At 36.3% G+C, this 47,159-nt stretch carries 34 protein-coding genes and 2 pseudogenes; 18 read left to right on the plus strand and 18 right to left on the minus strand.

The window, feature by feature from the left end:
- Window positions 1-74: 74 nt before the first annotated feature.
- Complete coding sequence (locus tag JEM65_RS05650) at window positions 75-1,013, minus strand: beta-agarase (RefSeq protein WP_199597959.1); 939 nt, start codon at window positions 1,011-1,013, stop codon at window positions 75-77.
- Window positions 1,014-1,268: 255 nt separating this feature from the next.
- Here JEM65_RS05650 and JEM65_RS05655 point away from each other — a divergent pair, with 255 nt between their 5' ends.
- Window positions 1,269-4,139 carry an FG-GAP-like repeat-containing protein gene (locus JEM65_RS05655; RefSeq protein WP_199597960.1) on the plus strand — a complete coding sequence of 957 codons (2,871 nt, stop codon included), beginning with the start codon at window positions 1,269-1,271 and terminating at the stop codon, window positions 4,137-4,139.
- A 145-nt stretch (window positions 4,140-4,284) separates the two neighbouring features.
- Here JEM65_RS05655 and JEM65_RS05660 read toward each other — a convergent pair whose 3' ends face one another.
- The 8 genes from JEM65_RS05660 to JEM65_RS05695 form a co-directional block, all read right to left on the minus strand.
- Window positions 4,285-5,427: a CaiB/BaiF CoA transferase family protein gene (locus JEM65_RS05660; protein ID WP_199597961.1), complete on the minus strand. Its 1,143-nt coding sequence runs from the start codon at window positions 5,425-5,427 to the stop codon at window positions 4,285-4,287.
- Between the two features lie 5 nt (window positions 5,428-5,432).
- The gene (locus JEM65_RS05665; RefSeq protein ID WP_199597962.1) at window positions 5,433-6,578 is read right to left on the minus strand and encodes a CaiB/BaiF CoA transferase family protein; all 1,146 of its coding nucleotides are present in this window, start codon (window positions 6,576-6,578) and stop codon (window positions 5,433-5,435) included.
- 1 nt (window position 6,579) lies between these two features.
- Entirely contained in the window at window positions 6,580-7,719 is a 1,140-nt protein-coding gene (locus tag JEM65_RS05670) for an ABC transporter substrate-binding protein (RefSeq protein WP_199597963.1), read from the minus strand.
- Window positions 7,720-7,812: 93 nt separating this feature from the next.
- A complete protein-coding gene (locus tag JEM65_RS05675) occupies window positions 7,813-9,258 on the minus strand; it encodes an aldehyde dehydrogenase family protein (protein WP_199597964.1) in 1,446 nt (481 codons plus the stop codon).
- 18 nt (window positions 9,259-9,276) lie between these two features.
- Window positions 9,277-10,047: an enoyl-CoA hydratase/isomerase family protein gene (locus JEM65_RS05680; RefSeq protein WP_199597965.1), complete on the minus strand. Its 771-nt coding sequence runs from the start codon at window positions 10,045-10,047 to the stop codon at window positions 9,277-9,279.
- 26 nt (window positions 10,048-10,073) lie between these two features.
- Window positions 10,074-11,978, minus strand: a complete 1,905-nt coding sequence (locus tag JEM65_RS05685; protein WP_199597966.1) for a CRTAC1 family protein — start codon at window positions 11,976-11,978, stop codon at window positions 10,074-10,076.
- A 16-nt stretch (window positions 11,979-11,994) separates the two neighbouring features.
- Window positions 11,995-13,836, minus strand: coding sequence for an alkaline phosphatase D family protein (locus JEM65_RS05690; protein WP_199597967.1), 1,842 nt, complete (start codon window positions 13,834-13,836; stop codon window positions 11,995-11,997).
- Between the two features lie 40 nt (window positions 13,837-13,876).
- Entirely contained in the window at window positions 13,877-16,210 is a 2,334-nt protein-coding gene (locus tag JEM65_RS05695) for a beta-galactosidase (RefSeq protein WP_199597968.1), read from the minus strand.
- Between the two features lie 1,175 nt (window positions 16,211-17,385).
- Here JEM65_RS05695 and JEM65_RS22825 point away from each other — a divergent pair.
- The 3 genes and pseudogenes from JEM65_RS22825 (at window position 17,386) to JEM65_RS05705 (ending at window position 18,180) form a co-directional block, all read left to right on the plus strand.
- Window positions 17,386-17,514, plus strand: coding sequence for a hypothetical protein (locus JEM65_RS22825; protein ID WP_262895220.1), 129 nt, complete (start codon window positions 17,386-17,388; stop codon window positions 17,512-17,514).
- A 29-nt stretch (window positions 17,515-17,543) separates the two neighbouring features.
- Window positions 17,544-17,897, plus strand: a pseudogene (locus tag JEM65_RS05700) (single-stranded DNA-binding protein).
- Between the two features lie 79 nt (window positions 17,898-17,976).
- Window positions 17,977-18,180, plus strand: coding sequence for a DUF6876 family protein (locus tag JEM65_RS05705; protein ID WP_233530535.1), 204 nt, complete (start codon window positions 17,977-17,979; stop codon window positions 18,178-18,180).
- Window positions 18,181-18,269: 89 nt separating this feature from the next.
- Here JEM65_RS05705 and JEM65_RS05710 read toward each other — a convergent pair whose 3' ends face one another.
- The 3 genes from JEM65_RS05710 to JEM65_RS05720 all read right to left on the minus strand — a co-directional run bounded on the left by JEM65_RS05710 (window position 18,270) and on the right by JEM65_RS05720 (window position 21,523).
- A complete protein-coding gene (locus JEM65_RS05710; RefSeq protein WP_199597969.1) occupies window positions 18,270-19,301 on the minus strand; it encodes a tyrosine-type recombinase/integrase in 1,032 nt (343 codons plus the stop codon).
- Between the two features lie 190 nt (window positions 19,302-19,491).
- Entirely contained in the window at window positions 19,492-20,322 is an 831-nt protein-coding gene (locus tag JEM65_RS05715; protein WP_199597970.1) for a tyrosine-type recombinase/integrase, read from the minus strand.
- The gene (locus JEM65_RS05720) at window positions 20,291-21,523 is read right to left on the minus strand and encodes a site-specific integrase (RefSeq protein WP_199597971.1); all 1,233 of its coding nucleotides are present in this window, start codon (window positions 21,521-21,523) and stop codon (window positions 20,291-20,293) included. Before JEM65_RS05720 ends, JEM65_RS05715 begins: the two co-directional genes overlap by 32 nt.
- A 199-nt stretch (window positions 21,524-21,722) precedes the next feature.
- Here JEM65_RS05720 and JEM65_RS05725 point away from each other — a divergent pair, with 199 nt between their 5' ends.
- Entirely contained in the window at window positions 21,723-21,890 is a 168-nt protein-coding gene (locus tag JEM65_RS05725) for a DUF6876 family protein (protein WP_233530536.1), read from the plus strand.
- 11 nt (window positions 21,891-21,901) lie between these two features.
- Window positions 21,902-22,099 (plus strand): hypothetical protein, encoded by a 198-nt coding sequence (locus JEM65_RS05730; RefSeq protein WP_199597972.1) that lies wholly within the window; start codon window positions 21,902-21,904, stop codon window positions 22,097-22,099.
- Between the two features lie 68 nt (window positions 22,100-22,167).
- Here JEM65_RS05730 and JEM65_RS05735 read toward each other — a convergent pair whose 3' ends face one another.
- Entirely contained in the window at window positions 22,168-22,464 is a 297-nt protein-coding gene (locus JEM65_RS05735; protein ID WP_199597973.1) for a hypothetical protein, read from the minus strand.
- Between the two features lie 77 nt (window positions 22,465-22,541).
- Here JEM65_RS05735 and JEM65_RS05740 point away from each other — a divergent pair, with 77 nt between their 5' ends.
- The 6 genes and pseudogenes from JEM65_RS05740 (at window position 22,542) to JEM65_RS05765 (ending at window position 26,953) form a co-directional block, all read left to right on the plus strand.
- Entirely contained in the window at window positions 22,542-22,940 is a 399-nt protein-coding gene (locus JEM65_RS05740; RefSeq protein WP_199597974.1) for a BfmA/BtgA family mobilization protein, read from the plus strand.
- A gap of 37 nt (window positions 22,941-22,977) precedes the next feature.
- Window positions 22,978-23,256, plus strand: a pseudogene (locus tag JEM65_RS05745) (DUF5712 family protein); the annotation flags it as partial.
- A gap of 405 nt (window positions 23,257-23,661) precedes the next feature.
- Window positions 23,662-24,033, plus strand: coding sequence for a DUF7793 family protein (locus tag JEM65_RS05750; protein WP_199597975.1), 372 nt, complete (start codon window positions 23,662-23,664; stop codon window positions 24,031-24,033).
- Between the two features lie 25 nt (window positions 24,034-24,058).
- Window positions 24,059-25,021, plus strand: a complete 963-nt coding sequence (locus tag JEM65_RS05755) for an AraC family transcriptional regulator (RefSeq protein WP_199597976.1) — start codon at window positions 24,059-24,061, stop codon at window positions 25,019-25,021.
- Between the two features lie 112 nt (window positions 25,022-25,133).
- Entirely contained in the window at window positions 25,134-26,612 is a 1,479-nt protein-coding gene (locus tag JEM65_RS05760; RefSeq protein WP_199597977.1) for a DoxX family protein, read from the plus strand.
- A 74-nt stretch (window positions 26,613-26,686) separates the two neighbouring features.
- Window positions 26,687-26,953: a DUF6520 family protein gene (locus JEM65_RS05765; RefSeq protein WP_199597978.1), complete on the plus strand. Its 267-nt coding sequence runs from the start codon at window positions 26,687-26,689 to the stop codon at window positions 26,951-26,953.
- A gap of 20 nt (window positions 26,954-26,973) precedes the next feature.
- Here JEM65_RS05765 and JEM65_RS05770 read toward each other — a convergent pair whose 3' ends face one another.
- From JEM65_RS05770 to JEM65_RS05780, 3 genes are read right to left on the minus strand one after another with little or no spacing between them, the layout of a single operon-like run.
- A complete protein-coding gene (locus tag JEM65_RS05770) occupies window positions 26,974-29,571 on the minus strand; it encodes a S9 family peptidase (RefSeq protein WP_199597979.1) in 2,598 nt (865 codons plus the stop codon).
- A 1-nt stretch (window position 29,572) separates the two neighbouring features.
- Window positions 29,573-30,979 (minus strand): RagB/SusD family nutrient uptake outer membrane protein, encoded by a 1,407-nt coding sequence (locus tag JEM65_RS05775; protein WP_233530537.1) that lies wholly within the window; start codon window positions 30,977-30,979, stop codon window positions 29,573-29,575.
- An 11-nt stretch (window positions 30,980-30,990) separates the two neighbouring features.
- Window positions 30,991-33,984: a SusC/RagA family TonB-linked outer membrane protein gene (locus JEM65_RS05780; RefSeq protein WP_199597980.1), complete on the minus strand. Its 2,994-nt coding sequence runs from the start codon at window positions 33,982-33,984 to the stop codon at window positions 30,991-30,993.
- A gap of 1,030 nt (window positions 33,985-35,014) precedes the next feature.
- Here JEM65_RS05780 and JEM65_RS05785 point away from each other — a divergent pair.
- The 5 genes from JEM65_RS05785 to JEM65_RS05805 all read left to right on the plus strand — a co-directional run bounded on the left by JEM65_RS05785 (window position 35,015) and on the right by JEM65_RS05805 (window position 41,700).
- Window positions 35,015-35,251: a helix-turn-helix transcriptional regulator gene (locus JEM65_RS05785; RefSeq protein WP_199597981.1), complete on the plus strand. Its 237-nt coding sequence runs from the start codon at window positions 35,015-35,017 to the stop codon at window positions 35,249-35,251.
- Window positions 35,252-35,411: 160 nt separating this feature from the next.
- On the plus strand, window positions 35,412-36,260 hold the full coding sequence (gene dinD, locus JEM65_RS05790) for a DNA damage-inducible protein D (protein ID WP_199597982.1): 849 nt from the start codon (window positions 35,412-35,414) through the stop codon (window positions 36,258-36,260).
- Window positions 36,261-37,153: 893 nt separating this feature from the next.
- Window positions 37,154-38,290: a tyrosine-type recombinase/integrase gene (locus tag JEM65_RS05795; protein ID WP_199597983.1), complete on the plus strand. Its 1,137-nt coding sequence runs from the start codon at window positions 37,154-37,156 to the stop codon at window positions 38,288-38,290.
- 97 nt (window positions 38,291-38,387) lie between these two features.
- A complete protein-coding gene (locus JEM65_RS05800) occupies window positions 38,388-41,132 on the plus strand; it encodes a TrlF family AAA-like ATPase (RefSeq protein ID WP_199597984.1) in 2,745 nt (914 codons plus the stop codon).
- A 181-nt stretch (window positions 41,133-41,313) separates the two neighbouring features.
- Window positions 41,314-41,700 (plus strand): hypothetical protein, encoded by a 387-nt coding sequence (locus JEM65_RS05805; RefSeq protein WP_199597985.1) that lies wholly within the window; start codon window positions 41,314-41,316, stop codon window positions 41,698-41,700.
- A 283-nt stretch (window positions 41,701-41,983) separates the two neighbouring features.
- On the opposite strand, the gene JEM65_RS05810 is transcribed toward JEM65_RS05805, so the two are convergent.
- Window positions 41,984-43,123 carry an IS91 family transposase gene (locus JEM65_RS05810; RefSeq protein WP_199597986.1) on the minus strand — a complete coding sequence of 380 codons (1,140 nt, stop codon included), beginning with the start codon at window positions 43,121-43,123 and terminating at the stop codon, window positions 41,984-41,986.
- Entirely contained in the window at window positions 43,123-43,950 is an 828-nt protein-coding gene (locus tag JEM65_RS05815; protein WP_233530538.1) for a tyrosine-type recombinase/integrase, read from the minus strand. Before JEM65_RS05815 ends, JEM65_RS05810 begins: the two co-directional genes overlap by 1 nt.
- Window positions 43,951-44,968: 1,018 nt before the next feature.
- Here JEM65_RS05815 and JEM65_RS05820 point away from each other — a divergent pair.
- Window positions 44,969-46,720, plus strand: a complete 1,752-nt coding sequence (locus JEM65_RS05820) for a DUF262 domain-containing protein (RefSeq protein WP_199597987.1) — start codon at window positions 44,969-44,971, stop codon at window positions 46,718-46,720.
- Window positions 46,721-47,159: the final 439 nt, after the last annotated feature.

Raw genomic sequence — 47,159 nt, forward strand, 5'->3', positions numbered from 1 at the left:
TTCAGCTTTAAACAAAATAGTCCCATGATAATTTAGATTAGTCTTCCAGTTCCAATTATAACTAAATAGTTATCTTAATTTTTAACTGGTTTAAATACTCTGATCCAATCAATTTTAAACGTATTGTTGTCTGGAATATGAAGTTCTTCATCAGTAGGTGTGAGACCCATTTCTGCGCGCCAGGTTTGATCTTCAGCATTTATAATAACATCCATTTCTTTATTTAGTCCTGTCCCATTTGTATAATTTAATGGATCTATTTCAGAGACCCCTGATCGCGTTCTTACCAGTTGACCATTTATGTAATACTCTAGATTCCATGGATCTTTCCAATACACTCCAAATCTGTGGTAGTCGTTCCTCCAAACGGTGCTGTTATCGGTGTAAAAGCTGCCTTCATCACTTGGTTGCCAATCTTGGAACGGATCACGAATAAACACATGATGGCTTAAGTGAACTCTTTTTGGGCTAAACCAAGTATTGGTCCAACGGTCTCCTCCATAAGCTTCAACAATATCAATTTCTTGGGTATCGTCAGGACTTAATAGCCAAAAAGCGTTTGCCAAAACGGAGTTCATTATTTTTACACGAGCTTCAATATAAACGGGGTATTGAACTCTAGTTTTAGAGGTGATAATTCCAGTATTGGTTATTGCAGTACCTTCAGGACGTGTGGCTAATATCTTTAATTTGCCATTTGTAACCAGAGAATTACTTCGTTTCCATTCCGTTGGTGGAGGGCCAGTCCAAGCATTATGATACCAATCATTCCATTTACTTAAAAATGTAGCACTTTTCCCATCTGCTGGAGCTTCATATTCAAAGTCATCAGACACATTGGCTTGAAACTCCCATTTCATTCCAGTGCCTGGATTTGCGGGCACTGGAATCGTAATCCATGTTTCTTCAATTTCTTCAGGGACTTCCTCTATTTTAGTTTGATCATCAGAATTAGATTCTGAGCAGTTTAAAACAAGAAAAAAAGTTAGTCCTAATAATAAATATTTTTTCATTTATTCACAGTTATTAGTTGGGTTAAAGATAAAGGATCAAATGTTTTTATACATCAAATCAACTTGACAAAAACTGAACAATTAGGGATCAGGTAAAATATATAATGATAGTTCAGATTTTTATAAAGGGTGTTTTTCAAGCATAAAGGATGGTTTTTAAAGCGGACAATATATTGACATGTCAATTTTTTGTACGGCGTAAAATCTGGGCTTCGATTAGAAAATTGCTAATTTGCATAGTATAAATGCAGTGTAATGAAAAAAGTTTTACTTACGATTCTGTTGTCATCAATTTTTAGGGTAAATGCCCAAACTTCAAACCCTTTACATAAAGAAAAAGAAGAGGTGTTTAATGCCATTTTAGTGGATCCATCACAGCCTATAATAATAAATCACAAAATAAACGGGAGTTTGACAAAAAAGCTTGTTTTAAACGTTAATAATCCTGGATTGTACGCCGGTTTAAGTGTGTTTGCTGACAATGAGCTTATAATGGACGACTTCAATATTCCGAAAAAGGGAGATCAAACGATATCCGGTATTGTCAGCTTTCGTAAAAAAGGATCTGTTGAAATCCGTTTACAATCATTCGATGAGACATTAACCATAAATAGCTTCCATTTTGAAGACATCATAGGATTTAAGTTGCCAAGTTTTCAAGATATATCTGTTAAGGCGGGGTTAGATAAAGTCAGTTCCCTAAAATATGGAGGACCTTCAGTTGCCGACTTAAACAATGATGGATATTATGATTTTATAGTCAACAACCACAATCAAGAAACAAGTAAGCTTTATTGGAATAATGGTGATGGAACTGTAACCAAGCACGATAAAAACCTTTCAAGATGGTTTAAGCATGATTTGCACGGTACAGCTCTTGGCGATTATGACAATGATGGAGATCTTGATCTTGTATTAACACAGGGAGGTAGTTATGGTGAAAATCCTTCAAAGGTTAATTTATATCATAATAATAAAAATAAATTAATACTGTTTACGGGTGATGTGGAAATTGATAGAGGAGGCAGAGGTCGTGGTGCTAGATGGATAGATATGGATTTGGATGGGGATCTTGATTTGTTGCTCGTTAACGAATCTAGTCTTAAGTATGACAAGCCTCAACATTTTTTTTATGAAAATAATGGTGACGGGACTTTTGTATATAAATCTGTAAAAGAAATACAAGATGTGGAAGAGTCTCGAGTTCTGGTTACAGACTTTAATAATGATAACATTGATGACCTGATTTTTTATAGTCCACTAACATTATGGAAAGGAAATGGGGATTTCACTTATACAGATGTAACTGAACTTATTCCCGATCACATCCGTTCATTAAACCGAGTTATGGCAATAACAGATATTGACATTGATAATGATGGCGATTTGGACCTCTATTTAGCTCGAGGACTAGTTTTTGAGCGCGGGGTAGGAGAGACGCCCTCACTTGATTTTAATCCGATTACATCTGAATTATCAATAAAAACGAGAGGTTATAAAGGATCAGATGCATTTGATTTTACATTGGATGGCAACATAAGGTTGCATAAATATTACTACCTCGCACAGGGTTCTTTAGTTGGAAAAACCTATCCAATATTTTTTGGGAAAAATAAAATAGAAAAGAATGTAGATTCAGGCGAAGAATTGGAAGTTACACTTGAAATGGCTCAAGGTTGGCCAGATGATATTTCGGAAAAAGGATTCTATTTAGGTCATATAGGAAACTCACAATGGAAAGCTATTTTAGTAAGAGACGATAATATCTTTTGGCAATATAGATTCAGTCTTTCTGGTGTAACAAGTGTTACTCCAGATTTTATTCCGCAGAACAGAAATAATGCTGATGTTTTATTAAGAAACGATGGAGATAAATTTACTGATGTTTCTAAAGCATGGAATATTCCTAAAGGCGGAAACGCTTTAGGTGTTACAACTGGAGATTTTAATAATGATAGTCACCAAGATCTTTTTGTGTATAGATGGGGTAGAGTAGGAGCAAGAATTTCTGATTATATGTTATTAAATACAGGTAATAATTCTTTTGAAACAACAACAATGCATGGAGCAAATGATGTTGGTGGACCAGGGAATGGAGATATGGGGCAAGCTTTTGATTTTGATTTAGATGGGCAATTAGATTTATTAAATGGTAGTGAAAACGGAGAATGGTATTTATATAAAAATGAAACAAACTCAGAAAATAATTACGTAGCTCTTAGAGTTGGTTATTCTCCAAAATCTAATGTAGATCCTATTTCTGCGGAAGTTATTGTAAAAACAGCAAATAATGAATATAGAAAACGTGTTGGATCTGCAGGAGAAATATTTTCTCAAAGTTTAATGAATATTGTGCATTTTGGATTGGGACATGAGTCTGAAATAAAAAGTATTAAAGTTAGATGGAGAAATGGAGAAACTGTAGAGTTTAAAAACAAAGAAGCTAACAAAATTTACAATACAGATAATGTTAATAATGGTTCTAATAAAGATTTACCTGTCGCTTCAATTTCTTTTAAAACAAAAGATATAACACTGTATACTAGTGAAAACTTAACTTTGGATGTTGCTATTTTACCAAAACATAAGATGAATGCTGATCTCATTTGGACATCGAATAATTCAAATGTTCTTACTGTGGATAAAAATGGGAATGTAACACCAATTGCACCAGGAAGAGTGGTTGTAAAAGCAGCATCAAAAGATAATTCTGTTTCATCAGAAATTAAAGTTACTGTTGCACCTTATACTGCACCTTATGTTAAAATTTTAAACAAAGAACAGTATGAGAATAATCAGGTAAAAGTGGGTGATAATTTAAAAGTGACGGTTAAATATCATGCAGGTTCTGGTAATCGTGTTATTTCTGCAGATGAAGGAGGAATTCGTTTTTGGTTACGTCATTTTAAAAGTAAATGGATACCTGTAAAAGATGTGGTTCTTGTTAATAAAGACGCATTAAAAACAACAAGTGGAACAGCAAATATGACTTTCTCTTTGAAAGATTATATGCCGTCTAACCAATTACAAGAAAATCATTTTTATCAACTTAGAGTTACTTTTACTTCTAGTGATGGAAATATGTATGAAGATGAAATCCTTCCATTAATCATAATTTCTAGGTAAAAAAAAAAGGCACTATCTCTTAAAGCATTTAAGTTTTATAATAGTTACAAAAAACAAGTAAACCTCTCTTAATAAAGAAAGGTTTACTTTTTAATTTCTTTTATTAGAATCAAATGTTAAAACTACTATTTTTATAATAGTTTCTTTAAACGTTAAATTCATTTGCAATTTTTGCATTGTGTTCACCTAAAATAGGAGATCCTAAGGATGATGTTAAATATTCCCCATCAATTTTTATAGGGCACCTAGTAGTTTTGTATTCAAAACCATCACCCATTTTTACATTCTGAATCATATTTAATGCTTTAAAACCATCTCGGTTAAAAAGTGTTTCCCAGTCCATTACATTAGCGCACCAAATATCTGCTGGTTCTAAAATGGATAGCCAATGTTCAGTAGTATTTGTATTTAACTTATTGGCTAAAATCACTTTTATTTCATCTCGTTTTGTAAACCAACTTGCAGGTTCTGGATAATTTGTTAATTCTTCACAACCAATCAATTCACCAATAACAGGAATTGAAACCATTGCCAAAGCTAAATAACCATTTTGTGTTTTATAAACTCCATAAGGAGCTCCTAAGTAGGCATGCGCACTATTGCTTTTTGGACGAGTGGTTGGTTGTCCGCCGTCATGGTAGAATGTAGTAATAGATTCAAATTGAAAATCGATTATAGACTCTAACATACTCACTGATACTTTGGAACCCTTTCCAGTTTTGCCTTTTTTTATTAAAGCAGCCAAAATACCTTGAACCAAATGTGAGCCAGATAAAATATCGGCAATCGCCAATCCAACCGGAGTTGGTCCACTTCCATCATTTCCATTTAACCAAGTTAAACCTGATAATGATTGCGCTAATAAGTCTTGTCCTGGCTTAGTTTTCCAAGGACCTTCTTTTCCATAGCCTGAAATTTCACCATAAACAATTTCTGGATTTATTTTTATAATGGTGTCATAATCAAAGCCTAGTCGCTCTATAACTCCAGGTCTAAAATTATGGACTAAAACATCCGCTTTTTCTATCAATTTTAAAACTTGCTGTTTTTCAACCTCATTTTTTAAATCGGCTTGAAAACTTTCTTTATTTCTATTGATGGCTCTAAATAAAGATGAATCTCCATTCATATTGACATTGGAAACATATAGTTTCCGGCAAATGTCTCCTTCTAAAGGTCGTTCTACTTTTATCACTCTTGCTCCTAAATCGGCCAACCGTAAGGTGGCAGAAGGTGCAGACAAAAACTGACTCAAGTCTATAACTAATATATCTTCTAATGGTTTCATATCGTTCATAGATTAAATTCTTTAATTAGTGCTTCTGTATGTTGCCCAACTCTTGGAGCTGATTTAGAATTAAATAACCTTTCATCGTTGAGCCTGATTGGACAACGTGTGGTATGTATTTCTTCGCCTGAAATTAATGGCAATTTCTGGTTCATTTTTAAAACTTTATAGGCTTCATGATTTAAGAGTTTTTTATAATCATAAACATCAGAACACCAAATACTTTCAGCTTCCAAAATATCTAACCAATCTTGTGTATTCTTTTCAATTAAAATTGAACGAAGAATATCCATAATTTCATCTCTCTTTTCAAACCATGAATTAGAATCTTTATACGATTCCAATTCAGTGCTTTGTAAAACCCGACCTATATTAGTTACCGACCCCATTGCTAAAGAGAGATACCCATCTTTGGTTTTATAAACACCATAAGGTGCGCCTAAATACGCGTGCGCATTACCTTGTTTTGCTCTTACAGGTTTTTTATTTCCATCGTTTAAATAAGTGGTTATAACTTCAAACTGAAAATCTAAAGTTGATTCCAACAAACTAACTTCCACTAAAGCACCTTTATTCGTTTTTAATCGTTTTAAAAGGCTTGCTAAAATACCATGTGAAAGATGTGTTCCTGTAATTAAATCGGAAACCGCTGCGCCAACAGGTACCGGATTATCATCTTTATTTCCAGTTAGCTTAGCAAATCCAGACATGGATTGTATAAGTAAATCTTGCCCAGGTTTTTTAACCCATTCACCTTCTGTACCATAACCCGTTACGGTAGCATAAATGAGTTTAGGGTTGATGTTTTGAACTGTTTTATAATCCAATCCGATTTTCTCCATTACGCCAGGTCGGAAATTATGAGTCATAACATCTGCCTGTTCAATTAATTTTTTGACACGTCGTAAATCTTCAGGGTTTTTTAAATCTGCGGTGTAAGACTCTTTATTTCTATTAACGGTATGAAAAACCAAACTACTGCCGTCTAAAAATAAGTTCTTTAAAGCAATACCTCTTCCTGCTTCACCATGAACTGGTCTTTCAATTTTAATGACTCTTGCACCTAAATCTGCTAAACGTAATCCTGCTGAAGGACCCGCCATAAATTGAGCAAACTCTAATACTAAAATGCCTTCTAAGGGAAGTTTCATATTATTGTTCTAAAGATTGGATATATAATTCATTTAGCTTTTTGAGAATATCGCTAGGGTTACCACCTTTCATCATATAGTCTCTAATGGGTGCTCCTGCCCTATCTTGAAAATACATATGGCCATGATAGCGTGGTCTTAAAAATGCTCTATCTAATGCAGGTAATGTGTGCTGAAAGAAATTATCAGTAAGCTCATTCGACCGTTTATCTAACCAAGCTTGTCTATGTCCTGGTTGGCCTCCATTATCAAAAAACACACCTTTTTGAGTAGCTTCTGAACCAACATATTCAACAAATTTTCCTGCTATTTCTTTATGTTTACTTTCTGCAGAAATAGCCAATCCTGTTCCTCCTAATGTTGTAATTAGTTTTTGACCACCAATCGCCACCATGTCATGAAACTTCAGATGTTTTCGGGCATACCCATTTCGTGAGTAATTGGTGTAGCCATAAGCGAAAGGACTGTATAAATAGTCATCTGTTAAAGTCATAGCTTCGTAGACTTTAATAGGGTTGAAATCGTAATTTTCAGGCTTTATGTTTTTACCTAATTCACGAAGTAATTCCAACGCTTTTATTCCCGTTTTCTCTGATATAACTCGTTCTTTACGCTGGCAAACATCTTCGCCTATAGTTGAACATATCATATAAAAACTCATTAAGGAATCTTGCGGAATCCCAGGAATTGAAACCATCCCTGTTTTTGACAATTCTATTAAATCATTAAAAGTTTCTGGAAATTTTAAATTAAGTTTTTTAAACAAATCTGGTCTGCTCGCGGCTACAGGCGTTGCAGCATCAATAGCCAATGCCCATTGCTTTCCATTAATGGAGTAGCTTTCATGAGATTTACCAACTGTGTTTTTTTCTTGGTCTTTTAAATAGGCTTCAGACAAATAATCATTTAAAGCTAAAATGACTTTTGTTCTAGCTGCAAAACCAGCCCATGGATGGTCAATAATTAAAAAATCATAGCGTTTTGCCAATTCATTTATAGGTTCATCTGCAAATGCTTGCAATGATCGTTTTTCCCAAACGATATCGACATCTGGATTTAATTCTGAAAACCGTTGCGCACAAGCAACGATTGAAGTGTAACCACGACTATGATTCCATGTAATTCCTTTTAGTTGTTTCATGTATTTTTCTTATTTGCTTTTTATAGGTTACAGGTAGCTTCCATTTTAGTCATTCATTTTAGTATAAAATCATAGTTATGGAAGTTTCATAATTTATTCGTAACTCATGTAAATGGTTCGTTTTTGTAAATATTGTTCGATACCATAAATGCCATCTTCACCGCCAAATCCGGCTTTTTTATGTCCTGAATGGTAGCCTTGTATATAACCAACTATTTGTTTGTTGATAAAAATGGTCCCTATTTGAAATTCTTGAATGGAGCGCATTATCAATTTGTGATTTTGGGTAAATAAATAAGCCGATAAACTATCATCTCGCTTATTTAATAATGCTTTTGCCTGCTCATAGCCTTTAATTTTTACAATTGGCAAAACAGGACCAAACATTTCTTCTTGTACAGTTGCGTGATCAGGTTTAACATTCGTAAGTATGGTTGGTTCATACCAATTTCCTTTTTCAAACTGTTTCCCATGAGGACGCTTTCCTCCAAGGGCTAAATCTGCACCTTGCGCTATGTTTTCTTTTACAATACTATCAATACGCTTTAATCCATCAAGACTTAAACTGGGTCCCATATCTACATTGGTCATAGGGTTGCCTACCTTAATTTTTTGTACTCGTTTAATCAATTTTTCGGTGAACTCATCGGCAATTTTTTCATCTACAAACACCATTTCATTACAGATGCATACCTGACCACAATTTGCATAACGCGATATGGCAGCTGCTTCTACGGCTTTATCAATTTCGGCATCCTCTAATACAATAAATGGTGCTTTCCCTCCAAGTTCTAAAACCAAACCTGCAATGTTTTGTGAAGCGCCTTTGTAAATAGCTTGTCCTGCCCGCGTACTGCCCGTCATAGAAATTAACTTGGTAATTGGGTTTTCTACTAAATAAGAACCTATATCATGACCATATCCTACAACCATACTAATAACGCCTTTTGGTAATCCCGCTTCATGAACAATTCTACAGAATTCTGAAGCTGTTACAGGTGTTAATTCTGAAGGTTTAATGACCATTGTATTTCCTGTAATTAATGCTGGGCCAATTTTACGACCAATCAATGCTAAAGGATAATTAAAGGCCATAAGCCCAACGGTAACGCCATAAGGAACTTTGTGGATAGATAGTTGCTCGTTGGGAACATCCGAAGGGAAAATAGCGCTTTGAATTCTTCTACCTGCTTCTGCAGAATACGTCATGTACCGAATGGTGTCATCCACTTCATATCGGGCTTCGACCAATGTTTTTCCTTGCTCCATCACCAATAGTTTGGCAAAGTGTTCCTTCTCTTCTCTTAATTTATCTGCAATGGCATATAAATAATTTGCACGTTCCTGAGGCGGTAACATTTGCCACGAAAACTGCGCTTTTTCTGCAGATTCCAAAGCATGTTGCGTTTCGGCAATGGAACTAATATACATAGAGGCAAAAACTTCCCCATTAGCTGGGTTTTCAACATCTATTTTTTCTCCGGAGCTTTTTTTAATCCACTCACCATTGATGTAAGTGTTATAAATTTTTGGTTCCATATATCTGTAGTATTAATTTTATTTAAATATTGGTTTTCTTTTCTCCACAAAAGATTTCAATCCTTCTTTGGCGTCTTCAGTTTCGTATAATCCATCGGCAAGTTTAGTTTCTAACTCGAGCCCTTTTTCCAGAGATAATTCAATTCCTTTGTAAACGCTTTCTTTTATAGCTTTCATTGCCTGCAAAGGTCCTAAAGCTAGTTTTTCTAAATAGATTTTTGAAGAATTTTCAAATTCGGCTTTTGGATATAACTGATTTACTAAACCCATATCAAAAGCATCATCAGGCATAATTGATTCTCCTGAAATCAATAATTCCAATGCTTTACTTTGATTAACCAGTCGGATTAATCGTTGTGTACCACCATTTCCAGGCATTAATCCTAAATTGGCTTCTGGCAATCCAATGAAATATTGACCATCAGAAGCTAATCTTATATCACAAGCCAAAGCAAGTTCCAATCCACCTCCTAAGGTATGACCACTTAAAAGCGCAACGGTTATTTTAGGACTTTCTGCAAGTTTTTTAGCCACTAAATTGGCGTTTTTTACCATCTCTTTATTTTGAGCCGTTGTGTTTTGTTGAAATGCCTTAACATCTGCACCCGCACAAAAGAATTTTTCTAGTTCACTTTTTACAGCAATCACTTTTACGTTTTCATTCTTAACAGCTTGATCGATTGTTTCTGCCATTAATTTCATGAAGTCAATATCATAACTATTAGCTTTTGGCTTATTAATTAGGATATAGCCAACACGATTTTCTATTTTTAGACTTATTGTTTTCATAAATTCTTTTCTATATCCATTTATTGTTAATTAGGAATAGACTTCAATTGATTTACAGCGACATCTTTTAATGAAACGGTTTCTCCAGTCCTCCATGTGACTTCAATGTTTTTGATAATATCATCTTTACCAAGTCCGAAATGCACTATGTTTAAAAGACTTTGTGAGTGTGAGGCGCTTCCTGAACCAATCAACTTATGTTGACTTCCTGACTGAGTAGTGATTTTAACTTTGGCTCCATACGTATCAACTCCAGTTTTAGAACTTCCTACTCTAAGCAGTAAGTAATTATTATCAGGTGAAGTGTCGTTTTGATATAAATGCCATTGACCATTATCGTCATCTCCACTTAAGATGTCTAGTTTTCCATCCAAATTATAATCGAAAGCCGCGCCCATATCTCCGTGTGAATCTCCTAGTACTTTCGGAGTAGCACCATGGTTGAACATTGTTGAAAAGCCACCAATTTTATCGTTGATAAAAAGAACATCAGGAATTCTCTGTTTTAATTCTCCAAAACGATAAATAAATAAATCATTATGTCCATCATTATTGAAATCTCCAGAAATCACACCCTGATTGTTTTCTGAACTTTCTTTTGGAAGTATATCTGTAAAATCAGTAAATTTTGTACCATCGTTTTTAAGAAGAATATCTTGTACTCCAAGGTTTTGTGGTTCCCAATCTGGTTCCACCTTGGTAACCCCTGTTATTGACGCCCTGAGATCCCAAGCTAAATCACTTTTTAATAGCCATTCTAAACGCCATTTTCCCCTACCTAAATATCCAAGATACCATCCACTTTCTTCAAGCTCTTCAGGAAAGCCCTCTGCTACTTCTTTTGCAACAGATATCGCCTCTGAAGGCATTACTTGCATGGTCTTGCTGTTCCCTATGAATAAAGGTATTGTTGGTTTATCTGCTCCTCTTGGAAAGCGATAAAAATCGAATAATTTTATATCGCCTTCAGAATAAAATGTAATACCATCGTGACTTTTATTTCCTTCATCTCGTAAATCTAGTCGCTGTTTTTCTTCATTGAAGTTTACGGAATTATTTGCAATTTGATAGATTGATTTTCCACGAGCTAAATAATAATCTAAATATCCATCGTTATCTATATCCAGCTCTGCTACGGCCAATACTTGATTGGTACTGATCAATTCTTCAGGCAGCCATTGTTTACTTACATCAGTGAATGTGAAATCATTATTACCTTGCCAGAATTCAATTGGATTATAGGGGCTAAAAGTTATAATGTCTAATACGCCATCATTATTAAAATCAGAAATTAATAGTCGTTCTGCATCAATATTCTCGAATGCTATACTTTTTCGATATGTAAAAGTTCCATCACCATTATTTTCAAACAAAATATTTCTTGGAATGTTTTCATTCGCCATCTGCTCTGCATTAATTTGAAGAAAGTCTAAATCACCATCATTATCCAAATCAATCCATCTTACCGAACGACCACGAGCTCCCATTTCAGATAAACCAGAATCTTCAGTAACATCAACAAATCGACCATTGTCGTTTCGCAACAATCGTTGAGGTTGCGGTGTTAAACCATTTCCACCTCCTAATGCAATTAGGAGATCTAAATCACCATCTTTATCATAATCCCCAGCAGCTATTCCATGTAAATCTGCCCTAGGGAAAAGTCCTTTTTGTTCGGTAAACGTACCGTCAGGTTTGGCTAAGAATAATTGAATTGGACTGGTGTCATGATTACCTAGCAAAAGATCGTACCTACCATTATTACTAATGTCTGCTACTGTAGGGCCACCATATTTCCAGTTTTTATCTGTATTTAATCCCACTTTTTCTGTAACTTCATAAAACTTTACCACAGGTTCCTTTTCATCAACCTTTGCACAAGCAATAATGAAAATAGATACTAAAAGAGAGATGGAATATTTTGTATTCATTTCAGATGGATCTAGGTTATTTAAGCGAAACTTTTATTGATGTTTTGTTTTTATTCAACGCTTCTACATTTTCAAAATATTTTTTGTTAGATCCTTCACCTACTTCAATTATATATTCGCCATTATGTAATACTTTCGGCTGATAATCATTACCTTTTATACGTATTGAAGACACAACTTCTCTAGAATATTGCTCTTTTATAGTTACTACTTGATCTGCCTCTGAAATAAATAATTTCGGCAACTCATAACCCTTTCTAATAACAAAATTATCTTCTTGAGATATGGTAATAGGCCAACCTGGGTATGGTTTTGAGTTTGAGTCATGAATATCAATATTTCTTGGCCATGCTTCGAAGGTAATTGTCCTATTCGGTTTATTATATCTTATCACTCCAAAGCCCGCAGCTCTTGTAGATAATTTACCCCCTTCTTTAATTTCTGGCAATGTTGGGTTTGCTACCGCTATTACAGTAATTTTGTTTTTAAATCCGTCTAAAAATTCACCAGTATAAGTCGGTGCATTTTTATCTCTGTTTTTTCCGGGATTTTGAGGATGCCACCATCTTAACCAAAAATTAGCAATTGCTGGCGTTGTAAAATTATAACCAGCATCTCCCCAATCATCAACTCCCATTTTGGTAACTGCACCTAAATGTGTATCTCCGGTAATCGTAGGAGAAAAACTTTTTCTAATAATTTTCAATGCTTTATTTCTTTCAGCTTGTGGCCAAGCATTTGAATCAAAATCGGCATAAAACTCTCTGTCGAATTTACCAGTATAATTGTCTACCATTGCCAAAGCAGTTTGTGACAAGACAGTTTTCATTTCAGCATTTTCCCAATCCGTTGTCCATGCCTCTAAAAACTTCAATTGACGCTCTCCTAACAAGGTTAATCCATCTAAATCAAATTTTCTAGTGTCAATATCTTTATCAAAAATGGCTTCGTAAGGTCCATTTGGAAATATTTCTGGATACTCATCTGCTAAAGCAGTTAAACCTGATTTAAATTTTCTGTCTTCTAAAATGGCAAAACTAATACCTCCCCATTTTAAATCTGTATAATAAACTCCAATTCCACGTTCTATAGGGGTTGGATCATAAGGATCTGGAAGATGACCGGTTTGTGCACGTTCAACTTCTTTTATATATTCAACAGGCATATAGTAACCACCATAAACTCCTCTTCTTTCATCTGTATTTTTTCCACCTTCACCCCAAAAATTTCCTTGACCTATATCATGGTCATCAGGTGTTATGATAACAGGTGTATTTCTGAAAGTTTCACCAAATTCTCTTCCAAATTTTAACCATGCTAAATAATGTTCGTTGTGTTCGTAAACTTGGTCTCCTGAAAAGAATATCAAATCTGGATCTAGTTTTAAGATGTTTTTTACAATATCATCTTTGGGCAAATCACCACCATGTTCTGGATACATAGAGTTGCAGGTTAAAGCTGCCAATACAAAATCCTCTTTATCTATTGGGTTTTTTTTAATAAGTCCTTCATAATAGGCTTCATTGTTATATGCTACACGATATTTTTTATTCTTTGTATCGTCCCAATCTTCAATTCTAAATGGTGCGGTATAACCTGGATAGATAATTTCAGTTTGAGCTTTTTCGATCCACTTGCCGTTTTCTTCAATTTCTAAACTAGCAGAAAAGGGAGTATAATTTTTAAGCGGGTGAAATTGAGCTGTTAACTTTAATGTGTTCTCATGAACTGTATACATTGCAAAAGCAATACGATCTTCTGGTTTAATATTATCGGGTAATCTTATTATACTTTCATCTTGGGCATTACTTATATTAATAAATAAAAGTAAAATAGCTAAATATTTATTGGTCATCATAGAGTAGTTAATTATTGGTTATCATAGAGTAGTAACTGTATTACTTATTCTTGCCTAATTTTCCGAATCTTCTTAAATATAGGCTTGAATTAACTTCTTTTGCTTTTTTAATCATTGGGGGATAAGGAATGTCTGTGTTAGATACAAAGCCGACATTGTAATTTTCACCATCATGAGCTCTTCCTGTAATTGGAGAATCTAGGTATTGAAACCAATGGGCACCAACCAAATATGGATTATCTATAGTAGAGTATGCATAATCAGCCCACATTTTAGCTCTGTCTTCTTGATCAGTAGCATGCACCAGACCAGAATGAAATAAGCCGGAATCTGGAGCGCCTATATGATACTCACCAATAATAGTTGGCATATCTACTTCTTCTAAAAACTTCCAATATTTCTCACCTATTCCCTCTTTGTAGTAATTGTAACTGAATACATCTACAAATTTAGCTGCTGATTTACGTACTTCTTCTGTGATTCCCCATACTGCAAAACGACATCCCATGTACATATAATCTGGCATTTTTTCTTCTAAAACATCATGAACAGTTTTGAAATATTTTGTAGCAAAAGTTTCAAGCATGATTGAAAAATCGGCAACCATTCCTTCGTTAAATTCATTTTGGTTTTTAAAGTTAACTCCGTTTTCTAGCTCATCCCAGTTAGCAATATTAGTTTGCCAATTTTTGTTTAAGCTTTTTATTGATTGATATTTAGTCTTTAAGATGGTCATAAACTGTTGTTTTAAATAGCTGTCTTTCCCTTTAGATAATCCGTCTAAAACCAATCCGTAATGTGCTTTAGTCGAGCTTTCATTGCCCCAACTGAGTTCGTTGTCTACAAATACTCCAATGCACCAAGGATTGTTTTTAACTTCTTCTGATACTACCTCAATAGACTTTTTTACTCTTCTTTCAAATTCCGGGTCGAAAGGATCTGGCATTGGACCCCAGTAATCTGAACCAGAGTATACCTTTTGAAAATCTCCAATAATCCATCCGTTTGCAAAATATGGCACGTTATTTCGGTGATAAAAAGCAGGGTCAATCCAGTTTCCAAAAGAAGTGAAACCCCAATTACGCATTCTGTTTTCGGTGACCTCTAACCATTTGTCAAAAAATGAATTTGGATATTCTTCCCCATATCTTCTTTCTAAATTAGATCTGTAGAAACTAAATGTTTGTCCATGCTTTATGGGACCAAAATGCGATACTTTTCTATAACTGTAATGTTTAGCCAGAGGATCGTCTAGTTTCGGAAGTTCTAGAAACATATCATGTCGTAATTTGTTGACTACATGACCTGTTTTCATAGTTTCCATTGGGATATCTATGATTCCTTTGGAATCCTCTGGAGTAACGTCTTCAGGATCTCTATGATAAAGGCTTTCATCAGTATAATCAATTCCGGTATAGGTCGTAGAGTTTGCCATGCGAACATTCGCTAAGCCAATAGAGAAAAATAAATGACCATCTGGATCTACTAATCCCCATTTTCCATTCATTTTTTCTGTTCTAAAAAAGCCAGTAGCTTCTAGTTGTGGTCCATCTTTCCATCCCCCATATTCGCATCTGTCAGGCATTAGCGTGTATTCCGATAAAGATTTCAATTCTTTATCAGCAATGTTCTGTAGCTCCTGATCAGAATGTACCTTTATAGGGAAATCTTTTTTCGCATTTTGTCCAAACTTATCTACAATCCCTGTTAGGTAATTAGGATCTCTTTCTGGACTTTCTACAATTCTGATATTATCAATTAAAAAGGTTTTGTCTTTTAATCCTTCTAATCTTAAGAATGCGATGGAAGATACTTCTGAGAAATCGATATCATATAGCAGGCCATTTATTTTCATGTGAATAGCATCTGTTTCCCATGCAGGGGGAGTATCTCTTAATCCACTTTCTATATCATTAATGTCGGTAGTAATTTCAAAGAAATACGATTTAAAGTCTCCTTTATCAATATTTGTGATTCTTTTTACACTTTCACCTTTTCCATTTTTAATATTGATTGATAAGAATGTGGTTTCATTGCCTAAACTTTTTGCGTCAAAAACTAAACTAAATTTTTTGTTTTTATCTAGCACCCAAGGTTTTTTCGGTGTGATGTCGAACCCTGAAAGCTTTTCATCGCCTTTAAACAACACCTTTAAAGACTGTTCTCCGCTGGTGTATTCTTTTGTGCTTAGCTCTATAGTAGATTTGATAGAATTTAAATTCTCACTTATTCTAGAGCTTTCAAAGTTGTCTATAATAACTTCAGATTTATAATCCCATACTTTTCTATAATCTTTAGTTTTAAATGGATAAACCACAAACCCAATTATACCTATCACTAATACGTATAATACCCATGTATGCTTTAGTCTCATATATTTGTTGTAATAAATTGATTTATCAAATCTAATAATTGTTAAATATTTATTACTCGGTAGAGCAGACTAATACGCGTGTGTTAAGTTTTTGTCAAGTAAAACTTAATTATTTTTTTCGATTAAAAAGAAAAAACTGACTTAAAAGTAGTTTTTCTTGGATTAATATTTTAGTCTCAACCATAAGCGAAGTTTCATTTGATGTTTTTTAAATGGTCAAAATTTTTAAAATTGACTAATAATTAAAGAGTAAGAAATGTACGAATGCTTCAGTTGTGGTATAAATATAATATGTTTTCAACAGGTGGTAAAAGATTTATTCTCAGTTTTTTACGAATTGATGTTTGGTAACTCTGTTTATAATTGATTAGTAGCGTATATTTTTAATGGGGATATTGGATCTTATTATTGTTTTATAATCCAGGGTACATTTATATTTTTAGAATTTTTAAGAAAGCTTAAACTTTTCCGACAATAGAAGAACTGAGCTCACACATTTTAGCCCATTGCCGCTTCATTCCGCGAAATGCTCCATTACGGGCAAAGCGCTTCATTAAAAAGTCTTGGACCTAACTCCAAAGTTTACGATTTCCATTTCACCTGCTCGCTCATTCCCGAAAAAAGTCGGGAAGCTTACAAACTCCATTGCAACCTCCAACTTTGAAGTCAAGTCCGCTTAAACACGGCTAAACGAGATAAATCCGTTATCATAACACAGGAAGCACATTCCCCTACATTGCACGAAAAGCTCCATTCCGGGAAAAGAGCTTCCCTAAGAGGTCTTGGACACAATCCCCGATTTTAGCTTTCCATTCCGTTAACCCTTCCCGCTATGCCGGGAAGGAACACTTCACTTCGACTTGGCTCAGCACAGGCATTCCTTATCTAAAATTGGAAATAGCGTCCGCCAAATAGGAATTCCATTTAAGGATTTGATGCCACTTCCTATGTTTTTATACTTCACATGAGCCTTTAGATCTACATCCGCACCCGCACTGTCCAACCTTTTTTTGCCAGCAAAATACCAACATTTGGAACTTGACCGGACTGCATAAACCAGGCTTGTACCTCGCTCTTTTTTATAAGTCCTAAACAATTCCAAATATTGAAAATGTATCAGCAACAAAAAAAGGTACAGCGAGGGCGCTATGGGAAGTAAATCTAAAATGAAACTTATGAAATCTTACAAAAACATGCCAAAGGAAGCGATACCAACAAAAACAAAAAAGGAAAACGCTCAAGATATAATAAGTAAATCATTTCAAAAAAAATATAAAAACTTACTGTCTGAATGGTTCAGATAGCATTTTAATTAATCTTTAATTCTTTTATTATGAGCACTTTAAAAAACAAAGTACAATTGATTGGAAACGTGTGAAATGTCCCCGAAACCAAGACCCTAGAGAGCGGCAAGAAAGTCGCCAATTTTTCACTTGCAACCAATGAGTTTTATAAAAATTCAGATGGCGAAAAAGTGCAGAACACCCAATGGCACAATATTGTTGCTTGGGGTAAGATTGCCGAAATCGTTGAGAAATACGTGGGCAAGGGCAAGGAAGTTGCCATAGAAGGCAAATTGACTTCCCGTTCTTATGAAACCGAAACTGGGGAGAAACGATACGTTACCGAAGTGGTAGCCGATGAAATCCTGTTACTTGGAGCCAAGGACAACGGAAACGCTGAATAACAGCGATAAAATTTAAGAGGGCGTTCCCGTGGAAAGTAGCGCCCTCTTATTCATTATTCACACTTTAAATATATGCACAATGAAAGCACAAGTTAACGAAATCAAAGAAGGATTGCAACATTTTCACGGAACAGAAATGTTCTATCAAATCCCGTTATTAAGAACACGCTTTACGGACGGACTAAAATATCTTGCTAATGTAGCAGATTGTTTTTGGCTCATTACAGACACTTCGGTAATTGCAAAAAATTTGATGAACCGAAGCGAATTTTATCCCAAGTAAATCGTTATCCAAAGTGTTTTTACTAACCTTTTGTTAATCAATGCTTTAGTCTGTTTACTTTTTAGAACAGCTTTGGATAACGATATTGATTATTTGTTAAAATTCCTTAGCCACTCCCTAAGTTTCGAGTCCTTTTCCCAGCTCGCTTCGTTTGCTTTGACTGGTATGACATTAACGTAAGCGGCTTCCAATGCCTCACGTTTTTGTTTTGAGTCAGCCCTAGCATAAACTTCAGTAGTCAGGATGGATACATGTCCGAGGATATCGCGTATGTACACCAAGTTTATCCCGGATTGCAAAAGGTGCATTGCCTTACTGTGGCGCAACGTATGTGGGCTCATTTTTTTAGGTATTATCTCCGGCCTGAGCATCCTTGCATTCTTTGCATAAAGATTTAGGATATATGTCACTCCTGAGTTTGTCAGCTTTTCACCCCTATTGTTAGCAAACAAGGGCCGTTGGTTGTATGCCAGGTTATCAAGGCGATTTTCCTTTATATAAGCCATCAGCAGATTTACCTGTTCATTCTGCAAGGGAACAATTCTTTTTTTGCACCCTTTTCCCAAAAGAGTAACATAATATGGTTTGATCAAATGCAGGGATACCGGGGTCAGATCTATGAGTTCCTGCACCCTTGCCCCGCTATCATAAAGCAATGACAGCAGCGCTAAGTTCCGCCGCCCTGCTTTGGTGTTAACCGGTATTTGTTCCAGCAAGAATTTGATGCCTTCAACGGTCAGGCAATTGACAGCAGTTCTTTTTCCCTGTTTCTTGACTTTAATGGACAGGATGTCCTGCCATTGTCCAAGACGTTTGACATCTTCATATTGCATATATCTGAAAAATGAATGCAAAGCGGCCAACCTTTGGTTTCGGGTCGAGTTGGAGCATTTCCGGTTTTCCTCTAGCCAATCAAGGAAGCCAAGAACAGTCTCCTTGTTAAAATGGTTGAGGGTCAGCCTGTCCGCAGATTTAGCTCTAACCTTATCCATAAAGGTAAGTACAAGGGTAAAGGTCTCACTATACGATCTTATCGTATGGGAGCTGGCTCCCCTTTCGCCAACAAGATACTCTGTAAAGAACCTTGTAAGGTATTTCGCAAAATCAGTGATTGTTTCCATAATTGATGTCTATTTTGATTTGGTTGGGGAACACAAAGGAAGTAAGTGGGTTTTCCATTTTGATGATTTCTGGATAAATTTCCTCTGTCATCCTAACATATTTTTCGGTTCCCTTTATGGACGTATGTCCCAGAAAAGTGGATAGGATTGGGAGCGCACAATAAATATCCACTCCATTTTTCACCATTTTTTAAAGGGAGTGAACCGCACAGGTATGCCGGATATCATGTATACGAGGTCCCTGCATCTTCCCTATATGTGGTATCCCACACTGTTTTAGCACCTTTTTGAACCACCTGTATGCAGTACTATTTGTAAATGTCTTCCCATTCGCTTTCATAAAGAAAAAATGTTCCTTGTCCGCCGGGCCTTCAACAGGCATACGGTCCCTATATCCTTCGTATTGCTTCATTACTTCCTCCAGGGATGGGTTTATCGGAACTATTCGTTGCATCTTGTTTTTTGTTTTTCTTATAATGACCTGATGGTTCTGGTAATCGATATCCATGTTCCTAATGGATAAGGCCTCATTGATCCTTGCCCCGGTACTGTAGAGGAAGCGTATTAAAGCAGGTATAGCAACAAGAGCTGTGTTCATATTGCCGCGGAACAGATTTAATCTATTGCATTCCTGGAAAATACATCTCATTTGCTCATGAGTGAAAACATAGGGGATAAAGTCCAGATCCTTTCTCCTGGGGAGCCGTGGGATGTAGCATTCATGGCCAAGATGGCACATATACTTGCAGAACTGCGACAATACGGAGTATTTGTCATACAGCGTCCGGGCCTTATCGTTTACACGGGTTGCCCTCCAAGCTGCAATCTGTTCACTGCTTATGTAGGTCGCTGTGGCTCTGGATTTTAAAAAGAACCTGTCAAGATCTAAAAAGATACGTTCGTACTTGTAAAGCCCATAACCCATGGTATCCTTCATCTTCAGGAAGCTATCAAAATAGGGGGCAAACACACTTTCATATTTAACTTGCTTATCCATAAAAAACACCTCCTTTCTGCTCATAAAAATTTATCGGTACTAAGGGTACATCAAGTGCACACTGCATAAGACTGTTTATATCTATGCGCAAATAGTTCATGGTGGCCTGCGTGTCGGAGTGTCCGAGTGTTTCGGATATGACCGGAAGCGAAGTTCCATTGCGTAACAACTGACTGGCCAGGGTGTGCCGCATGGCATGGGGGCCGAACTTACGGCCTTTGATATCAACGCCAGATGCTATTATTTTTCTGCTTACCACTCCATTGATGAGCCTACTGTTCACGGGACGGTAGGGGGCACTGGCAGTCAGGAACACTTGCTGAAAATCGGATATTGGTCTTCCAAATTTCAGGTAGTTGATAATGGCTTCGCCGACATCGGTCAAAAGCGGGAGTTCTATTATTTTCTTTGTCTTGCACTGCATCAGGGATATGAGATTATGTTGCCAATCCAAATTCCCAAAGGTCAGCCCCGCTATGTCCGAAGAGCGGAGACCAAGCCGTGTGGCCAGAAGGAGCATTGCATAATCACGTTTGCCCACCGTACTGGATTGCTCTACCCTATTTTCGATATGCCCTATCTCATCGGCATTGTAGACTGAGGGCAGTTTTTCACGCAATGGATAGTTGTTTCTTCCGATGAAGTATTCCACATTTCTGTCAATGTATTTTTTTTGATACAAGAACCGGCAAAATAGTCGGATAGTATTTAGATACCTGTCCTTGCAATTCTGAACTGATGATATGAAGGTAAGAACATCATCTTCACCAATGGCCGAAACTTGGTCTATCGACCTTAATGTAAGATGGGCAATAAAGTAACTCAAAATACGACGGTGCGTATTAAGGATAGGTTTGCAGCGACGGAGCCTTTCTTGGGATACTATAAACTCGAGAGCGACTTCCCCTAGTTTACCGGGCAACTCATGATACACATATTTTACGCTTCTTTTCCTGACTTTCCCATAAAATAGAAAGTCATCCAGTACGTGTACACTGCGACGGATTGCGCGCATGTGTGAGTCGCTCATTGGCGGGATACCGCTTAAAAATTTCTCACCAATTCCAGCATGGTAGTTTACCAAAAGGTTTTTATCCATGTACTGCTCAATTCCATTACGCCAGAACTGATGGTAATCTTTAATTCGGGGTTCGCTGTAGCCTTCCTCCCTGAGGTAGGCTACACAATCCCTGATCAGGGATTTGATTTCTTTTTCTGTGTCCATTTGTTATTTTTTTATTGGAATGCAACATTGCACTCACTTGAGAATAACAAATATTATCACGATATTATTATCAAAAGTAATGTTGGTTTACAGGTGTTTATGAAATTATTGGGTAATAACTTTGGATAACGATTTACTTGGGATAAAATTCGTTATCACGAGTCGTGATAACGAATTTATAACCATAGACTTTAAAAGATTGTCCAAAAAAAAACAAGATTTTACAGGCTATGAAGCCGAGATAATTTACACGGACGGAAATGATAATATTCTTGAAAAACACGGCTATCGGGCAACCGATTTTCCGCTCGATAAATTGCGGTTATTTTTTGTAAATGATACGCTGATGTTACCAAGCGAATACTAAAATTTAAAGCTATGGTATATCTCAATTTTACAGACTTGAGCGAAGAGGCTCAAAACCGTCTTTTGGAAAATTACAACAACGATGTGGAACGAAAATTTGGCGATGATATTCGCAAATACGTAAGGGAAAATTATACCTGTTTTGAAACGATGATAGAGGAAGAAGCTTTACGAAATTTATATTCCTATAAGTTCATATTCAAGATCTAATTTTCTAAACTTAATAATCAGGCACCTCTAAATTTTGGAGGTGTTTTTTCTGTTCAAGTAATTCCAGTTCAAGAAAAAACCGTATCTTTATTTCGCTGAAATTCAGCACACATAATTAATATAGCTACCCTATTTTCAACTTTCGCTGGTAGCTGTATCCATCTATATTTTACATATAGGAATTTCCGAATTCCTAAAGGGGCAATTGGCTTTTTAGCCAGATTGTATGAAATTTTTGTCACGCTTTGGCGTGACGAAAAGGAATAGCAAGAGGGTAACGGGCAGAGCCACGTTACACATTCCTTTTCGTTTATAAATAATTGATTTTCAATTACTTGAAAATTAATTGATTTTTTAGATTTCATCAATTTGCGTCAAATGCCCCGAAACCACCTGTAAACTGGGATGGATTTGCGTCAAATGCACAAAAAAGCGAAAAAAAATGGATGCATTCATCACCATCAGGTTCAAAAGGAAAACTGCCAAACGTTTTCAGGAATTTTCAAAAAAGCACTTCAAGACACATACGGAAACGATGGAAACCATTCTTGATTTTTTCTTCTATAACGAGATATCACCAAAAGAAAAATTAGATCCGACAGGGAGAACCATCGAAGCCAAACTATTAAAAAGAATCAATGCAGTAATCGCTATAATGAGGGATGTTGAAAAGACCCAAACCAAGCCTACGGTTGCAATGATTCAATCCCTTTTTGAGACAGAACAGCCAAACAAAAAACCTTTGATAGTGGAAAAGAAATATGCCGAGGAAAGAAAGGAAGTTCACTTTCGCGAAATCGAGTCTACGAGATTCACGACCAAAGGGAGAGCGAAGCGGTAAAAGCAAAATCTCAAAAATGAACTTTAAATTATAGGTAATGTACGTCACGATCACAGCTCAAAAAATGGGAGGCAATTATTCTAAAAGTTCGGCTGATTTTGTTGGCTATCTGGAGAAGGAAAACCAAGGCTTGGAGCAACAGGAAAAGGAACATTTCTTTAACCAATATGGCGAGGGCATTTTAGCGGAGGAAGTGGTCAGGGAAATAGATGGCAATACCGCAAAACTTGAAAAGCCCGAACCACGGTTTTATTCTATTACCGTAAATCCTTCAAAATACGAACTGAAACGGTTGCAGGACCATAGCGAGGATCTGTAAAAATACACCCGTGAGATTATGAAGGATTGTGTGGCTTCGTTTAATCGTGAGAGATGCCATGCTTGGCCATATGTAAGATGTCATCCGTTCTGGATTCCAACACTTCCAAATTCATCTCAAACTCTGATCTCAACTTTTGATATTTCATCGGCCTAGGATTTGTCTTTTGATAAGATTTGCCCAGATTTCGATTGAAATGGGGACCAATTATTTTTGTGGGATAGAAATTAATATGTTCTGACATAATTTAATTGCCTTTGTGCATAATAATCCCGATTAGTCAAATCTTTTTACGTTTTAGTCAATTATTAATCCTTATTAGTCAAATAGTTATCCGTTTTAGTCAATTTTTACTGATGTTAATTTTGTAATTTCGTCAGTACCAGTTTTTAAATAATTTTCATGGTCTTTCAGAATGACTTTGCGACTTATGATTGTATTGATGGGATTTTGCATGTCAATTTTAAGCAAATTATTCTGGAACATGATGCTGCTTTGTGTATTGTAAGGGATAGGCTAGAGGTCCAAAAGGGACTTAGCATGCCGGTGCTTTGCGATATCAGGGCGGTCAGGAAAATAAATAAATCTGCCCGATCCTATTTTGCGCTTGAAGGCTCGACCTTTTTGACGGCCGTGGCATTTGTTGTAGGGCCTCCAGTCTCCAAAAGCTTGTCATCTTACTACCTCCATGCCAACTCTCATTCCGTGCCTTCAAAAATCTTTGTGGATATTGATGACGCATTGGAGTTTCTAAAAACCTTTATTGAAGACTAAATAATTATGACTAATCCTATATGATATGAACCATGAAAACAAACTTAGAATAAGTGCTATCCATCAGATGTTGTTGCAATTGGCCAGTAGCAATTTCCAATATCGAATTGAACGCTCAGAGCACAATGATGAAATCGAGGGGTTGGTCGTGACCCTGAACATGTTGGCGGAAGAGCTTGGAGATTCGATTGTTCATGAGGGTCTTCGCAACAAAGATTCGGAAATATTGGACATCGTACAAATGAGTTTCATCCTTGACAAAAATGATCTTATATGGCATGCCAGCCAAAAGGGTCTGGAAATCTTGGACATAGATTGGAAAGATGGCGATAAAAGAGCATTTATTGAATTTTTGAACAACGGGTCTAAGAAAACTTGGAAAGAATTTCGGAGTTTGGGGGAAGGGGCTCCATTTGACATGGATATGGTGTTGTCGCTCAAGACCAAATCACATCTGATCCTGCCAAAAAAAATGTATGTTTCCCGTATGGTCGGAAACTCGGACAATGAGGAACTAACCGTGGTCACGCTTATCCACCATACAACCCATCAGCAGAAATTACAGGATGAGTTGAGGGATAAGGTCATGAAGTCAAAGAAAATAGTGGAAATACAAATTGAGAAGACCAAATTTGAAAACCCAAAAAGAAGTGTCGCATTGACCCAAGAGGACATTCGCCAAATAAGGAAGGCGCGCGAACTGATTTCCAAATATCCAGAAAAAAGTTATTCTCCGATAAGGGGCCTGGCAGCCAAGTTTGGCATGAACGAGTTTAAACTGAAATATGGTTTCAGGGTACTTTATGGTGTTACGGTCTATAAATTTCATACGGATGCCCGTTTGCGGAAGGCACAATTGATGGTTCAGTACAGTGATATTGCTATCAAGAATATAGCCTACAGGACAGGTTATAAGAGTCCCGCCCATTTTTCAAGAACATTCAAAAACAAATATGGGTTTTCTCCAAGTGAGCTCCGTAAAAATTGATTTTTCAAAGACATATAGTATTGACTACAAGTAAATTAATCCCGATTAGGCAAGTAATACTCCTTTTTAATCAAATTTAAGTTTGGAACTTTACCATATCAAATCAAATGATATGTTAGTTCCAAAATCCTTTCTACAAAAAATACCATGGGTGGTCAGTTTGCTGTTCGTCCTGTTGTTCGTGTATGCGGCAGTCAGTAAATTTTTGGATTTTCAGACCTTTGAGACCCAGTTGGGCCAATCTCCAATACTGGCGGCATTTGCAGGGTTTTTATCTTGGGGAGTTATTTTAATGGAAATTATCATAGCTGTTTTATTGAGCCTTCATAAAACGCGACTCTTGGGACTTTATATAGCTTTCCTCTTAATGGTTCTGTTCACTTCTTATATCGTCATTATCTTAAATTTTACGCCTTTTGTGCCCTGTTCCTGTGGTGGAGTGCTGGAAGCTTTGGGATGGACGGAACATTTAGTATTGAATATCGTTTTCATTGCATTGGCAATATGGGCAATCTATATTATGGATAAGGCCTCATTAAAAAAAGTTGTTTTGAGGCTGTCAGTGATGGTGATTATGGGAATAGGGATGATGATTGTGCTGTTCTTGACTTCAGAAAAAGAAATTAAACGAAACAATGCATTTCAAAGAAAATACATTCCCCATGCGCTTAAAAAGATTGGAGAGTACCAACTGGAGTCCAATGCATTTTATTTTGCGGGAGTGGATGGCAGCGCTATTTACCTGGGCAATTATAATGCGCCCCTGTATTTGAAGGAACTGGGCAGGGATTTAAAAAAGGTCCGTGATCTTAAAATAGAGATCGACACTTACGAACTGCCCTACAAACGCGTAAGGATTGAAGTTGCACCACCTCACTTTTTTATTGGAGATGGCACGGTACCGATCCTTTTTAAGGGAGAGACAAAAAACTGGGAAGCAAAAACATTTTCTAAGGACGATGCATTTTTCTACCAGTTCGCTTTTATGGATAGCACATCATTGGCCATCTTGACGACGAGCACCAAAACAAAGTCCAATACATTAGGTGTCCTACATAAAGATCAAGATGATGTGCACCTAGAGTTGCACCCACAAGTACTCAAAAACCAATTGGATGGCACTTTTGACACTGACGGAATGCTCCTATGGAACGACCAGACAAAACAGGTGCTCTATATCTATTATTACCGCAATCAATATGAAGTAGCGGACAAGGACTTGACCTTTGAGTTTACTGGCAAGACCATTGATACGGTCAGTAAGGCCAAATTGGATATTGCACGTTATACCGCCAATGACGAATCAAAATTAGGTAATGCAGTTTTGGTAAACCGTTATGCGGATACTTATGGCGAAAATCTATATATCAACAGTGACCGCTTAGGAAAATATGAAGACGATGAGGTCCTTAAATCTGCTGGCATCATTGACCAATATGATATAAAGGACAATGCCTATGTGCACAGCTTTTATTTCTATCACCAACCTGGAGAAAAGTTAAGGGAATTCAAAGTGTTTGGTGATATTATCATAGGATTGGTAAACGATAAATTATGGGTGTACCGTTTAAAACCGGAGCCCGTTCAATAATATACTGCGCAGTATCAGGAGTAAGGCCGAATACCTGTAAAACATTGTAGGCCATTAATTTAAATTTTAATAGTATGAAAACGAGAATCTTAAAATCAGGAATGCCAGTTATGGCGTTTCTAATGGCAATAGCATTTGCTTTTGCTTCAGAGAGCACAGTATTTGAAGATGGTAACAGTTTAAGAACTGGTTACATTTTTCAAGATAACGTTTGTGTGCCCGCACCTAAAGATTGTAATCAGGTATCTTTAATACCATGTGTTTACAACGGAAATCAAGTTTATGCAGAGCAGGAGAACAGTACCTCGTGTATTGTTCCTCTGACACATAATGGATTGTAATAATTGATGGAATGGAGTGATTAGTCACTCCATTCTTTTTTTAAATAAAATTTAAACCAATTGAAGATTTTAATAGATAAGTTTTCTTGATTTTCAGGGTTTAACAAATAATGGGATTCATTTTCAAACAAAACCAGTTCACCTATTTTGTTTAATCGTTTCATGGCCATAAACATATTTATGGATTGGGTCCAATTGACATTATTATCTTTCTTTCCCGTCCATAACATAAGAGGTGTGTTCAGCTTTTCAATATAATTCAAAGGGGAATTCATTTTATAATTTTCTTTTAAATTATAGTAAGAATCACCCATGCGAAATTGTTGGTTTTCTATACGCCATATTTGTTCTTTCCTCCAGTCCCATCCTATGTCATGATAATATTGCGTTAAATTGGTAACTGGCGAACCAGCTACCGCAGCAGCAAAAAGATTTGTTTGCGTAACTAAAAAAGCGGCTTCATAACCACCAAAGGAATGCCCAAATAATCCTATTCGAGTTTTGTCTATGGGAAATTCTTCCAATATTTTATTTATCGCCGGCATTACCGATTTTATAACAGATTTTCCAGGGTTTTTAATCTCATAAGCTATAGTTGGAATAAAAACAAAATAGTCATTGGTGAGATATCTAAGTAAATTAAAACCAGTATACTCGTAATCTGAAGGCGGAAAATACAATAGATCGTGCTTGATTACCTTCTCATACAGTTTCACAATCATTGGATAGGTTTTGGTTGAATTAAAATTGGCTGGATAAAAAAGCAGCCCCCTTAAAGTTGTTCCATCAGCTATTCTATAGTTGATAAATCGTTTGCCTCCGAGATCATAATTTAATAGTTCTGAATCGCTTTGATAAAGCATTTCTAATTGCATATTTTTAACATTCATTTTAAAAATTGCAGATGGTATATTAAATTCATTCCTTTTAAAGACTATGATGTCATTTTTTATTAAGACATCTTCTACGATTGCATTCTCATAGAAAATTTTTTTAAGGCCTGATCCTTCATTCCAAAAGGAATAACCTGTGTCAAAATTATCACTTGTCAATTCTAAAATAAATCCTTCATTCAAATTATAACCTATTCCTGAATGGTTATTTAAAAGATTCAAGTATTGAATATCATTTCTTCCTTGATCTCTGCTAATTCTATAAACTATATTCTCCTCCCTACCATTTGTTATTCTTTTTTTGCAGCTCCCATTGATTTCAATCAACCAAATGTCATATTCGTCATATATTATAGCATACCTTTCATCTTCTGACCAACCGGGAATACCATAAGGGCTATTGTCCTTGACGCCAGAATTGTTATCGCGTTCAAAGGATATATCCAAATTTTGAGTTAACGCGATTGTTTTAAATGATTTTGAATCATAGGCCCACCATACCTGATCTTTAAAGTAGGCTACATATCTTCCATTGGGAGATAATGATATGAAACCCTGCTCGTTATATTGTCGTTCTGTAATGAGTTTCTTGTTTCCTGTCTTAAAATCCCTAAGATATAGGTCAACATCTTCATATTGTTTGTACTGAGGCTCATAGAGCATCTTGTCGTAAACTACGGCGTGGTCATGATTTGGGTTATATTGCACCGTGGGGTGTTCCATGTCGGAAATTGGAGTTATACTGCCTGTATTTATATCCCATACAGTCAATAAATATGTCTGTTCATTTTTGCTGTAATGTTGCATTCGTGGGAGAATCCAAGGATCAGAGGACTTCCATACTTCCATCGCAGTCTGTGGTACGCTAGTTGTATCTGCAGATCTTCTATAGAAAAATATAGCTAGTCCATTATCGGAAATATATAAATCCTTATTAGAAATATTAGTCATTGGTAATTGTACCTGTAGTTCCTTATTGTTCAAAACCTCACTTTTTCCAGTTGGGCAGGAGTAACTAATTAAAGAATATGAATTGTTCTCTTTTTCCAAAAAAACAATTGATTGTCCCTCCTTACTTATTGTGATATGAGAATAAGAATTTTTAGAGTACTCTTTAATGGTATTTGCGATATTATCCCTAAAATCATACAAGGAAATCTTTGAATTATTTTGGACTTTTTTAGTGATCACAATTTTAGGAAGATGGGGAAGCCATTGATAATCGACCACTCCATTTTCCTCCCAGATACTCAGGTTATTTAAATTGATCACCTGGAGAACATTTAAATGTTCTGAATTTTGAATCAGTAAAGCCAGATAGCCACCTGTACTGTCAAAGTTGAATTTATTGACGTTCCTGTAATTCGTCTTTACCCCATTTGTTAGATTCAATAATGTAAATGTTCGATCTTTGTCCATATATCCAGTCCACGCGCTATTGTTGGAATAGGAGATGGAGGAAACATGGCCCAATGAGATGGTATCTGCATTCTCAGTGTTCAGGAGGAGATAGCTTTCCTTATTTTTATAGTTGAATTTCTTTAATGTCACCCAACGTCCATCAGAACTCAAATTTTGAATATAGATATTTTTGCTCCACACTGTATCCAATTCCTTTTTATATAATTTTTTACTTGCAGGTGCCTGTGCCAATGCTAAAGCGCTGAAGAAGTAAATAAAAAAAACAATAGGATTGAGACTAAGGATCTGTTGTGACTTGTCCATATTAATATCCAGCATTTTGTGGAGCTAAATTAGGGTTCAATAGAAGTTCAGTTTCTGGAATGGGCATAAGGATATGCGTTATTTTCCAATTGTTCTTTACTGGTCCCAAAACTTCCTCGGCCTTGTTTAGTCTCTTTAGATCAAACCAGCGATGGCCATGTTCTGCAAAAAATTCAAACTTGCGCTCAGTTAAAATGGCCTCAATTAAATCTGAGCTATTTGAAGCGGTCGTATCCTCTAGCCCGGCCCGATTTCTAATCATATTTAAATCTTGTTTGGCCCCAATTAAATTCCCTAAATGAGTTCTGGCTTCTGCACGTATCAGGTATTGTTCTGACAAACGCATAACCACGGAATACTCCTGACTTGCTTTGGTGTTTTGGTTTTGTTTGTATTTAAAAGGCGCATACCATATTTGGTCCCCATCGGTCACTTCTTTGATCCAGTCCCTTTTTCTTGAATCATTGTCTAGAAACGAAGAAACAAGGTCAGGGTTTAAAGCTATAAATGGAGGTGGAGCGGAGCTAAAAAGAAATGAGACCGCCTCATCTGTGTTATCTCCTGCTTTTTTTGGTTTTAGTTGTAAAATTGTCGTTTTGCTACTTTTTAAAAAAACTTCGTTCAGTGATGGTCCAAGGTTATATATAGCGGTATTGTCAATGATATAAGAACTCTCCAATTCTGCCTCTTGCCATTTTTCATTGTATAAATAGACCCTTGCCAGTAAAGCGGAGACTACGGACCGATTTGCTCTTATCCTTTCTGTTGAAGGGTAGGTGTCATTTAAAAAGGCTTTTGCTTCAATCAAATCTTGAATGGCCATTTGATTTATCTTTTCCAGTTCCGTTTTGGATACCTTTTGATTTTGTACATAATCGGTTGATGTGATATAAGGGATCTCACCAAATAAATTATTTAAATAAAAATGTACTAGGGTCCTTACAAACAAAGCTTCACCTTTCAATTGATTTTTTACAGATGGCGACAGGTTCTGGGAACTGTCTAATCCCTCTAGAGCAGAATTGCACATAAAAATCAAATTATAAGAAGCATCCCAAATACTTTTGACATTAGTATTTGATGCCATTATTTGGTGATTGTAAAAAGCTTCAAATGCGGAGCCTGAACTGGAATAATAGTCTAATTCATCTGCATATAGCCCAAACAGAACACTCAGCCCATTAGTTTTTCCCGTTAATAAAACGCCGTCTCGAAGTGCACTATATAAGTTTGTAACAGCGGCTGTTGCATAGGCTTCATCTTGAAAAACGTCGCTTTGGTCTATTTGGTCGTTTGGTGAATCGGCTTCTAGAAAAGCTTCACACCCAAGAAATAATAGTAGTATGGAGCATAAGGTGATACATTTCATAAAAAATCTAATTTCCTTTATAAATCTAAATGGTGTCATATGTATGGTTTTTATAGTTCTATTTTAACTCTTAAGGAATATCTTTTCAGGGAAGGCAGAAAGCCTGATATTTGCTCGGGGTCTCCTCCCTTAAAACTGGTAAGCGTCCAAAGGTTCTGACCTTGAAGAAAAAGTGTACATGAAGTGGCACTTTCTTTTTTCAATGGCAATTTATATGATAAGGAAAGTGTTTTAAGCCTTATAAATGAAGCGTCAGAAATAATGGCATCACTTTGGGTGAATTTGATATGGGCATAGTACGCATTAAAATTGCGCCCTGAAGTATAGGCCTGTAAATATCCGGGATTGCTGGTATTTTGCCAATGATCCAAAACGCCAACGGGTTGATTTTGCATAAAACCCGGTGGCTCAGTGTTATAAAATTCATTGAGTCCGTTTTTTCTAACAAATTGGAATAGGATATCTAAATTCCAATTCTTATAACGGATTGAATTGGAAAGGTTTCCATAAAGTTTAGGGGATACATCTGCAATTAATTGACGGTCTTCCTTTGCCGTGATTTCCCCGTCTCCATTGTAATCGACAAACTCATATAGACCTGTCCCAGGGTTAATTCCTGAATATTGATATAACTTATAAATGGAAAGGGGCCGTCCCAATACCAGTTGACTGGAATAAGTTGAATTTTCAAGCCCTTCAAATGACACCAATTGAGTCTTTGGTATGGTCAACTGAAAGGAACTATTCCAATGGAAAAAATCAGTTTCATAATTACGGGATTGTATTCCCATTTCCCATCCCTTATTATCTACAATGGCATTGAGATTTGATTTTATACCACTAAAACCCGTGGTTCCTGGCATAGGGATGTCTATGAGCTGATTGTCAGAACGATTGTGATAATAGGCCACTTCAAAACTAATGCGGCCATCCAATAATTGTGCTTCAATGGCCGCCTCAATTTTTTTGTTTTTTTCCCATTTAAAATGCGGGTTATATAAGCGGGATGGATAAAGACCTATGAGTCCGTCATAATTGCTGTTGGAAACATTATAGTTGCTGAGATATTGGTAATCGCCTATTTGGTCGTTTCCTGTGGTACCATAACTGGCCCTGAATTTTCCAAAACTTAACCATTTTAAATGTTTTGAAAAATTTTCTTCAGAAAATATCCAGGCACTACCAACAGCTCCAAAATTTGCGAATCGATTCCCTTCACCAAACCTGCTCGACCCATCTCTTCTTCCGGTAAGATTAATGATATATTTTTGCTGCCAATTATAATTTAATCTAGAGTAAAGCGCCAAATAACGATACTGGGAATTGGCCTCATTCAAAATTTTTAAATTCTGTGCGGAACTAAAATTATTGATCTGTTGATTGTTTATAAACCCAGAAGCATATAATCCTAACTGCTCCATATTCTGCTCCTGAAAAGTAGTTCCCATTGTAAAAGTCAACTTTCCCTTGCCAAGATTGTGTGAGGTGTCCAGCTGTGGTTCAATTATCCAGGAACTTCTTTTGCCTTCATTTTTCAAAGCATTGGATGAAGTACTTGTCAGGCCATATGCAGGATTATACATGGTATGTGGGTTGGCTTGCTTTTCAACCAGGTTAGAATGGCTATAACCCAGATTGGTTTTAAATTCCAAACCTTCAAAAAACCTGTAGCTAATGACAGAGTTGGCCAATAGGTTGCCTGTTTTATTTTTATAGGTGCTTTCCAACGCGGCATAAGGATTGTTCCACGTTGAATTTTCCCAGTTCAAATTGCCCTCATCATTATAGATTTGTGGTGCGTTTGGGGGTAAAAATTTAGCAACCCTTATCAGGTCGCTTGTTGGTAAATAGTTTTTGTCCTGTCCATAGCTCGTCGTTAATTGTAGTTTGAATTTTTTATTTGGAGATTGATGCCCTAGATTGGAAAAAAAAGTTGTTTTCCTATAATTAAAATCCTTTGGAAATACTGTGGTTTCTTTCATGAAACTCCCTCCAACGACAAAACGAGTCATTTCATTTCCGCCAGAGATTAAAGACTTGAATGTATTGTTCAATCCTGTGTTGCCAATGAATTTATCCTGCCAGTTGGTGTACCTATTCTGATCCCATGTGCCATTAATGTCATATGCATAAGCAGGATATACAGTAATGCCCTCATTGGCAAAGGCTTCTTTTCTCATGGCCAAATATTGTTCGGTATTTAACAAAGTGGTCATTGTATCTACAGAGTTAATACCAGTAGAAACATCAAAGGACATAGTAGTTTTACCTATTTCCCCCTTTTTTGTTGTAATTAGAACAACCCCGTTTGCTCCCCTTGAGCCATAAATTGCGGTGGCATCAGCATCTTTCAAAACCTCAATGGATTGAATGGCAGATGGATCTATTGTGTTTAGAGGGTTGATAATTCCTCCCGGCAATACTAGCCCGGCTAACGAAGGGTTACTCAAAGAGTTGATATCATAAGGCACCCCATCAATAACATAAAGTGGTTCATTTCCTGCTGCTATACTATTCTGTCCGCGTATCCTTACCGTATAGCCACCACCTGCTAGGCCAGTGGTTTGTGTGACTTCCAATCCGGGCACTCGCCCTTGCAAAGCTTCCAATGCATTGTTGACAGGCTGCCCCTCAATCTCCTTAGCAGTAATCCGCGCAATACTCCCCGTTTTCTCACGGTCAGTAGTGGTGTAGTAGCCCGCATTGATCCGGACCTCGCCCAGGGCGGTGGCATCTTCTTGCAAGATGATGTTGATGGTACTGCGGTTGTGGATGGGGATAATAAGCGTGGTATAGCCCAAATAGGAAATTTGAAGGCTGTCCGTTGGTCTGGCAGTAATGGTGTAGCGCCCGTCAAAATCAGATACCACGCCCGTATTGGTGTTTTTTATAATAACATTGGCGCCAGAGATGGGCAATTGCCCATTGGTAATCTGGCCGGAGACCAGTAGGTCCTGGGCAGAAAGGGTCAGTGAAATGCTTAGGAAGAAGAGACAGCCGGCATATATACGCCGCCGCCTACACAAGTTATGATTTTTTGTCATAGTTTTGTAATTGGTTAAAGTGATACATTTATTTTAACTTTTGGCCTGCTCCAACGTCGTCGAAAACTGGGAGCGGGTCTTTTTTTTGGTCAATTTTTTTTGACCACTATATTTTTTGTGTTTTTTACGTCATAGGCACGTGGATGTTAGGTGTTTAGGGAAGCGGGGCCGCCGGCATTAACCAGATCTCCATCAACCGGCAGCCCTTTCCCAAAAGACTAAATCTAATTGCTCGCTATGTTGCACTATTTTTTTATAGTGCTGCCATTTCTTAGGGATGGAGGATTGCAATTGGCACAGCGAGGTATTAATAGCAAGCTCCATTTGTATAGTATCAGTTATGAGGTGTAAGCATAGGCAAATGAGTTGGTTTTAAAATGTTAGTATTGTTTTTGTAAACCCCCTTTCTGTCCTATATTTTAGGTAAAACCTCAAAACATTTGGAAAACGTTAAGATTGATACTACTTTTAAGCTGTCGCGTTTTAAAATAAGCACCAAACTGGGTTTCTTCCAAAAAATAGGGAACCTAGGGCGGTTTTGGATGTTGTAATATTAAAGTGTCACACCCTCATGTTACAGCATCCCTTGTGAGTATGATTTTTTGAAGCCATTTTCTTTCTAAGAAAGTAGTGAAGACTACTGGCTAGAAACAAAAAATCGTTCTCACAATTGAAATTATGGAACGATGTTTCTTATAAAATATGAAAAGTGTACAGTTGCACAAAAGCAATAGGACGGACTCACACTTTAGACCAAAGGTCAGCAAAAACCCTCTTCACTTCCTAGTAATAAAACTAAGTTGTGAAGTTTACATCTAAAGTTACGTGAGAACCGCCCACATGCCGTTGGCAAAAGTACGAAACTTTTAAGCATGGAGCGATATCACGATTCTCTCAATGTAAAATTTGCTGTTTATGGTTGAGAAAACATCGTTAATTATGTCTTTACAGACTTAATTATCAATAATGATATTTCAAATATATAAAACATTATTCAATATGTGGCAATAAAACCACAAATATTTATAATATGGACGAAAATAAATTTAAAAATATATATAAGAAGGTTGGAGAGAATATTAAAGCCCTAAGAAAGATGCGTAATCTTTCACAAAAATCACTAGCGTTACTTGTCGAGCCTAAAATGGATAGGTCAAAAATAAGTGATATGGAAAACGGTAAAGAAGATTTTACGTTCTCGACGTTACTAAGACTTTGTGCTGCACTTGATGTTAAGTTAGAACATATTACAAAGGATATAGGGTAAGCTTAATAAGAAATAAGAAGGTTGAAATATTTTAGATATAACTTATGAATCTTGAAAACAGTAGAGTTAGATGAATAATAAGAGAATACTATAATTTTGAGCAAAAACATGTTATTGAATTGATCGATATTTTAAAAAGTTTAATCTAAAACCATAACCTATGACAAAGAATGCACCATCGGACACAGTATTTGAGCAATCAAAAAGAATTGATAACCTGGGTAATGAATATTGGAGCGCAAGAGATTTAGCAAAAACACTAGAGTATTCAGAATATCGTCATTTTTTACCAGTAATTGAAAGAGCTAAAGATGCTTGTGTAAATAGTGGGTATGAAGTTTCAGACCATTTCGAGGATGTCCTCGAAATGGTTACAATCGGATCGGGTGCAAAGCGAGAATTAGAAACGGTAAAGCTATCTCGTTACGCATCTTATTTAATAGTTCAGAACGCCGATCCATCAAAGGAAATTGTTGCCCAAGGACAAACCTATTTTGCTGTGCAGACACGTATTCAAGAAATCAGTCAGATGGATGAATACACCAATCTGTCAACGGAAGATGAGCGCAGACTGTTTTTAAGAAATGAATTAGCGAAGCACAATACCCAATTGGCAGCAGCAGCGAAGGACTCAGGTGTGGTCAAACCAATAGATTATGCTATTTTCCAGAATCATGGATATAAAGGACTTTATGGTGGTTTGGATGCAAAAGGAATCCATCATAAAAAAGGCTTGAGAAAAAGTCAACAAATTTTAGATCATATGGGCAGTACCGAATTGGCAGCCAATTTATTTCGGGCAACCCAAGCGGAAGAAAAATTGCGCAGAGAAAATATTCAAGGAAAACAAAATGCAAATAAAGCCCATTTTGAGGTAGGTAAGAAAGTACGAAAAACAATTGAAGAACTAGGCGGCGCTATGCCCGAAGACTTACCAGCTGTTGATAGCGTTAAAATAATTGAAAAACAACAAAATAAGAAATTAGATGATCCGAAGAAAAAGGATTAGGGTCAAGAAGGAAAAGAAGAGTTAAGCAGGATAGTTGATATTGTGTTAAAATATTATGGAGCAACATTTTGGAAATAATAAACCTAATACAAGAGTCTCGTAACAATGAAATATAAGCAGTAAAATAGGGAACTCATTAATCTTTATTGGAAGGTTAGGATATATATCATGCACAAGCTGTGCTTTTTCTGAATGGAAAGAAGACAGTAGTTGAATTGGGTCATTAAATTCGTACTATATCACTTTTGCTTAGTATCCCGCTCATACACTATCCATGGAGTATCTATGGAGTTGATACGCTATACCTATTTTAGGACAAGACAGACAACCTAAGGAGAGTTTTCTTTTCCGGAAGAAGCAATTGCTTCAAGGATATTACGACCGACTATTATCTGGAAATTAGTGTTTTAATTACATCCTTCGTACAACCAGGATCTCATCATCAGAAAACTCCATCCAGGCTATGTCATATAAATAAAAGAATGTTTTGCCCTTTGAATTTATATGGAAATGGGTATGGTACTTAAAGCGGAACCCTTTCTTCTCCAATAGATTCCTATATACTTTAAGCTGTATTTTGTTTTTACCCAATACCTCCAAAAGAATCGAGTAATTACGTTTTAAGTAGCCATTGATTTCTATCGCGGCGACCTTAGAGGCATAGCGAAGCTTTTTGTGATATATATTTTTACAGTGGGTTGAGCAATAAATCTTATCTGATCGACCTTTGATCGGTTTCTCACATATTTTACATTTATGATCCATATAATCCGTTGTTATATAGGTAAATATACACATTCGTTCCTAACGGATAAACACGTTTAATATCGTTTACAATGATATTTGTGTTACCCAATTTCTCTAAATTTGAATACATCTCTAAAAAGTCTATAATGGAAAGGAAGGATAGAACTCAGATTGTCATTTACCTCCCCCAAGCCAAAGCTGGTCGGATCAAGCTAAGAATTCCATATGAAATGACTAAGGAACGGGAGACCTTTAAGAAACTCAACGGCACTTTTTACCATTTCCATCAAAAGCTGTGGAGCATAGTCAATACCGAAGAAAATGTAAAAAGGCTAGAAACGTTTTTTGGCGAGAAACTAATCAAACAAAGTACAGAAGCTCCTACTTCCATTCCACAAACTGAGATTTCGGAAGCAACTCAGGCAGAATTGGACCGCAATCACCAAAAAATGATTCTTAAAGGTTTTAGCCAGGCTACCATACGTAATTATCAGAGTAATTTGATCCAGTTCTTTCAGTATTTCGAATCAGTTGCATACCGAGAAATAACCAAGGAACAGATAGAAGGCTTTGTATATTACCTTATCAACAAGTACAAGATAAGTGAGCAAAAGCAAAACCAGCTCATAAATGCCATAAAATGCTATTATGAACACACTTTGGGCATGCCTCGTGAGTATTACAATATTACAAGACCCACCAAGAGCAAAGATCTGCCAGATGTATTAAGTAAGCAAGAGGTGGCCGCTATTATAAACTGCCCGAGCAATATAAAGCATAAAGCCATACTTCATGTTCTTTATGGCGCCGGTCTTCGGGTGGGCGAAGTGGTACGTTTACGGGTGGCGGACGTTCGTAGCCAAGACGGTTATCTTTTCATTAAAGACTCTAAAGGCAAGAAGGACAGGCATACTACTCTAAGCCCTTTTCTATTGGATATTTTACGGAAATATTATCGGGAGCACAAGCCTAGCTATTGGTTGTTTGAAGGACAGAACGGGGGTCAATATACCACACAGAGCATCCAACGTATATATCGGAAGGCTGTAAAAGACACTAAAAGCAATCCATGGAGTACGCCCCATACCTTACGTCATAGCTATGCTACACATCTTATGGAGCAAGGTGTAAATATCCGTTATATTCAGAGTTCATTGGGGCATTCCAGCACTAAAACTACTGAGATTTATACTCGGGTTGTAGGAATAAACAACAAAACTTTAACAAGCCCCTTGGATTCTTTGTATGAATCAGGTACATTTGAGAAAGATAAACCAAAATAGCATGGTGTACATAGGTGATATATACGTAACTCCTCGTGTCATATGTTATATATACACATGTTGTACCCAATGTAAACAAACATACTACAAATAGAATATGACTAATAAAAATTTGACATCTGATAAAGGTTCTATTTGGAGAAAATGGGATTTACACCTTCATACACCTAATACAAAGTTAAGCGATAACTTTAATAAAGTTGGAGAAGATGACATTTGGAAAACCTATTGTGATAAAATTGAAAATTCGGATGTGGCAGCATTTGGAATAACTGACTATTTTTCTTGTGAGAACTATTTTATCTTTTTGGAAGAATTCAAAAAATATTATCCTGATTCTACAAAGGTATTTTTTCCAAACATTGAGTTTAGACTTGATATATCCGTAAATCAACAAGCGGAAGAAATAAACATTCATATTATCTTTTCCAACGAGTTGTCAAAAACTGTGATAGATGATTTTCTTTCAAGTTTGAAAACAAATCATTCCAATGCTGGAGGAACAAAAATATCTTGTAGAAATTTACAACCCGAACAATTTGTAAGTGCTACCGTCAACCACAATAATTTAATAAGTTGCCTTAAAGAAAATTTTGGCAAAGAAAAACCATATTTAATAATTGCAGCGGCAAATAACGCAGGATTAAGACCTGTGAGCAATTCACCTAGGAAACTAGCAATAACTGATGAGATAGATAAAATCTGTGACGGATTTTTTGGTGGCAGACAAAATGTAAAATATTATCTCAAAACAGATAGATATGAGACTGATGAAATAGCTAAATCTTGTCCTGTTGTTTGTGGTTGTGACGCTCATTCATTTGAAGACATTGATAATCATTTAGGTAAATTTGTAACTCGACAAAATCCAGACGGAAAAAATGAAATTTACAAAGATGTAACTTGGATAAAAGCTGATTTAACTTTTGAAGGTTTAAAGCAGATTAAATATGAACCAATACACAGAGTATTAATTGCAGAACACGAGCCGAGAAAACCTGTTAGAAGAATCGAAAGTATAAAGTTCAACTTCCCTGCGAGTACTTTTATTCAAAGAAAAAATTCAAATGAACAACAAGATTTTTGTTTAAAAAACTTAAAGCAACCAATCTTTTTTAGTGATTATTTCACGTGTATTATTGGTGGTCGAGGAACAGGAAAAAGTACGATAATCAACATTTTAGCCGAAAAATTAAATGAAAACACAGACTTTTTCAATCGTTCAGATCTGAAAATAAATGGCTTAAGTTATGACATTGAGAACGATTTGGATAACTACATTGAAATCGTTGGAACTAACGAAGTAGAATTCGTTAGTCAAGGTAAAATAGAGAAATTAGCAGAAGCCAACGAACTAACAAAACTGATTTTCGAAGAAAGGATAAAGGAGATTGAAAGTGAGTTCATTCAAATTGAATCTGATTATGAAAACATCAATTCTAAAATTGATGAAAATATTGCCATACTATTCAAGTTAATTTCAAACTCAAGAACAAAAAAAGAGAAAACGAAAGAAAAATTAACAATTCAAAAAATTATTGATTCCATAAATGATGCAAGATATATTGCAATCACTAGTAGAATTAAAACTCTGAAACAGGAATTAACAACAATTGAAAACAGCAAAAGGAATTATAAACTTCTTCTTGACGAATTACGTGTATTAGCTCAAAATTATCAGCAGTCAGAAACCGCAAATGAAATTGATGTTAGAACACAAGAAATAATATCTACAATAATTGGAATTGATGAAATAAATAAAACAGAAGAGCAAATTAATGTTGTCTTAAAAGAATTTGCAACAGTTAATTCTAGAATAGACGAGATTAATGCAAACTTAATTTTAGAATCTCAAAATCTTAGAGCGTTCTTTCTAGAAAAAGGAACAAATGAAGAAACAATCAAAGATTCTCAAAAAGCTTCAGAAACACTTTCTAAAATAACTTCGGATATAGAGAACTTGGAAATTCAAGACAATCGCTATCGTGCTAGCTATCAAGAAAACACGGAAATCATAAATAATGTTTCCAATCTCTACGATAGAAACAACACTCTAATTAGCTCAAATCTTTCCGAGATAAATAACAAACTTAAAATTAATGATGAAAATGTTTTAGATATTAATTTCACTTATGAGTTTGACAATGAGTCTTACAAAAATGAACTTTTCAGAGAGTTTTACAACACCTTCAGTGCTTATCATATTTCAGGAACTTCGGATTCTAGGGTCAAGGAAGCACTATTTCTAATTGAACCAGATTTGGAACTTTTAAATGTTAACTATGCTAATTTTATTGAACGCCTAAACAACATACTGATAGAGAATAATTACCGAAAAGAAAATAACTATGTAAAAATTGTAACTGACATTTTCTCAAGTAAAGGTAATTATCTTATTTACTTAAATCTCTTAAAAAAACACAGATATAACTTATCTAAATATATCAAAATTAACGGGTTTTACGGAAGTAGAGAACTTGAATCTTGTTCATTTGGCCAACGTTGTACTGCTGTAATCGTAACCCTTTTAATGACAGGTGTTAAACCATTAATAATAGATGAACCCGAAGCACACCTGGACAACAAACTTGTAGCTGATTATCTGGTAGGTTTAGTAAAAGAAAAGCAATTCGACAGACAAATAATTTTTGCGAGTCATAATTCAAATTTCGTTATAAATGGAGATTCAGCCCTAATACATATTCTTGAAATACCAAACAATAATGTTTACACTCATAAAACTTCAACTACAATCGAAAATACTGAAAATCGAGAAAAATTATTAAAACTTGAAGGTGGTAGAGAAGCTTTTTTAAATAGAGAAAATAAATATGGAATATAAAACACTGGGTACAACACGAGTATAAACGCAATAGCGGATTAGTGCTTAAACCAAAAGTAATTTTATAGATTTAAGCCCAGTTATAAACCGAATGATAAGTGCGCAAATCCCGCTACTGCGCTTATACCAAACGTTAGGCATAATTAAAAAAACGCGAAATACAATTAAATCAAGATTAATTATGATAAAAAAAATAGTCTTTACAATAATATTTATTATCACTTTGAGCAGTTGCGAAAATAAAGTTTATTATCCATCTGAATTTTTCCTTATTAATCAATGTGATTATACTATCAAAGTTAACAGTTCAGCACTTGTTAGATATTCGGATGGAAATCGCGAGGAAAGCATTAGCGATTTAGTCTTATCTGGAGACACTCTTTCTTTGCGTAGAATAAAGGTAACTGATAGCGTAAATATAACTGATGTATTTACAAAAATCGAAATATATAAAGAATCAAAATTGTCAAATGTTAATATAATGAATATAGAAAAATGGAATCGGAATAAAACTTCTGAAAAAAAATTAGAATTTATTTTTGAAGTTAAACCGAATTCATTTGAATAAAAACTATGCCTAATAACTAAGGATTCGGCTCGCCGATAGGCCAGAGCTGAATCCTGTGTTGACGAATCCGGTTGATTTGCCGTCTTATGGGTAAAACGTTAAGTTAAGGGAAGGATATTTGGAGGTTACGCTGGTATTTGTGTAGTCAAGAAGTATAGAAGTCGATTATTTTATAACATTCACCTTGGCTTTTTAGTGGTTTCAATTTACGATCTCTGGTTATTATCGTTTAATTTTTAAAGTCAAGGCATAGCGCAGCCCGTCCGCATATGCAGAATAATTTTTAGCTGCTCTTATTCAATTTTCTATCTTTTAGTAAAACGCGCCAATTCTCGGGAGGCCCACGGTCATTGAACAATAGTATTGTATGCAGTCTTCCCTTTTTACAGAGAGGACACCGGCGGTGCAAAAGCGGCTCTTTTGTTCTGACAGGTTCCACCTTTACCGTAGCCAGTTCTACCTGTAGTTTTGGCAACTTCTCCTTTTTCCAGCTGCTGCTCAAAATACCATAATGCCGTATCCTGGTAAATCCCTTGGGTAAAACATGCAGGGCAAAGCGCCTGATAAACTCCTGGCTTGACAAGATCAAAGGGACTTTCTTTCCTGCACGACGGTAATCTTTGGCGGTAAAGCTCACACTTCTGCTTTTACGATCTACATCTGTGATCCGATGGTTGCTGATCGCTATTTTATGGGTATATCTGCCCAGGTATTCAATTACATATTTTGGGCTTCTAAAAGGTTGTTTGGCATAGACCACCCATTTTTTACCGAACACTTCATTGTAAATTTTCTGAGGGATCTTTAAGTCACTTTTTCTAAGCTCTGCGATATATTTTGCCCTAAACACTTGACTCATGGATTTTACATTGAACAAGTAGTTGCCATTGTTTTTTGCCTTTTTCCATTGTCCTGATTTGCTCAAACCACCGCCCGGGACAATGCAGTGCAAGTGCGGGTGTAAACTCATATTTTGACCCCAAGTATGGAGCACTGCAATCATCCCCATTCTCCCACCAAGGTGCTTGGGATTGTCACCAAACTGCTGTAAGGTCTGCCAGGCAGCTCTGAACAGACTGCCGTACACTATTTTGCCGTGGCTCAATGCATAACTGTTAAACTCGCTTGGAAGGGTAAACACCACATGAAAATAGGGAACGTTCAAGAGTTCGCCTTCCCTTGCCCTGATCCACTCTTCGCGTTTGTGTCCCTGACAGGTCGGGCAATGCCTATTTCTGCAACTATTGTAACTGATGTGAAGTCCGTGGCAACAATCGCATTTATCAATATGTCCGCCCATAGCTTTGGTGCGGCACCTTCTTATGGCATGCAAGGCTCGGTAGTGCCATGAGGTCAGGCCCAAGTTTTTGAGCTGTAGCTGTTCCATTTCTAAAATGTCAGCCACCGTATGTTTGGGGCGCATCAGTCGTAGAGCTTGTCCAGTGGAGAGAACTTCGAACCACTGGGCAGATTGGCCACATGCAGATAGGTCAGGGTCATCTCGATATGCGCATGGCCCAAAAGTTCTTTTAGGCTGACAATGTCAACACCATATTCCAACAGATGCGTGGCAAAGGTGTGCCGCAAGGTGTGGGCGGTTATCTTTTTGGAACTGCCTATTTTGCTTCGGTTCTCCTTGATGACCCATCGGATCCCATTGGTGGTCAACCCCCGAGCTACTCCATCTTTGGTGACCTGACTGTTGAAAAGATAGGTCTGGGGATTTTCCGTTCTGATATATTTCTTCAGTCCCCTGACCAGATATGTACTTAAAGGAACGTAGCGGTCGATCTTCCCTTTTTTCTTGGGGATAAAGACCGTTCTGCGATCAAAGTCGATGTCCGCCAGTTTGAGGTTGCAAAGTTCGTAGCTCCTAAGTCCGCAGCCATAGAGCATCCCGATGATCAGACGGTGCTTTAGGTATTTGGGCGCTTTTAAAAGGCGCTTTACCTCGTCTTTGTTCAATACGACGGGCAGTTTCAAATCCCGTTTGATCTGGGGCAAAGCTACCCGCTTGGCCTCCATGCCCATGACTTTGTAGGCGGCCCTGAGTCCGAAAATGGTGTGTTTAAAGAAACTTTCAGATGGGGTTTTGTGGAGTTTTTGGCAGTAATAAAGGTAAGACTGAATGTTTTCCACCGAAAGCGTTTCTGGGCTCTGTTTATAATGCAGGGCAAGATGTGCTAGGCATCGAAGGTAATTGTTTAAGGTGCTTTTGGCTTTGCCATTGATAGAAAAGCTCTGCTCCAATTTGTTCTGGAGTGTGCTGAAACCTGCTACTTCCTCAAAAGCGCGTTCAGCAATGGTTTTACTTTTTTTTAAACATGATATTAGATTTAATATTTAGCTACAAATTAATAAATCTATTACATTTACAAAAACAACATCCGATCTGAAAGGTGCAGGAGGGCTTCCGACCGGTAGGGAGGATTCGTTCAACACCGTGTAAAAATAATTGCTTGGTTCTCGCCTACTTGGAAATTCCTGCGGAATTTCCACAGGCTTGGTCAATGTTTAGTATTTTAGGTGCTTGCCACCGCAACTATTCTTAGTGTGCCAAGAAGCAGCCACGGCAATAAACTGGCTGCATGCTGTAATTGAGATGATGGTAGGCCCATCAGGGTCGTTGTATAGGCGATGGCTCTAAACCACCTAAAGGTGCTGTTGTAAAGAGCAATGGTGCTGAGCGTTTAGGAGAATCCAATCCATGAGGTTGGCAGGTAGGGATAAAGGAGTTGAACGAAAGTGAACCACTGAAGAGGTGTCGAGAAGTTGCTACCCCCAGTCAAAAGCTACGAAGTATGATACGGAGTGAAAAGTAATGTTAGCAATAGCATTAATTACAGAGAGTGCCTATTTATTTTCTGTAAGGCTGGCGTCATTCAGGTGGCAAGAACTTTATTCGGGCTTAGTTACGGAACTTGGGAACCTGGTTATAAATGCAAAGGGAAATACACAATAGGCACAACCTAGAGGTAGAATACCAATGTTGTAATTAGGGGCGGACTCATTCGTAGTAGTATTGATCCCGATAGCTATCGGGACTGTAATGGAAATGGAGCAAAGGGATGAGCTAATTTGATGTACAGCCTGCCAACTTGAAAAAGGATGAGCTATTTTTGTACACCACTTTAGAAGAGCCGTATGATGGGAGACTATCACGTACGGTTCTGTGAGAGGCTCGGGGTGAAACTCCCCTTGTCTACTCGACACCAAACGTTAGCCTTCATTAAAGAAAACGAGCAAACAGTAACACAAAAGAGAAATAATGTCATATTTAGGAATATCAATAAAAGAAGCGATAAATAATGCAAATAATGGAACAAATGGTTGGTTTCTTCCTGCCATACAAAGACCTTATGTTTGGGGTAGCAGATATGAAAATGAAATATACATCTGCAAATTATTTGACTCAATTTTAAAAGGTTATCCAATAGGTGGACTTATTGTTTGGAACACAGATGAAGAAATACCTTACAGGGAATTTATCTCGGACTATATGCCTGATGAAATCCCGAAATTAGTTGATAAAGGTTTGCACAAACGACCTGATAAATGGCTCATCTATGATGGACAACAGCGAATTCAAACTCTCTATAGTTGTTTAAAATATACATTTCACGGTAAAATTCTTGTTTACGATTTGCTATTTGATTTAAATAATGGAAACGACCCCGAAGAAATTGGTTTTTCATTTGTAGCAAAGAATTCAGACCTTGAATGGAATTTCATCAGAATGAACGAATTATTTTCAAAACAACCTGATGAAGAAAAACGCACATATCGAAAATCAATACTTAAATTGAATGAAAACATAAATGATAAAGAGGAAGAGTTAATTGAAAATAACATTGATATTCTTTGGGATATTTTTGTTAAAACAGATACCAAATCACTTGCTTATTTTCCAATTAAAACTGCTGATGAAAAAGTCGTAAACGAAATTTTTGAAAGGCTAAATACTGGTGGAATGGCTCTCTCATTAGCAGACATATTGTTTTCTAAAATTAAGTCTGAACATTATGACTTTGAAGAAAAACTTCAAGGTTGTTCAAAAGAAATATATAATTCAACTGGAAAGGGTTATTTGTTTAATGCGTACAATATTCTTCAACTAATTTACTTGTTGGTAAAAAAAGGTGTGAGAATTGACCCCAAGAAAGTTAAACCAAATGAAATTAATATTTTTAAATCGACTTGGGATAAATTAGAAGCCCCATTGCAATCTTTTTTTACAGATTATTTGTGGGGACAGTTCAAAATAAACAATAACTCAATTATTCCAAGGAATTTGGCATTACTACCAATAATGGTTTATTTCTATGAAATATATAGTAAAGGTTATAAGTTTAAGAATATTTCAGGACAGAATCTGAAAAGTATTAATACATATTTTATAAAATCTCAAATCAACGACTGGAATCTGCAAAGTTATATTGATAACTTTAGTAAGCTAATTGCTGATAAATCAAAACAAACAGATAAACTATTCGATTTTCCCATACAAGAGATTGAATCTTTTATATCTGAAAAGAAAAAACGGAATACCGAAATTTATGAAGACACTTTTACTGGATACAATTGGTTTGTTTTAAAAATACTGACACCTGAACGAATTTATCAATTTGAACCAGATATTAAAGGGCGTTTTAATCCTGAAATTGACCACTTATTCCCAAGAAAATTAAAAAACAGAAATCTTGATTATGATAATACTGTTGATATAGTTTGGAATATGCAACCGACCAAAGGAGAAATAAATGGTTTTAAAACCAACATACATCCAAAATTATTCTTTACGGATAAGGCTAAAAATGGGAAAGGGGAAATTATAGTTGGTAGTAAATATGTTAATGAATATGATTTTTTGTTTCCAACTAACAGTAACAATCAAATTGACTTTGATGACAGCATTTGGGAAAGACCAATTGAGTTTATTGAAAAACGAAAAGAAAAAATGATTGATTATTTACAAGCTAAATATGACATAACATTTAAAGTTGACCAAAAAAATGAATAACGAAAGGCTACAATGTGTATAAGCAATGGCTTGTCCTCGCCTACTTGGAAAATCCTGCGGATTTTCCTATGGAAAGTACCTGTTTGCAATTGTCCGTGACGAACCACGCCACAGCTCATACGTGTGCCGAGAGTAACGACTGGCTGAAAGTCGTTACACAACTGTTTACAAGATGGTGGAACCGACCCACCGGTGTTGTCCTACAGGGGAGAGCATCAAACCCCCATAAGGTGCTTTGGTAAAGAGCCAAGGTATTGAGCGTTATGGAAAAGGCTGCGCCACGAGCGTGGTCAGGTATAGATAATGGAGATGAATGCAAATGAACCTCTGAAGAAGTGTCCCCGCTGAAGGGCGGGGCAGGCTGAGAAAGTGCAACCTTCTGTCAAAAGTGTTTGAAGTATGACAAACATTATAAGTCCAGCGGTTACCTGTTTATTGG

Source organism: Gelidibacter salicanalis (assembly GCF_016469035.1).
In the GTDB taxonomy this organism is placed as follows: Bacteria; Bacteroidota; Bacteroidia; order Flavobacteriales; family Flavobacteriaceae; genus Gelidibacter; species Gelidibacter salicanalis_A.

Bases quoted from the DNA above. Each gene is read 5' to 3' on its own strand.
- JEM65_RS05660 (WP_199597961.1), bottom strand. From the start codon at position 5,427: ATGAAACCATTAGAAGATATATTAGTTATAGACTTGAGTCAGTTTTTG.
- JEM65_RS05650 (WP_199597959.1), bottom strand. From the start codon at position 1,013: ATGAAAAAATATTTATTATTAGGACTAACTTTTTTTCTTGTTTTAAAC.
- JEM65_RS05765 (WP_199597978.1), top strand. From the start codon at position 26,687: ATGAAAACGAGAATCTTAAAATCAGGAATGCCAGTTATGGCGTTTCTA.
- JEM65_RS05715 (WP_199597970.1), bottom strand. From the start codon at position 20,322: ATGAGCAGAAAGGAGGTGTTTTTTATGGATAAGCAAGTTAAATATGAA.
- JEM65_RS05775 (WP_233530537.1), bottom strand. From the start codon at position 30,979: ATGACACCATTTAGATTTATAAAGGAAATTAGATTTTTTATGAAATGT.
- JEM65_RS05710 (WP_199597969.1), bottom strand. From the start codon at position 19,301: ATGGAAACAATCACTGATTTTGCGAAATACCTTACAAGGTTCTTTACA.
- JEM65_RS05805 (WP_199597985.1), top strand. From the start codon at position 41,314: ATGATAAAAAAAATAGTCTTTACAATAATATTTATTATCACTTTGAGC.
- JEM65_RS05665 (WP_199597962.1), bottom strand. From the start codon at position 6,578: ATGAAACTTCCCTTAGAAGGCATTTTAGTATTAGAGTTTGCTCAATTT.
- JEM65_RS05760 (WP_199597977.1), top strand. From the start codon at position 25,134: ATGTTAGTTCCAAAATCCTTTCTACAAAAAATACCATGGGTGGTCAGT.
- JEM65_RS05720 (WP_199597971.1), bottom strand. From the start codon at position 21,523: ATGGACACAGAAAAAGAAATCAAATCCCTGATCAGGGATTGTGTAGCC.
- JEM65_RS22825 (WP_262895220.1), top strand. From the start codon at position 17,386: ATGAAATCTTACAAAAACATGCCAAAGGAAGCGATACCAACAAAAACA.
- JEM65_RS05670 (WP_199597963.1), bottom strand. From the start codon at position 7,719: ATGAAACAACTAAAAGGAATTACATGGAATCATAGTCGTGGTTACACT.
- JEM65_RS05685 (WP_199597966.1), bottom strand. From the start codon at position 11,978: ATGAATACAAAATATTCCATCTCTCTTTTAGTATCTATTTTCATTATT.
- dinD (WP_199597982.1), top strand. From the start codon at position 35,412: ATGACAAAGAATGCACCATCGGACACAGTATTTGAGCAATCAAAAAGA.
- JEM65_RS05655 (WP_199597960.1), top strand. From the start codon at position 1,269: ATGAAAAAAGTTTTACTTACGATTCTGTTGTCATCAATTTTTAGGGTA.
- JEM65_RS05680 (WP_199597965.1), bottom strand. From the start codon at position 10,047: ATGAAAACAATAAGTCTAAAAATAGAAAATCGTGTTGGCTATATCCTA.
- JEM65_RS05810 (WP_199597986.1), bottom strand. From the start codon at position 43,123: ATGCGCCCCAAACATACGGTGGCTGACATTTTAGAAATGGAACAGCTA.
- JEM65_RS05755 (WP_199597976.1), top strand. From the start codon at position 24,059: ATGAACCATGAAAACAAACTTAGAATAAGTGCTATCCATCAGATGTTG.
- JEM65_RS05800 (WP_199597984.1), top strand. From the start codon at position 38,388: ATGACTAATAAAAATTTGACATCTGATAAAGGTTCTATTTGGAGAAAA.
- JEM65_RS05770 (WP_199597979.1), bottom strand. From the start codon at position 29,571: ATGGACAAGTCACAACAGATCCTTAGTCTCAATCCTATTGTTTTTTTT.
- JEM65_RS05750 (WP_199597975.1), top strand. From the start codon at position 23,662: ATGGTCTTTCAGAATGACTTTGCGACTTATGATTGTATTGATGGGATT.
- JEM65_RS05730 (WP_199597972.1), top strand. From the start codon at position 21,902: ATGGTATATCTCAATTTTACAGACTTGAGCGAAGAGGCTCAAAACCGT.
- JEM65_RS05705 (WP_233530535.1), top strand. From the start codon at position 17,977: ATGAAAGCACAAGTTAACGAAATCAAAGAAGGATTGCAACATTTTCAC.
- JEM65_RS05795 (WP_199597983.1), top strand. From the start codon at position 37,154: ATGGAAAGGAAGGATAGAACTCAGATTGTCATTTACCTCCCCCAAGCC.
- JEM65_RS05780 (WP_199597980.1), bottom strand. From the start codon at position 33,984: ATGACAAAAAATCATAACTTGTGTAGGCGGCGGCGTATATATGCCGGC.
- JEM65_RS05695 (WP_199597968.1), bottom strand. From the start codon at position 16,210: ATGAGACTAAAGCATACATGGGTATTATACGTATTAGTGATAGGTATA.
- JEM65_RS05820 (WP_199597987.1), top strand. From the start codon at position 44,969: ATGTCATATTTAGGAATATCAATAAAAGAAGCGATAAATAATGCAAAT.
- JEM65_RS05690 (WP_199597967.1), bottom strand. From the start codon at position 13,836: ATGATGACCAATAAATATTTAGCTATTTTACTTTTATTTATTAATATA.
- JEM65_RS05740 (WP_199597974.1), top strand. From the start codon at position 22,542: ATGGATGCATTCATCACCATCAGGTTCAAAAGGAAAACTGCCAAACGT.
- JEM65_RS05675 (WP_199597964.1), bottom strand. From the start codon at position 9,258: ATGGAACCAAAAATTTATAACACTTACATCAATGGTGAGTGGATTAAA.
- JEM65_RS05785 (WP_199597981.1), top strand. From the start codon at position 35,015: ATGGACGAAAATAAATTTAAAAATATATATAAGAAGGTTGGAGAGAAT.
- JEM65_RS05735 (WP_199597973.1), bottom strand. From the start codon at position 22,464: ATGAAATCTAAAAAATCAATTAATTTTCAAGTAATTGAAAATCAATTA.